General features: G+C 32.3%; 70 protein-coding genes (1 of these 70 cut by a window edge). 60 read left to right on the top strand and 10 right to left on the bottom strand.

Annotated features, from left to right (window positions below; all coding sequences use genetic code 11):
• Nucleotides 1–307: 307 nt before the first annotated feature.
• The gene (locus KHA90_RS11560) at nucleotides 308–1,519 is read right to left on the bottom strand and encodes a site-specific integrase (RefSeq protein WP_213299576.1); all 1,212 of its coding nucleotides are present in this window, start codon (nucleotides 1,517–1,519) and stop codon (nucleotides 308–310) included.
• Nucleotides 1,520–2,072: 553 nt separating this feature from the next.
• Between KHA90_RS11560 and KHA90_RS11565 the strand changes: the two genes are divergently transcribed.
• Entirely contained in the window at nucleotides 2,073–2,309 is a 237-nt protein-coding gene (locus KHA90_RS11565; RefSeq protein ID WP_213299578.1) for a hypothetical protein, read from the top strand.
• 34 nt (nucleotides 2,310–2,343) lie between these two features.
• Here the strand turns inward: KHA90_RS11565 and KHA90_RS11570 are convergent, their stop codons facing one another.
• Complete coding sequence (locus tag KHA90_RS11570) at nucleotides 2,344–2,934, bottom strand: riboflavin synthase (RefSeq protein WP_213299581.1); 591 nt, start codon at nucleotides 2,932–2,934, stop codon at nucleotides 2,344–2,346.
• 330 nt (nucleotides 2,935–3,264) lie between these two features.
• Between KHA90_RS11570 and KHA90_RS11575 the strand changes: the two genes are divergently transcribed.
• The 30 genes from KHA90_RS11575 (at nucleotide 3,265) to KHA90_RS11725 (ending at nucleotide 26,688) form a co-directional block, all read left to right on the top strand.
• Nucleotides 3,265–3,840 carry a TerD family protein gene (locus KHA90_RS11575; protein WP_213299584.1) on the top strand — a complete coding sequence of 192 codons (576 nt, stop codon included), beginning with the start codon at nucleotides 3,265–3,267 and terminating at the stop codon, nucleotides 3,838–3,840.
• A gap of 212 nt (nucleotides 3,841–4,052) precedes the next feature.
• Nucleotides 4,053–4,718: an HAD family hydrolase gene (locus KHA90_RS11580; protein WP_213299586.1), complete on the top strand. Its 666-nt coding sequence runs from the start codon at nucleotides 4,053–4,055 to the stop codon at nucleotides 4,716–4,718.
• Between the two features lie 2 nt (nucleotides 4,719–4,720).
• Nucleotides 4,721–5,527 carry a phosphoribosyltransferase family protein gene (locus KHA90_RS11585; RefSeq protein ID WP_213299589.1) on the top strand — a complete coding sequence of 269 codons (807 nt, stop codon included), beginning with the start codon at nucleotides 4,721–4,723 and terminating at the stop codon, nucleotides 5,525–5,527.
• Between the two features lie 4 nt (nucleotides 5,528–5,531).
• The gene (locus KHA90_RS11590) at nucleotides 5,532–6,086 is read left to right on the top strand and encodes a TerD family protein (RefSeq protein WP_213299592.1); all 555 of its coding nucleotides are present in this window, start codon (nucleotides 5,532–5,534) and stop codon (nucleotides 6,084–6,086) included.
• A 3-nt stretch (nucleotides 6,087–6,089) separates the two neighbouring features.
• Nucleotides 6,090–6,698 (top strand): TerD family protein, encoded by a 609-nt coding sequence (locus tag KHA90_RS11595; protein WP_213299595.1) that lies wholly within the window; start codon nucleotides 6,090–6,092, stop codon nucleotides 6,696–6,698.
• A gap of 8 nt (nucleotides 6,699–6,706) precedes the next feature.
• Complete coding sequence (locus tag KHA90_RS11600; protein WP_213299598.1) at nucleotides 6,707–7,795, top strand: toxic anion resistance protein; 1,089 nt, start codon at nucleotides 6,707–6,709, stop codon at nucleotides 7,793–7,795.
• A 22-nt stretch (nucleotides 7,796–7,817) separates the two neighbouring features.
• A complete protein-coding gene (locus KHA90_RS11605) occupies nucleotides 7,818–8,783 on the top strand; it encodes a hypothetical protein (RefSeq protein ID WP_213299601.1) in 966 nt (321 codons plus the stop codon).
• Nucleotides 8,784–8,796: 13 nt separating this feature from the next.
• Nucleotides 8,797–9,348 carry a TerD family protein gene (locus tag KHA90_RS11610; protein WP_213299605.1) on the top strand — a complete coding sequence of 184 codons (552 nt, stop codon included), beginning with the start codon at nucleotides 8,797–8,799 and terminating at the stop codon, nucleotides 9,346–9,348.
• A gap of 19 nt (nucleotides 9,349–9,367) precedes the next feature.
• Nucleotides 9,368–10,027, top strand: a complete 660-nt coding sequence (locus tag KHA90_RS11615; protein ID WP_213299608.1) for a TerD family protein — start codon at nucleotides 9,368–9,370, stop codon at nucleotides 10,025–10,027.
• Nucleotides 10,027–10,440: a hypothetical protein gene (locus KHA90_RS11620; protein WP_213299611.1), complete on the top strand. Its 414-nt coding sequence runs from the start codon at nucleotides 10,027–10,029 to the stop codon at nucleotides 10,438–10,440. Before KHA90_RS11615 ends, KHA90_RS11620 begins: the two co-directional genes overlap by 1 nt.
• A gap of 12 nt (nucleotides 10,441–10,452) precedes the next feature.
• The gene (locus tag KHA90_RS11625; RefSeq protein ID WP_213299613.1) at nucleotides 10,453–11,091 is read left to right on the top strand and encodes a vWA domain-containing protein; all 639 of its coding nucleotides are present in this window, start codon (nucleotides 10,453–10,455) and stop codon (nucleotides 11,089–11,091) included.
• 164 nt (nucleotides 11,092–11,255) lie between these two features.
• A complete protein-coding gene (locus KHA90_RS11630; RefSeq protein ID WP_213299616.1) occupies nucleotides 11,256–11,891 on the top strand; it encodes a vWA domain-containing protein in 636 nt (211 codons plus the stop codon).
• A 3-nt stretch (nucleotides 11,892–11,894) separates the two neighbouring features.
• Nucleotides 11,895–12,377, top strand: a complete 483-nt coding sequence (locus tag KHA90_RS11635) for a hypothetical protein (protein WP_213299619.1) — start codon at nucleotides 11,895–11,897, stop codon at nucleotides 12,375–12,377.
• Between the two features lie 252 nt (nucleotides 12,378–12,629).
• A complete protein-coding gene (locus tag KHA90_RS11645) occupies nucleotides 12,630–13,682 on the top strand; it encodes a TerY-C metal binding domain-containing protein (RefSeq protein WP_213299625.1) in 1,053 nt (350 codons plus the stop codon).
• A 3-nt stretch (nucleotides 13,683–13,685) separates the two neighbouring features.
• The gene (locus tag KHA90_RS11650) at nucleotides 13,686–15,095 is read left to right on the top strand and encodes a PP2C family serine/threonine-protein phosphatase (RefSeq protein ID WP_213299628.1); all 1,410 of its coding nucleotides are present in this window, start codon (nucleotides 13,686–13,688) and stop codon (nucleotides 15,093–15,095) included.
• Nucleotides 15,096–15,098: 3 nt separating this feature from the next.
• Nucleotides 15,099–16,610, top strand: coding sequence for a helix-hairpin-helix domain-containing protein (locus tag KHA90_RS11655; RefSeq protein ID WP_213299631.1), 1,512 nt, complete (start codon nucleotides 15,099–15,101; stop codon nucleotides 16,608–16,610).
• A 34-nt stretch (nucleotides 16,611–16,644) separates the two neighbouring features.
• A complete protein-coding gene (locus tag KHA90_RS11660; RefSeq protein WP_213299634.1) occupies nucleotides 16,645–17,643 on the top strand; it encodes a TerC/Alx family metal homeostasis membrane protein in 999 nt (332 codons plus the stop codon).
• Nucleotides 17,644–17,909: 266 nt separating this feature from the next.
• The gene (pdxA, locus tag KHA90_RS11665; protein WP_213299638.1) at nucleotides 17,910–18,959 is read left to right on the top strand and encodes a 4-hydroxythreonine-4-phosphate dehydrogenase PdxA; all 1,050 of its coding nucleotides are present in this window, start codon (nucleotides 17,910–17,912) and stop codon (nucleotides 18,957–18,959) included.
• Between the two features lie 106 nt (nucleotides 18,960–19,065).
• The gene (locus tag KHA90_RS11670; RefSeq protein WP_213299641.1) at nucleotides 19,066–19,608 is read left to right on the top strand and encodes a YceD family protein; all 543 of its coding nucleotides are present in this window, start codon (nucleotides 19,066–19,068) and stop codon (nucleotides 19,606–19,608) included.
• A 9-nt stretch (nucleotides 19,609–19,617) separates the two neighbouring features.
• Nucleotides 19,618–19,812 (top strand): 50S ribosomal protein L32, encoded by a 195-nt coding sequence (gene rpmF / locus KHA90_RS11675; protein WP_007137315.1) that lies wholly within the window; start codon nucleotides 19,618–19,620, stop codon nucleotides 19,810–19,812.
• Between the two features lie 173 nt (nucleotides 19,813–19,985).
• Nucleotides 19,986–20,984 carry a beta-ketoacyl-ACP synthase III gene (locus tag KHA90_RS11680; protein ID WP_213299644.1) on the top strand — a complete coding sequence of 333 codons (999 nt, stop codon included), beginning with the start codon at nucleotides 19,986–19,988 and terminating at the stop codon, nucleotides 20,982–20,984.
• Between the two features lie 23 nt (nucleotides 20,985–21,007).
• Complete coding sequence (gene accB / locus KHA90_RS11685; protein ID WP_213299647.1) at nucleotides 21,008–21,490, top strand: acetyl-CoA carboxylase biotin carboxyl carrier protein; 483 nt, start codon at nucleotides 21,008–21,010, stop codon at nucleotides 21,488–21,490.
• A gap of 99 nt (nucleotides 21,491–21,589) precedes the next feature.
• A complete protein-coding gene (gene accC / locus KHA90_RS11690) occupies nucleotides 21,590–22,939 on the top strand; it encodes an acetyl-CoA carboxylase biotin carboxylase subunit (RefSeq protein ID WP_213299650.1) in 1,350 nt (449 codons plus the stop codon).
• Nucleotides 22,940–23,241: 302 nt separating this feature from the next.
• Nucleotides 23,242–23,538: a hypothetical protein gene (locus KHA90_RS11695; RefSeq protein ID WP_213299653.1), complete on the top strand. Its 297-nt coding sequence runs from the start codon at nucleotides 23,242–23,244 to the stop codon at nucleotides 23,536–23,538.
• A 72-nt stretch (nucleotides 23,539–23,610) separates the two neighbouring features.
• Complete coding sequence (locus KHA90_RS11700; RefSeq protein WP_213299656.1) at nucleotides 23,611–23,907, top strand: hypothetical protein; 297 nt, start codon at nucleotides 23,611–23,613, stop codon at nucleotides 23,905–23,907.
• A 28-nt stretch (nucleotides 23,908–23,935) separates the two neighbouring features.
• The gene (locus KHA90_RS11705; RefSeq protein ID WP_213299659.1) at nucleotides 23,936–24,226 is read left to right on the top strand and encodes a hypothetical protein; all 291 of its coding nucleotides are present in this window, start codon (nucleotides 23,936–23,938) and stop codon (nucleotides 24,224–24,226) included.
• Between the two features lie 27 nt (nucleotides 24,227–24,253).
• Nucleotides 24,254–24,550 carry a PepSY-like domain-containing protein gene (locus tag KHA90_RS11710; RefSeq protein WP_213299662.1) on the top strand — a complete coding sequence of 99 codons (297 nt, stop codon included), beginning with the start codon at nucleotides 24,254–24,256 and terminating at the stop codon, nucleotides 24,548–24,550.
• A gap of 45 nt (nucleotides 24,551–24,595) precedes the next feature.
• Nucleotides 24,596–24,901 (top strand): hypothetical protein, encoded by a 306-nt coding sequence (locus tag KHA90_RS11715; protein ID WP_213299665.1) that lies wholly within the window; start codon nucleotides 24,596–24,598, stop codon nucleotides 24,899–24,901.
• Between the two features lie 11 nt (nucleotides 24,902–24,912).
• On the top strand, nucleotides 24,913–25,209 hold the full coding sequence (locus KHA90_RS11720; RefSeq protein ID WP_213299668.1) for a hypothetical protein: 297 nt from the start codon (nucleotides 24,913–24,915) through the stop codon (nucleotides 25,207–25,209).
• A 129-nt stretch (nucleotides 25,210–25,338) separates the two neighbouring features.
• On the top strand, nucleotides 25,339–26,688 hold the full coding sequence (locus KHA90_RS11725; protein ID WP_213299670.1) for a sigma-54-dependent transcriptional regulator: 1,350 nt from the start codon (nucleotides 25,339–25,341) through the stop codon (nucleotides 26,686–26,688).
• On the opposite strand, the gene KHA90_RS11730 is transcribed toward KHA90_RS11725, so the two are convergent.
• Together KHA90_RS11730 and KHA90_RS11735 are read right to left on the bottom strand one after the other, a co-directional pair.
• Complete coding sequence (locus KHA90_RS11730) at nucleotides 26,685–29,123, bottom strand: ATP-binding protein (RefSeq protein ID WP_213299673.1); 2,439 nt, start codon at nucleotides 29,121–29,123, stop codon at nucleotides 26,685–26,687. The genes KHA90_RS11725 and KHA90_RS11730 overlap by 4 nt on opposite strands.
• A 177-nt stretch (nucleotides 29,124–29,300) precedes the next feature.
• Entirely contained in the window at nucleotides 29,301–31,202 is a 1,902-nt protein-coding gene (locus KHA90_RS11735) for a S9 family peptidase (protein ID WP_213299676.1), read from the bottom strand.
• A 294-nt stretch (nucleotides 31,203–31,496) separates the two neighbouring features.
• Between KHA90_RS11735 and KHA90_RS11740 the strand changes: the two genes are divergently transcribed.
• From KHA90_RS11740 to KHA90_RS11760, 5 genes are all read left to right on the top strand, one after another.
• The gene (locus KHA90_RS11740; protein ID WP_213299678.1) at nucleotides 31,497–32,609 is read left to right on the top strand and encodes an NAD(P)/FAD-dependent oxidoreductase; all 1,113 of its coding nucleotides are present in this window, start codon (nucleotides 31,497–31,499) and stop codon (nucleotides 32,607–32,609) included.
• Nucleotides 32,609–33,385 (top strand): monofunctional biosynthetic peptidoglycan transglycosylase, encoded by a 777-nt coding sequence (mtgA, locus tag KHA90_RS11745; RefSeq protein ID WP_213299681.1) that lies wholly within the window; start codon nucleotides 32,609–32,611, stop codon nucleotides 33,383–33,385. The genes KHA90_RS11740 and mtgA overlap by 1 nt, the downstream gene beginning before the upstream one ends.
• Entirely contained in the window at nucleotides 33,375–34,331 is a 957-nt protein-coding gene (locus KHA90_RS11750) for a lipid A deacylase LpxR family protein (protein WP_213299684.1), read from the top strand. The genes mtgA and KHA90_RS11750 overlap by 11 nt, the downstream gene beginning before the upstream one ends.
• A 613-nt stretch (nucleotides 34,332–34,944) precedes the next feature.
• Complete coding sequence (locus KHA90_RS11755) at nucleotides 34,945–35,694, top strand: PIN domain-containing protein (RefSeq protein ID WP_213299687.1); 750 nt, start codon at nucleotides 34,945–34,947, stop codon at nucleotides 35,692–35,694.
• A gap of 44 nt (nucleotides 35,695–35,738) precedes the next feature.
• Nucleotides 35,739–36,062 (top strand): YegP family protein, encoded by a 324-nt coding sequence (locus KHA90_RS11760; protein ID WP_213299690.1) that lies wholly within the window; start codon nucleotides 35,739–35,741, stop codon nucleotides 36,060–36,062.
• Nucleotides 36,063–36,164: 102 nt separating this feature from the next.
• On the opposite strand, the gene KHA90_RS11765 is transcribed toward KHA90_RS11760, so the two are convergent.
• The 5 genes from KHA90_RS11765 to KHA90_RS11785 form a co-directional block, all read right to left on the bottom strand.
• Nucleotides 36,165–36,557 (bottom strand): helix-turn-helix domain-containing protein, encoded by a 393-nt coding sequence (locus KHA90_RS11765; RefSeq protein WP_213299694.1) that lies wholly within the window; start codon nucleotides 36,555–36,557, stop codon nucleotides 36,165–36,167.
• A gap of 289 nt (nucleotides 36,558–36,846) precedes the next feature.
• Nucleotides 36,847–37,872, bottom strand: a complete 1,026-nt coding sequence (locus KHA90_RS11770; protein ID WP_213299696.1) for an oxidoreductase — start codon at nucleotides 37,870–37,872, stop codon at nucleotides 36,847–36,849.
• Between the two features lie 6 nt (nucleotides 37,873–37,878).
• The gene (locus tag KHA90_RS11775) at nucleotides 37,879–38,232 is read right to left on the bottom strand and encodes a hypothetical protein (protein ID WP_213299699.1); all 354 of its coding nucleotides are present in this window, start codon (nucleotides 38,230–38,232) and stop codon (nucleotides 37,879–37,881) included.
• A gap of 16 nt (nucleotides 38,233–38,248) precedes the next feature.
• Nucleotides 38,249–38,542: a hypothetical protein gene (locus tag KHA90_RS25380; protein WP_244860310.1), complete on the bottom strand. Its 294-nt coding sequence runs from the start codon at nucleotides 38,540–38,542 to the stop codon at nucleotides 38,249–38,251.
• A gap of 181 nt (nucleotides 38,543–38,723) precedes the next feature.
• A complete protein-coding gene (locus tag KHA90_RS11785; RefSeq protein WP_213299705.1) occupies nucleotides 38,724–39,323 on the bottom strand; it encodes a hypothetical protein in 600 nt (199 codons plus the stop codon).
• A gap of 162 nt (nucleotides 39,324–39,485) precedes the next feature.
• Here KHA90_RS11785 and KHA90_RS11790 point away from each other — a divergent pair, with 162 nt between their 5' ends.
• Nucleotides 39,486–39,662 (top strand): hypothetical protein, encoded by a 177-nt coding sequence (locus KHA90_RS11790; RefSeq protein ID WP_213299708.1) that lies wholly within the window; start codon nucleotides 39,486–39,488, stop codon nucleotides 39,660–39,662.
• Nucleotides 39,663–40,893: 1,231 nt separating this feature from the next.
• Here KHA90_RS11790 and KHA90_RS11795 read toward each other — a convergent pair.
• A complete protein-coding gene (locus KHA90_RS11795) occupies nucleotides 40,894–41,250 on the bottom strand; it encodes a hypothetical protein (RefSeq protein WP_213299710.1) in 357 nt (118 codons plus the stop codon).
• A 189-nt stretch (nucleotides 41,251–41,439) separates the two neighbouring features.
• On the opposite strand from KHA90_RS11795, the gene KHA90_RS11800 reads away from it, so the two are divergent.
• The 23 genes from KHA90_RS11800 to KHA90_RS11910 form a co-directional block, all read left to right on the top strand.
• Entirely contained in the window at nucleotides 41,440–41,886 is a 447-nt protein-coding gene (locus KHA90_RS11800) for a hypothetical protein (protein WP_213299713.1), read from the top strand.
• Nucleotides 41,887–42,452: 566 nt separating this feature from the next.
• A complete protein-coding gene (locus KHA90_RS11805) occupies nucleotides 42,453–42,707 on the top strand; it encodes a hypothetical protein (RefSeq protein ID WP_213299716.1) in 255 nt (84 codons plus the stop codon).
• Nucleotides 42,707–42,901, top strand: coding sequence for a hypothetical protein (locus tag KHA90_RS11810; RefSeq protein WP_213299718.1), 195 nt, complete (start codon nucleotides 42,707–42,709; stop codon nucleotides 42,899–42,901). Before KHA90_RS11805 ends, KHA90_RS11810 begins: the two co-directional genes overlap by 1 nt.
• A 63-nt stretch (nucleotides 42,902–42,964) precedes the next feature.
• Nucleotides 42,965–45,922, top strand: a complete 2,958-nt coding sequence (locus tag KHA90_RS11815; protein WP_213299721.1) for a primase-helicase family protein — start codon at nucleotides 42,965–42,967, stop codon at nucleotides 45,920–45,922.
• Nucleotides 45,923–45,992: 70 nt separating this feature from the next.
• Nucleotides 45,993–46,235 (top strand): hypothetical protein, encoded by a 243-nt coding sequence (locus KHA90_RS11820; RefSeq protein ID WP_213299724.1) that lies wholly within the window; start codon nucleotides 45,993–45,995, stop codon nucleotides 46,233–46,235.
• Between the two features lie 11 nt (nucleotides 46,236–46,246).
• Nucleotides 46,247–46,486, top strand: a complete 240-nt coding sequence (locus KHA90_RS11825; RefSeq protein WP_213299727.1) for a hypothetical protein — start codon at nucleotides 46,247–46,249, stop codon at nucleotides 46,484–46,486.
• A gap of 94 nt (nucleotides 46,487–46,580) precedes the next feature.
• Entirely contained in the window at nucleotides 46,581–46,859 is a 279-nt protein-coding gene (locus KHA90_RS11830; RefSeq protein WP_213299730.1) for a hypothetical protein, read from the top strand.
• 65 nt (nucleotides 46,860–46,924) lie between these two features.
• Nucleotides 46,925–47,224: a hypothetical protein gene (locus KHA90_RS11835; protein WP_213299733.1), complete on the top strand. Its 300-nt coding sequence runs from the start codon at nucleotides 46,925–46,927 to the stop codon at nucleotides 47,222–47,224.
• A gap of 268 nt (nucleotides 47,225–47,492) precedes the next feature.
• A complete protein-coding gene (locus tag KHA90_RS11840; protein ID WP_213299737.1) occupies nucleotides 47,493–47,774 on the top strand; it encodes a hypothetical protein in 282 nt (93 codons plus the stop codon).
• 665 nt (nucleotides 47,775–48,439) lie between these two features.
• Nucleotides 48,440–49,165 carry a transglutaminase-like domain-containing protein gene (locus KHA90_RS11845; protein WP_213299740.1) on the top strand — a complete coding sequence of 242 codons (726 nt, stop codon included), beginning with the start codon at nucleotides 48,440–48,442 and terminating at the stop codon, nucleotides 49,163–49,165.
• Nucleotides 49,166–49,175: 10 nt separating this feature from the next.
• Nucleotides 49,176–49,820, top strand: coding sequence for a hypothetical protein (locus KHA90_RS11850; RefSeq protein ID WP_213299743.1), 645 nt, complete (start codon nucleotides 49,176–49,178; stop codon nucleotides 49,818–49,820).
• A gap of 19 nt (nucleotides 49,821–49,839) precedes the next feature.
• Nucleotides 49,840–50,457, top strand: a complete 618-nt coding sequence (locus tag KHA90_RS11855) for a hypothetical protein (RefSeq protein ID WP_213299746.1) — start codon at nucleotides 49,840–49,842, stop codon at nucleotides 50,455–50,457.
• Between the two features lie 76 nt (nucleotides 50,458–50,533).
• A complete protein-coding gene (locus KHA90_RS11860) occupies nucleotides 50,534–51,097 on the top strand; it encodes a hypothetical protein (RefSeq protein ID WP_213299749.1) in 564 nt (187 codons plus the stop codon).
• Between the two features lie 74 nt (nucleotides 51,098–51,171).
• Entirely contained in the window at nucleotides 51,172–51,537 is a 366-nt protein-coding gene (locus tag KHA90_RS11865; protein WP_213299752.1) for a hypothetical protein, read from the top strand.
• Nucleotides 51,538–51,547: 10 nt separating this feature from the next.
• Nucleotides 51,548–51,865 (top strand): hypothetical protein, encoded by a 318-nt coding sequence (locus KHA90_RS11870; protein WP_213299755.1) that lies wholly within the window; start codon nucleotides 51,548–51,550, stop codon nucleotides 51,863–51,865.
• Nucleotides 51,853–52,623 carry a hypothetical protein gene (locus KHA90_RS11875; protein WP_213299758.1) on the top strand — a complete coding sequence of 257 codons (771 nt, stop codon included), beginning with the start codon at nucleotides 51,853–51,855 and terminating at the stop codon, nucleotides 52,621–52,623. Before KHA90_RS11870 ends, KHA90_RS11875 begins: the two co-directional genes overlap by 13 nt.
• Nucleotides 52,611–52,814, top strand: coding sequence for a hypothetical protein (locus tag KHA90_RS11880; RefSeq protein ID WP_213299761.1), 204 nt, complete (start codon nucleotides 52,611–52,613; stop codon nucleotides 52,812–52,814). Before KHA90_RS11875 ends, KHA90_RS11880 begins: the two co-directional genes overlap by 13 nt.
• 13 nt (nucleotides 52,815–52,827) lie before the next feature.
• Complete coding sequence (locus KHA90_RS11885) at nucleotides 52,828–53,307, top strand: hypothetical protein (protein ID WP_213299764.1); 480 nt, start codon at nucleotides 52,828–52,830, stop codon at nucleotides 53,305–53,307.
• Entirely contained in the window at nucleotides 53,307–53,735 is a 429-nt protein-coding gene (locus tag KHA90_RS11890; RefSeq protein WP_213299767.1) for a hypothetical protein, read from the top strand. Before KHA90_RS11885 ends, KHA90_RS11890 begins: the two co-directional genes overlap by 1 nt.
• A gap of 189 nt (nucleotides 53,736–53,924) precedes the next feature.
• Complete coding sequence (locus tag KHA90_RS11895) at nucleotides 53,925–54,557, top strand: peptidoglycan-binding domain-containing protein (RefSeq protein WP_213299770.1); 633 nt, start codon at nucleotides 53,925–53,927, stop codon at nucleotides 54,555–54,557.
• Nucleotides 54,558–54,659: 102 nt separating this feature from the next.
• Nucleotides 54,660–55,358 (top strand): glycoside hydrolase family 19 protein, encoded by a 699-nt coding sequence (locus tag KHA90_RS11900; protein WP_213299773.1) that lies wholly within the window; start codon nucleotides 54,660–54,662, stop codon nucleotides 55,356–55,358.
• Complete coding sequence (locus tag KHA90_RS11905; RefSeq protein ID WP_213299776.1) at nucleotides 55,355–55,705, top strand: hypothetical protein; 351 nt, start codon at nucleotides 55,355–55,357, stop codon at nucleotides 55,703–55,705. Before KHA90_RS11900 ends, KHA90_RS11905 begins: the two co-directional genes overlap by 4 nt.
• 3 nt (nucleotides 55,706–55,708) lie before the next feature.
• Nucleotides 55,709–55,996, top strand: partial view of a hypothetical protein gene (locus KHA90_RS11910; protein WP_213299790.1) — the 5' portion only. Its footprint extends 267 nt past the window's final position; 288 of the gene's 555 nt are visible here — the first part of the coding sequence; the start codon lies at nucleotides 55,709–55,711; its stop codon lies beyond the right edge, outside the window.

Genomic DNA, 55,996 nt, shown 5'->3' on the forward strand with positions numbered 1-55,996 from the left:
TTTTTGAGGTGGTCACTTTGAACCGGAATCAACTGATCTCTTTTACAAGAATAGGGTGGTCACTTTAAACCGGAATCAACTGATCTCTTTTACCGGAATGGTATGCTCACTTTTGCCAGAATTTGCAGTCAAAGTAGATAAATTCCGATGCTATTTAAGCTAGAAAAGGTTTGTTAATTTGGAAAAAATAACGAACTGAATCTTAAGTATTGTCTTGATTTATAGATGTGTTGTAGTGAATGTGTAAGAGTAGTTTAAAAAAATAAAAATAAAAAAGGGAATTTTTATAATGTGTTAGATCTCCAATTTAAAAAATAATATCATCAATCATTTTGTCTAAAGTGTTACTTGGAAGTGTATTTAAATAAGACATTGTAGATTTAATATCTTTATGACCCAAAGCTTCTTTAATAATATCTATAGAGATATTATTAAATTTTAAGATTGTAGCAAATGTATGTCTTGCACAGTAATAAGTGATATTCTTTTGGATACCCAAATCAGTAATAATTTTTTTAATAGGTTTGTTTATATAAAGTTTCAGGAATTTTTCCTTTCTGTTATTTATATAGATTTCGGAATCTTGATTATTGTGAATTATATTGAATATATACAAAGAGCTGGCAGGAGAGGTATATTCATTAATTTTTTGCTTCCAGAATTCGTTTAATTTAAAATTTACAATTACTCCCGTTTTACTTCTTTTATAAGTAATAGTCTCTTTATACAAGTCCCTTTTCTTTAATTGTATAAGGTCAATGAAATTGATGCCTCTTCCATAATAGCTTAGTAAAAACATATCTCTAGCTATTATATCATTCTTTTTAGATAAATTTACTTTTTTTAGTAAGTCAAGTTCTTCTTCAGACAAGTATTCTTTTTTACCACTTTCTTTAATCTTGGATACTTTAAATTTAATAAAAGGATACATAGAAGCAGGAATGATTTCTCTTTTAATTGCTTTATTAAAGACCGATCTTAAAGTTCGAATTCTTATTCCAATGGTGCTCTGGCTATTTTTATTTGCATTTAAAAAGGATTGGTATTTATAGATTGCATCCACAGACAAATCTCTAAAAGTGATCTCAGTTTTACCCAAAAAACGTTGTATTGATTTTAATGTGTCCTTTTCAATATTACTCGTTGACAGTTTTCCTGCATTTTTAATTTCGTCAATTAAAGTTTCGTGAAAATCAGTATAACTCAAGGCTTTCTGCTTGCCAGATTTTTTTTTGAATTTAGTTATAATATCTTGTATGGTAAACGGAGTTTCGTCTGATTCAAAATCATGAATTATTTCGTTAATTCGATTCGAATATTTCTCGATTAATTCATTAATTTGTTTGTACTCTTTATGCGATTTCTTTAGCCGTTGGGTATCAAACGACCAGTCTTCATGTTTACATGTTTTATTGATTGATAAACTAGTGTTTATTCGATCTTTAACAAAGACAAGGATAATTGAATATTCTCCTTTGGCATTTGAAGTGCTTTTTAATGTTAATTTGTAAGAAATCATTCTCTTTGAAGGTTTAATTTGTAAATTTGACGAACATCTGCTAGGCAATCGTAGAAAAACAGCCAAAAATTGACGAACATTTGACGAACAAATCTACAAATATTATCATTTATAATGATTTATTTTGTTTTATAATTTTTGTAATTACTTGATTTTAAGGTATAATAGGTGAAAATAAGCCATTGTGAAATAAGTTAAATATGACTCATAATCAGGTGGTCCCTAGTTCGAGCCCAGGTGGGACCACAAAAAGCCTTTACAGTAATTGTAGAGGCTTTTTTCGTTTTACTTCATTAATAAATGTCTTTCTAAAAATCTAAATTGTAAAAATATACGTAAGTATATAAAATGTGAATTTGTATTTTCAGACTTATTTCTTACTTCGTTAACTAAAGGTTATTTTCAAGAAGTTTTTTTGATTAAAAACTTGCTTTTTGCTTAAAATCTTATACATTTGTCGAATAATTTGCCGTAAGCCCCTGTTTTTGTGCGAATTATATTAGAACGAATAAATTTATCAACCTACCTTGCTGTTTAGCAGCATGTTAAAATTATGAAGATAAAGACTGTTTTTTTTGTGCTTTTTTTGACTTTGTTAAATTTGTCATCAATAATTGCTGCGCCAGCTGCAGAGCCGCCTGTTCCAATGTCGGTAAATAATGACCCACCGCCTTTAAATCCTCCAACGAGTGATATTAATCAAAATATAATGTTGTTATTAGTATGTGCATTGATTTTTGGTATTCATACTATATATAAATATAATTTAAAAAGAAAAGCTTCAATCTAAATTGAAGCTTTTTTTTTGTAAAGTAACTTTTGAATTACTTGTTGATCGAGTATAATCTTGAAATGTATTTTCCAACTACATCAAATTCCAGATTTATTTTTGTTCCAACTTTAAAGTTTTTGAAATTTGTATTTTCATAAGTGTAAGGTATAATTGAAACACTAAACTCGTTTGTTTTAGAGTTTACAACAGTAAGACTCACACCATTTACTGTAATCGAGCCTTTTTCAATTGTAATATTGCTTAGGTTTTTATCATACTCAAAAGTATAATTCCAGCTTCCGTTTGCTTCTTCAATCTTAATGCAGGTTCCGGTTTGATCAACGTGACCTTGCACAATATGCCCGTCAAGACGGTCGCCAAGTTTCATTCCTCTTTCCAGATTTACAATGTCTCCTGTTTTCCAGTCTCCAATATTTGTTTTTAAAATAGTTTCGTCGATAGCGGTAACAGTATAAAAAGAATCTTTTATTGCTACAACCGTCAGGCAAATTCCGTTATGCGAAACGCTCTGATCTATTTTTAATTCATTTGTGATGGAAGAATCTACTGTAATATGAAGATTGCTTTGCTCTTTTTGTATCTCGTGAATCTTTCCAAGTGTTTCTATAATTCCTGTAAACATTGTCGTTTTATTTTACTTTAATGAAGTTTTTTTTGGTATTGCCACAAAGTTAGATTAAAAAAGCAAAACCGTAATTGATGTTATGAGATATTTAGTAAATCGATATTTATGTAGTTTAAAAAAAATGCTTAAGGTCTTTAAAATACCGAACAAGACTTAAAATAATTTAAAGTTGTTTGTTATTATTGATGTTTGCTTAGAAAAAGCTTTTTTTATGCGATATTTCGGTAGTTTGTTAATAAATATTTCGGCTTTTACGGAAACCCTCATTCTTACTTACTCCCCTTTTTTGTATCATTGTATGTTTATAAATATAAATGAGATAATAAAATGGCAATAAATTTACAAAAAGGACAAAAAATTGATATTGGATTATCAAAAATAACTGTTGGTTTAGGTTGGGATCCAAACGAAGGGACAGGAAATGATTTTGATTTAGATGCATCTGCTATCATGATCAACTCAGATCGTAAACTTCTTGGGGAGGATTATTTTATTTTTTATAACAACTTAACGTCTCCTGACGGTGCTTTAGAACATACGGGTGATGATCCTACAGGTGGCAACAGCGACGGAGATGATGATGAAGCGATAAAAGTTGATTTGAATAAAATTGATGCCAATGTTCAGGAAATCCTTTTTGTAGTTACAATAGAAGATTTTGAAAGAAGAAAACAAAATTTTGGACAAGTAAGAAATTCTTATATTAGAATTGTAGATGATGCAACCGGACAGGAAATTGCAAAATATGAATTAGACGAAGATTTTTCAATTGAAACGGGAGTTGAGTTTGGAAGATTGTACAAACGAAACGGAAATTGGAAATTTGAAGCTTCAGGGATTGGATATAAAGCAGATTTAAGTTTCTTTCTTGAAAAATACTTTTCGGGACAAATCATTAAATAAGAGATGTTTGTAAGGTTAACTATTTGTTTATAAAAAGTAAAATAGTTTTCGTTATTTAACATGTTGATAATGTGGTGAATTTGGATTTTTAAAAAGAAATTACAAAACTTAATTGGAAAATATAACTTTGAGAAACTGTGTTTTAAAACAGAGCTAAAGTTTTTTCAATTATTGAATCAAACAGGTAATCCTGTTGTTATAAAAAAGAAGATTTGAAAATAAATTACATAGACTACAGTCATCTTTCATTTGATTTATGGCTTACATTGATAAAATCGCATCCAGAATTTAAAATCAAGAGAAATTTGATGTTTCGGGATTTTTTCGAAATAGATAGTACAATTGAAAAAGTGAGTGAAGTAATACGATATTACGACGTTCTCTGTAATAATATTAACGAAAAAACGGGATTGAATATCAATACGTATGAGATTTATTATCTAATTTTAAACGCGCTCGAAGTTGATATTAATAAATACGGAACGGATAAATTAGATCAGTTTTATAACGAAACCGAACGTTTATTTATGGAATACAAACCGGTCCTGATGTTTTCAAATATTAAGAATTTGTTTCATGAAATAACACAGGAAAATAAGTCTATTAATATTTTAAGTAATACTGCTTTTATTAAAGGAAGAACTTTAAGAAAGTTATTGGCATATTATGAATTAACAGATTATTTTAAGTTTCAGATTTACTCTGATGAGGTTGGTTTTTCAAAACCCAATAACGAAATTTTTCAATTGGTTTTTGATGAAGTAAATGCATTTAAAAAGACGGAAAAAAAAGAGATATTGCATATTGGAGACAACAGTATTGCAGATTATAACGGTGCGTTGAAATATGGATTTGATGCGCATCTATTAAAAATATAAAAGTGAATAAAAGCTACAGTTTACACAAAATTCTCGAAAAAGATAATTGTCCGTTTAGAGAAGAAGAATATAGTAAATTCAAATTTGGAGATAAATTCTATGCAGAGAAATTTGCAAAAGAATTGTTTGAAGGGTTTGTTAATGAATTTAGGGATTTAATTTTATCAGAGCAGGAAATCGTAATTCTGCCGAGTCCGTATTTATCAATACCTACGGCATCCAATTTTTTATGTTATTATTTTAAAAAGGAACTTAACAGCTTTTTATTTAAAAATAATAAAAAGGCAAGTATTGAATCTAAAATATACAGAAATCAAACGTATGTAACAGATTATGGCAATTTAGATTTTAGCGAAAGAGTGAAGCTGATCTCAAATGATACGTATTATATTGATCGCAATTTTATTGAAGGCAAACTGTGCATTTTTGTTGATGATATCAAAATAACAGGAAGTCATGAACATACGGTAAATAAAATCCTGGATCAGTATAATGTCAACGGTGATTTTGTTTTTGTTTATTTTGCCGAATTAGCAAACAAAGAAATTCATCCTAAAATAGAAAATCACTATAATTATTTTTCGGTAAAAAACGTCGAAGATATTGTTGCAATAATAAACAGTGAGCATTTTCAATACAATACCAGAATTGTGAAATTCATTTTAAGCTTAAACGAGGACCAGTTTAATTATTTGGTTGAAAACATTTCGGCAAAAAACAGTAATGATTTATTTCATTTGGCAATAAGCAATAATTATCATCAAATCTTAGAATATAAAACGAACATTAATGTAATTAAAATAGATTAAAATTATGGCTATCAATTTACAAAAAGGACAACGTGAAAATATTAACGCTCCTAAATTTACAATAGGTTTAGGCTGGGATACAAACAGCAGCACCACCGGATCAGGTTTTGATCTTGATGCTTCGGTTTTTATATTGGGCGATAATAAAAAAATAATATCTGATTCTCATTTCATTTTTTATAACAACTTAAAATCACCGGACGATTCTGTAATACACACAGGAGATAATTTAACCGGCGATGGAGACGGAGATGACGAGCAGGTAAAAATTGACCTGACAAAAATCAATGCAGCAGTAAAAGAAATTTGTATTGTTGTAACGATTCACGACGCAGTAAACAGAAAACAAAATTTTGGTCAGGTTAGAAATTCATTTATCAGAATTGTAGATGACAGCAACAATACTGAAATGGTGAAATATGAATTAGAAGAAGATTTTTCTATTGAAACAGCGGTTGAATTTGGAAGAATTTACAATAAAGACGGACAATGGAAATTTGAAGCTATTGGCGCAGGAATGAAAGGCGGATTAGAAGATTACTTAAATAAATATAACTAGGATATGGCAATTAATTTAGAAAAAGGACAACGTATTAATCTTGAAAAAAGTAATGGTACTAAATTAGTCAACATTTGTGTTGGTGTAAATTGGGGTGCGATTGAAAAGAAAGGTTTATTTGGTACAAAAAAAGAACCGGTAGATTTAGATGCAAGTTGTGCCGTTTATGATGATCAAAAAAAACATATTGACTCAGTAAATTTCAAAAAATTAATTTCAAATGATCGTGCCATCAAACATAGCGGTGACGATTTAACAGGAGATTTAAATGGTGACGACGGATTAGATAATGAAGTAATTACTTTAGATTTCTCTCAATTATCACCGGCAGCAAACCACGTTGCGTTTTTTATAAATAGTTTCAGAGGTCAGGATTTTAAAGATATTCCGTTTGCCTCTATCAGGATTTATGAGGGAACTCCAACAAAAGTTACTCAGGAATTTGCACGTTATGATATTGCAAATGACGCTTCTTTCGCAGGAAATGTGTCAATGGTTTTAGGCGTTTTTTATAAAAGAAATGACGATTGGAAATTTAGCGCAATTGGAGTTCCAACAAGCGATAAAAAACTGGAACAAACTATTGTTACAATTCAACAGAATCATTTATAAGATAAACTATGTCAGAAAATCAATTAGTTACTCAGGAAAATACTGCTTTGATTGATAAGGACGGAAATGTGAATTTAACCTCAATTACAGAGGCTGAAGTAAGCAATTACAAATCCATTTCGAATCAGTTAAATGAAAACGATGCCAATTCAATCCTGAATTATGGTGCCGAAATTCAAAATTCGATTGCAAAACAAAGTGATACGTTTTTAACTAATGTCAGAACCTACAATTCTGGCGAAGTGGGAACTTTGATAAACGTTTTGCTTACAGAATTAAATTATGTAGATGTTGACCAGTTAGATCAGGGACCGTTTAAACGATTTTTGTCTAAAATTCCGCTTCTTAATAAATTAGTTATTGATGTAAAAAAATTATTCCAGCAATACGATAAGATTACTGTAAATATTGATAAAATCAGTAATAAAGTAAAAGCCGGAATGATCAATTCTGTTAAAGATAACAGCGCGCTTCAAACCATGTTTGATGGTAACGTGAACCTGATCAAAGAAATGGAAAAACACATTATTGCAGGACAAATTCGCTTTAAGGAATTAAACGAAGAGCTTGCCGTAATGGAAGGAAATCCTACGCAATACCAGGATTATCAAATATCTGATAAAAGAAATTTCATTAATCGTCTTGACAAACGTTTAGCCGATATGAAGATTGTTCGTTTTATCATGCTTCAGTCTTTGGCGCAAATACGTGTTGTGCAAAATAACAATACGTCAATTGCCGAAAAAGCACAATCGATCCTGACAACAACAATGCCTGTCTGGAAAAATCAATTAACGCTGGCAGTTGCTTTGCAAAGACAAAAACAAAACATTGAAATACAACGAAGAGTATCTGAAACAACCAATACTATTTTGCAGAAAAATGCCGAAATGCTGAAACAAAACAGTATCGAAGTAGCAAGAGAAAATGAAAATACGGTCGTATCTCTGGAAACATTGAAAATGACTACAAAATCATTAATTGATACTTTAACCGAAGTAAAACAAATTCACGATCAGGGTACGGAAACCAGAAGACAATTGGATGCCGGATTACAAAGTCTTGAAATTGAACTTAAAAAAGGGGTTGTAAGCTAATTGACCAGAAGAAATTGATTAAATGCAAGAGGAAGAGGAACGGTACGTTCAAATAATAAAAGATAGTAATAGAAAACTTGTGATTTTAGAATTGTTATCCAATTTCTTTAATCACAAGGATTTTGTTGGTGTTTTGATAAAAACAAAAATAATTCATACGCTCTTTGAAAATAATAAAACATTAGATATAAATAAATTAGAACTGTTTCATATTCAATACACGAGTAGTTTTATCGATTTATTTCAAAAATTAAAAAAATCTAAAGAGCAGCAATACCTTTTAATTTCTGATGAAATATATATCAATAAGGATATTATATCAAAATTAAAAACAGAGATTGGAGATTTTAAACTTCCGCAATTGTTACGGACTCATGCTGAAAACATGTCCAAAAAAATTGAAGAACTTTATAAAATGTTTGTTACAGAAGATGCCGTTTTTTTTAACTGGAATGAAATCATAAGTTTTTCGGATAGTATCAAAACAGAATATTACAGAGAAATTACTATTGAACAGTATGAAAAACTCGCAACTTCAAAGAAGAGTTTATATGAAAATAAATATTCGAAGTTCGAGAAAAAACTTTTAGGGAGATTAAACGTCCTGAATTTTAAAATTAAATTTTCATGTGGCTTAATTTGTAATAATGAAATTATTGAAGTGTATGAATTCAGGGATTCAAACGACAAATTTGTTTTTATTGCCAATGAAAAAGCATTTTATTTTTTAGAAAGTGAAATGGAAAAAGAAATTAATCTCTTGAAAAATGATTCAGTCAAAGGAGAGATTATAACGCAATTAAAAAACAAAAACGCCAGTTTAGAATCAGAATTAAGTACAGTAAAAACATCGCTTCCCGAAAATGTGAATGAAGTGCTGAAAGATTATTTAAATAAAATCACATCAATTGATTTTATTGAAGATTTACAAAATGTCGACGAACAAACGAACATTTTAAAAACAATGTTAAATATTAATATTAAATAAAAAATAGATAAAAATGGCAATTAATTTAGAAAAAGGTCAAAGACAGAGTATTGATGCTCCAAAATTTATTGTAGGACTTGGCTGGGACAGTAATTCCAGTAGCACAGGTGAAGGATTTGATTTAGATGCTTCGGTTTTTTTAATTGGTGCCAATGGAAAAATTCCAAATGATAACCATTTTGTTTATTATAATAATTTAAAATCACCTGATGGATCAGTAATTCATACAGGAGATAATTTAACAGGCGCCGGTGACGGAGACGATGAAAAAATACAAATCGACTTATCAACCGTATCGCCGGATGTTACTGAGATTTCGTTTGTAGTAACCATTCACCATGCTGACACAAGAAGACAAAATTTTGGACAGATTAGAAATTCATTTATCAGAATTGTGGATCAAACCAATACTGAGTTAGTAAAATATGAACTTGATGAAGATTTTTCTATAGAGACAGCTGTTGAATTTGGAAGAATTTATAAAAGAAACAACGAGTGGAAATTTGAAGCTGTTGGAATAGGAATGAAAGGTGGCTTACAGGATTATTTAAATAAATATAACTAATTTAAAACACTATTACAGCATGGCAATTAACTTAACAAAGGGACAAAAAATTGATTTAAGAAAATCAAGCGGTGAATCATTAACAAGCTTTTGCGTTGGTGTAAACTGGGGAGCAATTGAAACCAGAGGGTTTTTAGGATTGTCAAAAAACGTTATTGATATCGACTTAGATTTAAGCTGTATCTTAATTGACGATCAAAACAAACTTTGTGATCATTTGTATTCTCCGTTATACAGAGTAGAAGTTTTACAGCAATTTGGTTTACCAAAAGGGAAGTTGTTAAGCGTTGACGGAGCCTTGAAACACACTGGTGATGACCTTGCAGGTGATACAGGTGGAGATGATGGTTTAGATAACGAAATTATAACTGTCGATTTGTCTAAAGTTGATGCTAAAGTGACTCAAATATTTTTCTTTTTAAATAATGCCGGAAAAGAAGATTTCGCTCAAATTCCATATGCAAAAATCAGAATGTACGAAGGTACGCCTACAAAAGTAGTGTCTGAATTTGCCTCATACAACGTTTCTGCAGATCCTCAATATGTAAACAAACGCTCAATCATTATGGGCAAATTGTATAAGAGAAACAATGAATGGAAATTTAGTGCAATTGGTGATCCAACAGATGATACATTTTTAGGACAAACGATTCATAAAATTGTTCAGTCTTACCTGTAATGGAAATAAAAAATATAGAAGGACTAAGTGTTTCTCAAGTGAGAGATCTGGTTCAGCAAGGCGGGAAGTTTGTCGTATTTCCGTACACGGTATCCTTTATTTTAATGACCTTAAAAAGAAGTTCTGCTATTTATTTTATCAGACCTGATGAAAATACATTCAAGTATTCCTATGGATATGTTATCCTGAATTTTTTTGTAGGCTGGTGGGGATTTCCCTGGGGACCAATTTACACAATAGGTTCTATGTATCATCATATAGTAGGAGGTAAAGATTTTACAGAAGTTGTAATGAGTCAGCTGGTTCAAAATGATCCTCAGGCAAATACAAGTACGTACAATATAAATGGTGTTGAAAGTTCTAATCAGGAAAGTAATACTACTGAAGTTCCAACATATAATATTCCTGTATAAAAAAATAGTACCATGAGAAGACTGCCTGTATATTTAGTATTAGACACATCCGGTTCAATGACTGGTGAGCCTATCGAAGCTGTTAAAAATGGCGTTCAAATGATGATTAGTTCATTACGACAAAATCCGCAGGCAATCGAAACTGCTTTTTTAAGCGTGATAACTTTCGATACCACAGCGCAACAGATTATTCCGTTAACCGATTTGGCATCTTTTCAAATGGTCGATCTTAAAGCAACAGGAGTAACTGCTCTGGGAGATGCATTAAAACTAGTCGCTCATAAAATTGAAACTGAAGTGGCAAAAACGACTACAGAACAAAAAGGCGACTGGAAACCATTGGTTTTTATTATGACCGACGGGATTCCTACTGATAATTGGGAAAGCGGTTTAAGCGAATTCAAAAAACAGAAAATTGCTTTTACGGTTGCTTGTGGAGCAGGAGGAAGTGCAGATACCAATATCCTGAAAAAAATTACAGATAATGTAGTAAGTCTTGATAATGCTGATAGCGCCAGTATTGGTAAGTTTTTTCAATGGGTGACAGCTTCAATTGGTGTGACTTCAACAAAAGTCGAAGATTTTGGCAAAGAACTTACAGGATTAAAAGAATTGCCTCCGCCGCCATCAGAATTAAACATAGTAGTTTAAAAATCTCAAAGGCGGAATTCAAAAATATCAATTTAGTCAAATAGACTTTTTAAAGATCATATCTTAATAAAAGTTTATTTGACAAATTTTGAGAGTCTGTTTATAAAACATAATTAGAATGTAAGTTGAATAATTCTATTGTTAAATTATTTTTTTAAAGTAATATGAGAAGACTACCGGTATATTTTTTATTAGATACTTCAGGTTCCATGTACGGAGAACCAATTCAAGCTTTGAATAATGCTTTAAGCGGAATGATTAATACACTTCGTTCAGATGCACAGGCTTTAGACTCGCTCTGGATTAGTATAATAACTTTTGACAGAGAAGTAAAAGAAATTGTCCCGCTGACAGAATTAGTAAATTTTCAGCTTCCCGAAATTATTTGTCCTCAAAGCGGACCAACAAACACAGGTGCAGGTTTGGATTTTGTTATTCAAAAAGTAAAAACCGAAGTTATAAAAGGATCTTCAACGCAAAAAGGAGACTGGAAACCGTTGCTTTTTGTTTTTACTGATGGAAAACCTTCTGACATACAATTTTACAGACAAAAAATACAGGAAATAAAAAATCTAAGTTTTGGTGCCGTCGTAGGTTGTGCAGCCGGACATATGGCAAATGATGATATTTTGAAAGAATTAACTGACAATGTTGTACATTTGGACTCTGCTGATAGTGCTACATTGAAACAGTTTTTCAAATGGGTTTCAGAAACTATTGAACAAGGAAATAAAAGTCAGGGAACCGGAGAAAGTGTGACATTGCCTCCTCCGCCAAGCGAAATAACCGTAGTAATTTAAAGTATGGAAGTACTTTCAATTATAATATCGGTTATTGGTTTAATTGTGCACCTCATTCAAAAAGCAGATACTTCGTCAAACTCAGCCAGCGTAAGTTCTTACAGAGATACTACATATGAGGTTGTTTATGAATTTACAGAAGAAGAAAAATTAGAAAATATGAATATTGATAGTTTGAACATCTGTTATAAAACTGCCGGATCTGCTAATTTTTCTATTGAAAAAGCCAGACGGACTTTGCTTAATAATTATGTTGAAACTGATTTTTATATCGATGAGATTATTATACGTCAAAATTGTATGTATATAAAAGTGTTGCATTCAATACCATTTAAAAGTACTAATAAATGTTATGGAGCCGCTTTCTCTATCAATTATATGACAGCTAATAATAGAGTTTCGGTTTATGGATCAAAAAAAATCAATGCTGATGAAGAACAGGTTTTTAAGCAAATTGCAAGCGAATTAATAATAGCGGTTTCATAATGAATTTCGTAAAAATTTTTATTCAGATTTTAATTATCGGACTGTTTTTGTATTCAAAATTATTGCCTTACAAAGACAAGCTAAATCCTAAATACCGAAATATTTTTGATTTTTTCAATAGTATATTTTCGCCCATACTCAATTTTCTCAAAAAAATGATAAAACCATTTCAGGTTGGTGTGGGATTAGCAGTTGATATGACGCAGATTGTACTTTTAATTATTTTTTTAATGCTATTAAATTTCCTTTAACATGAGAAGATTACCCATATATTTTTTAATAGATATTTCTGAGTCAATGGTTGGAGAACCAATTCAGCAGGTTGAGGAAGGTTTGGCTACCATAATTCAGGCATTAAAAACAGATCCTCATGCACTTGAAACCGTTTTTGTTTCAATTATAGTATTTGCAGGTCAGCCCAAAACATTAGTTCCGTTACAGGAAATAGTGAGTTTTTATCCGCCTAAATTCCCAATAGGCAGCGGGACATCCTTAAGCAAAGGTCTGGGACATTTAATGTATGAATTAAGAAATAATATTGTTAAAACCACTTATGAAATAAAAGGCGACTGGAAACCTATTGTGTTCTTATTTACAGATGGAGTTCCTACAGATGATAGTCAGGCAGCGATAAACGAATGGAAACAAAACTGGCAGAAAACGGCTAATTTAATTGCGATTTCTTTTGGGAATGAAACAGATACAAAATTACTGGGAGAACTAACAGAAAACGTATTGCATTTTAAAAATACGAATGTACAATCGTACAAAGAGTTTTTTAGATGGGTTACAGATTCCATAAAAACAAGCAGTATTAGCGTAGAGAATAATTCGACAGGTTTTGAGTTGGCAAAATTAGATGGAGAAACACTATCAAAAATTGATTTGACTAAAGCAGAACCAAACCGTCAATATGTTGATGATAATTTTGTGGTATTAAATGGTAAATGTCAAAATACCAAACGACCTTATTTAATGAAATACCGCAAAACAATTGCTGAATCAATTTATGCCGGAATCGAATTATCATCTAAAAATTACAAATTAGTTGGCGCTTATCAGGTGGATAATGCTTATTTTGAATTAGCAGATACTACTAATTTTAGTAATAAAGTAAATACAGATGAGCTTATTGGCGGGCCAACATGTCCTTGCTGTGGTAATCAGGTTGCTTTTGCCGTTTGTGTTTGCGGTAAAATACATTGTATTGGTGATGAAGATGTGAGTACTTGTCCGTGGTGCGGCAATCAGGGAAGTTATGGTTCCGGCGAAGGCGGATTTGATGTCAACAGAACACAAGGATAATTCATGGAAGAAACCAAGCGATATCTTAAAGCCTTTTTGACGCAAAACAAAATAGAAATACCATCAGGTAAATTGTCTCTTTTTGATGAATTTATTGCTAATGAAAACAATGTGAATTCGGTAAAAATAATTCAGGAAAACCAAAGAATGATTATGGAAAATTGGAAGTTGAAAACCAGGATTGACGATATTATGATACAAGCTGTGTCAATACCAAATGGTACGGTAAATAAAAAATACGAAGCAAAACTTGATTTCACTAAACTGAATTGGCAGGATATTGTTGCTTTTGAAATAAAAGGATTAGAAAATACAGGTCTTCAATTTGATGCAAAAGAAGAAACACTTTCCGGAACTCCGGAAATAAGTGGAGATTTAAAAATAAAAATATTATTTAGAATTGAAGGCGAACCGGAAGATGCTGCTTTAAATGAAAAAACACTAACACTAATTATAAATCCGGATCCAAAATCACTTTGGAAAAATCTGGAAAGCGATAAAAATGATCCTTTTTATAAAGAAGATAATGTTGCTGTTTCAGGGAAGTTTTTAGACAAAAATATTGTAGTAGCTTCCAAAAGAGGAAGAAGTCACGCAAATACTGGTGCATTTAGAGAAGATGATTTTGCCTTTAAAAACATCAACCAAACAGGTTGGAGTTTATTAGCCGTTTCAGATGGAGCGGGATCTGCACGTTTGTCAAGAAAAGGTTCAAAAATTGCCTGCGATGCTGTTATTCAATATTTTGAAGAAAATTTCACCGAAGAAAGCTTAAAAGAATTTGATGAAACATTATTGCTTCATCATAAACAATCAGATGAAAGTTCATCAAAAAAAATAAGCCATTTTGTTTATAATTCATTGTCAAAAGCGGCTCATTTCGCCAATAAACAAATAGAAGAATTTGCGATAAAAAGCGAAACCGAACTAGCGAATTTTCACGCAACGCTTATTTTTGCTTTGGTTAAAAAATATGATTTTGGTTATGCGTTGCTAACATTTGGTGTTGGAGATTGCCCTATCGGATTATTAAATAAAGAGTTGACGGAGATAAAACTAATGAACTGGCTGGATGTTGGAGATTTTGGTGGCGGAACACGATTTATTACAATGCCGGAAATATTTCAAAGTGATAAGTTTTCTACGCGTTTTGGTTTTAAATTAGTCGATGATTTTTCTTATTTGGTATTAATGACAGACGGAATCTATGATCCTAAATTTGTTGTAGAAGCTAATTTGGAAAAAATAGAAAAATGGAATGAATTTTTCGGAGATTTACAAGGAAATAATGAAGACGGACATAAAGTCGATTTTAGTACCGGAAATACTGAAGTCGCTAATCAACTTTCGACCTGGATGGATTTCTGGAGTCCCGGAAATCATGACGACAGAACGCTTGCCATAATTTACTAAAATATGAGTACAATTACTGTAAAATCAATTAACGACACTACAAAATCATATCAATTTGTTGATAATGGTGAACCTATGCGTGGTGGCGTAAAAGATGTTTATTTTAGTCCGGACAAAAAATATGTAGTTGCTATTTTTAGAGATAAACTAGATTTTAACCAAAAAGAACGACTTCAGAAAATAACAAATAAATATTTATCCCAAATTCAGAACGGAGAAGCCGGCGATTATTATTTGAATGAAGTATACAGATGGCCAACTGATGTTATTGAACATAAAGGGTTGACCGGAATAATTGTTCCGATTTATAATTCGAAATTTTTCTTTAAAAAAGGATATGCCACAAGCGATCTGATTCAGGGAAAAGAAAAAAACGGAAAGTGGTTTGCCGGACCTAAATTCAGAAATCCACATTTTCCGCTTAGAGTTGCTAATTCAGAATTAGGAGATTGGCTGAGTTATTTTCAGGTTTGTGTTAATTTGACCCGCGGCGTAAAAAAAATGCACGCGATGGGATTAGCACATTCTGATTTGTCCTATAATAATGTATTAATTGATCCGGTTGAGAAATCTGCATGTATGATTGACCTTGACGGATTAGTAGTTCCGGGTTTGTTTCAGGCTGAGGTAATTGGAACAGCTGAATTTATTGCACCGGAAGTACTTTCGACCAAACATTTAAATAAAACAGATCCCAACAGAAAATTGCCAAATCGTTTAACTGATTTACATGCTTTGCCAGTTCTGATCTATATGTTTTTATTGCACAGACATCCTTTAAAAGGAGGAAAAGTGCACGATCTGGATACAGAAATTGATGATTTGCTTTCTATGGGTGAAAAAGCAATGTTTATTGAACACCCAACAGATCCTGCAAATAGACCAAAACTGGATCAGGTTTCTAAATGGGATTTGCCGTGGGCGGATATAAATAAACTTCCGTATACAATTACAGGACCGTACTTAAAAGCATTGTTTGATAAGGTTTTTATAGAGGGATTACACAATCCTATGCAAAGGCCAACCGCGGAAGAATGGGAAATAGGATTATTAAAAACAACCGATTTAATGCAGAAATGCCATAACGTTTCCTGCGAGCAAAAATGGTATGTTTTTGATAACACCAATACCCCCAAATGTCCGTTTTGTGGAACAGCCCACAAAGGAACATTGCCGGTTTTAGATTTATATTATCAATTTCAGGAATCAGTCTGGAAACCAGAAAATCATAGATTGATGGTTTATAATGATCAGTATTTATTTCAATGGCACGTAAACAGAAATATTACCAGAAACGAAAAGATAACAGCGGCACAAAAAGTACCTGTAGGTTATTTTACATTTTTTAATAATGCATGGGTATTGGTAAACCAAAAAATGACATCTTTGAAGGATGTAACCGAAGATAAGGAAATCCCTATTGGTTCAATGGTAGAATTGACTGATGGCAAAAAAATACTACTTTCAAAAGAAGATGGCGGAAGAGTAATCGTAATAACAATGGCAAATAAATAAAAGTAAAACACAATAATAATTAATTAAATCAAAAATGAATCAACACCCTATTTTTTCGGAACATCCAGGATTAATCGCTGTTTTTGCGATCGCAGTTCTTATAATGCTATTATTAGATTTAGGTATTTTTAATAAAAAAAGCCACGTTGTAACAAACAAAGAAGCAATCACATGGTCACTTGTTTGGATTAGTTTAGCCATGCTTTTTAGTGGTTTGGTTTACTACTACGCAGGATCGGCTAAGTTTTATGAATTTCAATCAGCATACTGGATCGAGAAAGCACTTTCTGTAGATAATCTTTTTGTGTTTATATTAGTCTTTAAGTTTTTTGATGTAGCCAATCAAAATAAACATAAAGTATTGTTCTGGGGTATTATTGGAGCACTAGTTTTAAGAGCGATTTTTATATTCTCAGGTGCTTTCTTAATTGAACTTACTTACTTAAACAAGCTTTTAAGTTTAGTGGGAATGCCAGGTTTTAAATATGATGTTAACTTAATAATGACAGCTTTTGGATTATTCTTAGTGTATGCAGGTATAAAATCATGGTCTGCAGGTGATGAAGATGATGACGAAGATTACAACAATACAAGAGGAGCAAGGTTAATTAGAAGATTTTTCAGCGTAAGCGATAAATACGACGGAGATAAATTTTTTACATTCGAAAACGGAAAAAAACTGGCAACGCCTTTATTAGTAGTAGTTGCAGTAATAGAATTTACAGATTTACTTTTTGCGGTAGATTCAATTCCGGCAATTTTTGCAATCTCAAATGATCCGTTTATACTTTATACATCTAATATTTTTGCGATTTTAGGATTAAGAGCATTGTTTTTCCTATTGGATAACTTTATTCACCTATTCAGCAAATTACAATATGGTTTAGCAATTATATTGGCATTCATTGGGGTAAAAATGATCATTTCTCCGTTCTATCATATCGAGTCTCTTTACTCTTTATTAGTTATTGGAGCAGTTCTTATAATATCAGTAATAGCTTCAATATTATTACCGGAGCCAAAAGAAGCATAGTTTAAGAAAGTTTAAAGTTTTAAAAAGGATGAAAGTTGTACTAAATTTTCATCCTTTTTTTTGTTTATAAAAGCATTAATTTCAAATTTGATTTTTAATAGCTGGCGTAAGCGTGATTATATTCATATTATTTATTCCTATCTTTGCAGTCAAAACAGATGAAAAAAGCCACTATCTTTTGTAGGCTATTCTGTTTTATCTTAAATCGAAAAGAATGTTTTTTGAAGGGAAAACATAATCAAACACCTAATAAATAGCCTGAGCTCATGAATAAAAAAGCAGAAAATATAATTGTTGGAATTTCAATAGGAGATTTAAACGGTATTGGAAGCGAAGTTATACTCAAAACATTCGAAGATTCACGCATGTTAGAAATGTGTACGCCGGTTATTTTTGCAAATGCAAAAGTTCTTTCTTTTGTTAAAAAAAGCTTTACATCAACAGTTCAGTTTCATGGAATTGATAAATTAGATCAAATCGTAACCGGAAAAGTAAATGTATTGAATCTTTGGAAAGAAGGAGTTGATATCAATTTAGGGACAAATAATGAGAAAATAGGCGAGTATGCCATTAAATCATTTGTTGCCGCTACAAAAGCTTTAAAAGAGGATTTGATTGACGTTTTAGTCACGGCTCCAATAAATAAATACAATATTCAGTCAGAGGATTTTAAATTTCCGGGACATACAGATTATCTGGATCAGGAATTAGAAGGAAATGCATTGATGATGATGGTGCAGGATAATTTAAGAGTTGGTTTATTGACAGATCATGTTCCGTTAAGCGAAGTTTCTGCAAATTTAACCGAAGAGTTAATTACCAGAAAAATCGAAACCATCAGAAAATCTTTAATTCAGGATTTTAGCATTGTACGACCAAAAATTGCAGTTTTAGGATTAAATCCACATGCAGGTGATGGCGGCGTTATTGGTAAAGAAGACGATCTTGTTTTAAGACCCGCTTTGAGAAAAATATTTGATGCCGGAACTATGGTTTTTGGACCGTTTCCTGCCGATGGATTTTTTGGAAGCGGTCAATATGAAAAATATGATGCCATTGTAGCAACATATCACGATCAGGGATTAATTCCTTTTAAAACATTATCTTTTGGAAAAGGAGTAAATTATACAGCAGGTTTAAATAAAATAAGAACATCGCCGGATCACGGTACAGCCTATGATATTGCTGGAAAAGATATGGCAGATTACAATTCATTTAAAGAGGCGGTTTATCTTGCAATAGATATTTTTAATGCAAGAAATCAGCATGAGGAGATTACTCAAAAACCTCTTAAAATAAAAGAAAAACAGTTATAAACAAAAAAAGGTGAATAAGATTATTAGTTTTATAATAATTTTATATCTTTGCACCCCAATTCAGGTATCTGATTTTTAGATAAGAGTTGACAAAATTGATGTTGAGATGAGCAAATCAAAAGAATTTTTAATTCCTTTCATGGGATTAAAACTGGGAAAACACCATTTTGAGTATCAAATAAGTAACGCGTTCTTTGAGAACTTTGATTACGAAGAATTTCAAAGTTCTGATATCAAAGTAGGTTTAGTATTAGATAAGAAAAGCAACATGTTAGAGTTGGAATTCAAACACAAAGGAACTGTAAATGTGCCTTGTGATCTGACAGGCGAAGATTTTGATCTTCCTATAAAAGGGAAAATGAAATTAATTGTTCGGTTTGGAGATGAATTCAATAATGATAACGAAGAGTTGTTGATCCTGCCGCACGGAGAGCATGAACTGGATGTAGTACAATACATTTATGAAATGATTGCGCTTTCGGTACCGCTAAAACGAGTTCATCCAGGAGTAAAAGACGGAAGTTTGCAAACAGAAGCCTTGAAAAAACTAAATGAGCTAACAGTCAAAGAAGTTAAAGAAGAGAGTAAAAAAGAAGAAGATATTGACCCGCGCTGGGACAAATTAAAAAAACTATTAACGGATAAATAATATAGTAAAATGGCACATCCTAAGAGAAAAATCTCGAAAACAAGAAGAGATAAGAGAAGAACACATTATAAAGCTACTGTAGCTCAAATCGCTACATGTCCTATTACTGGAGAAGCACATTTATACCACAGAGCTTACTGGCATGAAGGTAAAATGTATTACAGAGGGCAAGTTGTTATCGATAAATCTGTAGCGGTTGCTTAATACGTTTTTGTAAATGATACTAGAACTCTCACATAGTGAGAGTTTTTTTTGTTGGTTATAATTTTCTGTTTTTAAGAAAATGCGTACAAATTCATTTCGTTTTTTTTTGTAATTTTCAAGTCTTTTAAAAATTTTTCAGATACGGTGTATTTGAAACGAAATAATAGAATATAATGAATACAATCACAGCCGCAATTACCGCTGTTGGAGCTTATGTTCCTGACTTTGTACTTTCGAACAAAGTTTTAGAAACTATGGTAGATACCAATGACGAATGGATTACTACTCGTACTGGAATTAAGGAAAGAAGAATCCTTAAAGATGCTGAAAAAGGAACCTCGTTTCTTGCAATACAAGCAGCAAAGGATTTGATTGCGAAAGCAAATATTGATCCGTTAGAGATTGATATGGTTATAATGGCAACAGCTACAGCAGATATGCCCGTAGCCTCTACAGGAGTTTATGTTGCAACAGAAATTGGAGCTATAAACGCATTTGCATATGATTTGCAAGCTGCATGTTCAAGTTTCTTATACGGAATGTCGACTGCTGCTGCTTACATACAGTCAGGTCGATACAAAAAAGTATTATTAATTGGGGCAGATAAAATGTCATCAATTGTAGATTATACAGACAGAGCAACTTGTATTATTTTTGGAGATGGAGCGGGAGCCGTTCTGTTTGAACCAAATTATGAAGGCTTAGGCTTACAAGATGAATACTTACGAAGCGATGGTGTAGGACGTGATTTTCTTAAAATTCCTGCCGGAGGTTCTCTAATCCCAACTACAGAAGAGACCGTAAAAAATAGACAACACAATATTATTCAGGACGGAAAAACCGTTTTTAAATATGCTGTAACGAACATGGCTGATGCAAGCGAATTGATTTTGAAAAGAAACAATTTGACTAATGAAGATGTTAGTTGGTTAGTACCACATCAAGCAAACAAACGTATTATTGATGCTACGGCAAGCAGAATGAATCTTGAAGATTCGAAAGTATTAATGAATATTGAAAAATATGGTAATACGACTTCAGCTACATTGCCTTTAGTATTAAACGATTTTGAACATATGTTTAAAAAAGGAGATAATATTATTTTTGCCGCTTTTGGTGGTGGATTCACTTGGGGATCTATTTACCTAAAATGGGCTTACGATAAGAAATAAATTAAAACTAAAAACAAATCATTATGGATTTAAAAGAAATTCAAAACCTAATCAAATTTGTAGCAAATTCGGGAGTTGCAGAAGTAAAGTTAGAAATGGATGATGTAAAAATCACTATCAGAACAACTTTAGAAGGAAATGCTGAAACTACTTATGTACAACAATTGCCTGCTCAGGCTGCATTGCAACAAGCAGTTGCTCCTCAACAAGCTCCAGCAGTTGTAAACGTAACCAGCGAGGCATCTGTTCCGGCAGAAGATTCTAAATACATTACTATTAAATCTCCAATTATTGGAACTTTTTACAGAAAACCATCACCGGACAAAGCAGTTTTTACTGAAGTAGGAAGTACTATTTCTAAAGGTGATGTTCTTTGTGTAATTGAAGCAATGAAATTATTTAACGAAATCGAATCAGAAATTTCAGGTAAAATTGTAAAAATTCTTGTTGACGATATGTCTCCTGTAGAATTTGACCAACCTTTATTCTTAGTTGATCCATCTTAATTTTAGATCGTTAGATTTTAGATTTTTAGACTTTTTCGAAAGTGCTTAAAATCTATTTATCCAATTATCTAATTTATCTAATTATCTAATTTTAAAAAGATGTTTAAAAAAATATTAATTGCGAATAGAGGAGAAATTGCACTTCGTGTAATTCGTACATGTAAAGAAATGGGAATCAAAACTGTAGCAGTTTACTCTACAGCCGATGCAGAAAGTCTACATGTTAAGTTTGCTGACGAAGCGGTTTGTATTGGTCCTCCTCCAAGTAACTTATCGTATTTGAAAATGTCAAATATTATTGCTGCTGCAGAAATTACAAATGCAGATGCAATTCATCCGGGTTATGGTTTCCTTTCTGAGAATGCTAAATTCTCAAAAATTTGTCAGGAACACGGAATCAAATTTATTGGTGCCGCTCCGGAAATGATTGATAAAATGGGAGATAAAGCTTCTGCAAAAGCTACAATGAAAGCAGCAGGAGTTCCATGTGTTCCAGGTTCTGACGGTTTATTAGAATCTTTTGAACAAACACAACAATTAGCAAAAGAATTTGGCTACCCGGTAATGCTTAAGGCAACTGCTGGTGGTGGTGGAAAAGGAATGCGTGCCGTTTGGAAAGAAGAAGAATTATTGAAAGCTTGGGAAAGTGCACGTCAGGAAGCTGCTGCAGCATTTGGAAATGACGGAATGTACATGGAGAAACTTATTGAAGAACCACGTCATATCGAAATTCAGGTTGTTGGAGATTCATACGGAAAAGCATGTCACCTTTCTGAAAGAGATTGTTCTGTTCAGCGTCGTCACCAAAAGTTAACCGAAGAAACACCTTCACCTTTCATGACTGACGAATTACGTACTGCAATGGGAGAAGCTGCTGTAAAAGCGGCGGAATTCATTAAATACGAAGGCGCAGGAACTGTAGAATTTTTAGTGGACAAACACAGAAACTTCTATTTCATGGAAATGAATACACGTATTCAGGTTGAACACCCAATTACGGAACAAGTTATTGATTACGATTTAATTCGTGAGCAAATTATGGTAGCAGCGGGAATTCCAATTTCGGGAAGAAACTATTTACCTGAATTACACGCAATCGAATGTCGTATTAATGCCGAAGATCCTTATAATGATTTCCGCCCTTCACCAGGAAAAATTACTACACTTCATATGCCGGGAGGTCACGGAGTTCGTTTAGATACTCACGTTTATTCTGGTTATACAATTCCACCAAATTACGATTCAATGATTGCAAAGTTAATTACAACGGCACAATCTCGTGACGAAGCAATTAGCAAAATGCGAAGAGCTTTAGATGAATTTGTTATTGAAGGTGTAAAAACTACAATACCTTTCCATAGACAATTGATGGATGATCCAAGATACATTGCAGGAGATTATACAACTGCATTTATGGATACATTTAAAATGAAACCTATAGAAGAATAATATAAAGGCTGTCAATTTTTTGACAGCTTTTTTGTTTTATACCATAAAAGTAAGCCCGACAGTTTAAAAACTAGTCGGGTTTTCTTGTTTAAATTATCAGGTAAACACTATTTGTGTATACTTTTTACACAGTGTTTTAGAAAATTACACACTTTTTTAAAGTCTCAATTTTTGGCACAACATATATAAACCCTTTATTTATAAGGGATTTCATGGTTCAGAACGTAATGTTTGAGTTACGGCATAATAATTTCATTATCTAAAGCGTAAACAACTATATAAATAATTAAAATATACACATTATGAAAAATCTATTTTTATCAGCCGCAATTGTTTTAGGAAGTTTAACTTCATTCGCTTCAACTTCTCCAATTACAAATACAATCGTAAAAACGATTTCAATTGAAGATGAATACACAGAAATCAAATTAGAAGAATTACCAGCTCCAATTGCTGAGTCTTTGAAAAAAGCATATCCGGATGCTGTAATTATTAAAGCATACAAAAACGAAAAAGCAGAATACAAATTAGATGTTACCGTAGGGGACAAAGTAGGAAATCTTTTTGCTAATGCAGATGGAACCTGGATTAAAAAATAATCAGGTAAATTAACGTGAAGATTCAAATTCACAATACTAAAATAAAATTAACAATATTAAAATATACACATTATGAAAAATTTATTTTTATCAGCCGCAATCGTTTTGGGAGGTTTAACATCATTTGCTTCAACTTCTCCAATTACAAATACAATCGTAAAAACAATTTCAATTCAGGACGAATACACTGAAATTAAAGTTGTAGAAGTGCCAGTTGCAATAACAGATGCTCTTAAAAAAGCGTATCCGGATGCAGTTTTGACAAAAGCATACAAAAATGCTAAATCAGAATATAAACTAGATGTTACAGCAGGTGACAAAGTAGGTTCTCTTTATGCTAATGCAGATGGAACCTGGATTAAAAAATAATTAAAAGCAACCGTAAAAAACTATCACTATGAAAAAGTTAATCTTATCGGCAGCGATCCTGTTAGGAGGGTTGTCAATGCAAGCGAAAAATGTGGACGTGACAAGTTCAATGGTTCAAACAGTAAATGTTCAGGACGATTATAAAGAAGTTGATGCTGTTCCGGCAGCTATCAAAACATCATTAGATAATGCGTATCCAGGTGTTAAATTGGATAAAGCATATGTAAACTCTAAAAAAGAATACAAAATAGAAGTAACCGTAAGAGGTGAAAAGTCTGTGGTCTATACAGATGTTTCCGGTAACATAATTAAAAAATAATTAAGTAACCCATAAAAAACTATTATTATGAAAAAGTTAATCTTGTCAGCAGCAATCATTCTGGGAGGTTTATCAGTTCAGGCTGGTAATCCTCAAATAAAAACTTCAGTGACTCAGTCAGTGAATGTTCAGGATGAATTTACTGAGATTGGTGCAGATGCTGTTCCAGCAGCTGTGAAATCAACTATCGAAAAATCTTTTCCAAACACAAAGCTTGAAAAAGCGTATAAAAACGAAAAGAATGAGTACAAGTTAGAGATCTCAAGTGGCGACAAAAAGTATACTGTATATGCAGATGCTTCAGGAAACATTATAAAAAAATAATTCCCTAATTTTATCAGCTAATACTAAATTAAAAAATCAAACATTATGAAAAAATTAATTTTATCAGCTGCAATTATTTTAGGAGGGTTATTTATGAATGCGGAAGCAGCAATATCTAAAAAGTCAGTTTTGAACATTGTAGAATTTCAAGACAACTATAAAGAGATTAAATTGGAGGCTCTTCCTTTAGAAGTAAAGGCTACTTTAGAGAAATCTTTTCCCGGTTCTAAGCTTGTTAAGGCTTATGTAAACCCAAAAAAGCAATATAAATTAGAACTTAATTCAGGCGAAAGCCAGGAGAAACATTTTGTTTTTACAGATGACAAAGGAGTCATCGCCCCGAAATATTAAAAATTAGTATTATGAAAAAGTTGATCTTATCAGTAGCAATTATTTTAGGAAGTTTATCAATTTATGCAAATACAGCTACTATTCAGGAGCAAGCTAAAGTTACCGTGTCTGTTCAGACAGAGTATACAGAAGTAAGCGCTGATGCTGTACCGCCTGCAATAAAAACCGCTTTACAAACTGCTTATCCTGGTGCAAAACTAGTAAAAGCATTTGTTAATGAAAAAAAAGAGTATAAACTCGAAATATCAGTTGGTGACCAGAAGGCTACTGTTTTTTCAGATGTCAATGGTAACTGGTTGAAGATATAAATTAGGTGAATTTAGATTTATGTTTTTGGTAAAAAAGAGATTGCGATACGCAATCTCTTTTTTTTTGCATAATTTTATGAAAAGACAATTTTATTAGTATTATTTTAGCAAAAAAGACCCTAAAAACAAATGCCAAAGATATTACTGATAGAAGATGACATCTCGTTTTGCAAATTACTAGAGAAATTTCTAGTAAAAAAAGCATACGAAGTAACCATTGCTTTCTCTGCTGCAGAAGCAAGAGTTGCAATCAAAAAAGAATCGTTCGATTTGATTTTGACAGATCTTCGTTTGCCTGATTCTGACGGTATTGGACTAATGTCTGAATTTAAAGCTTCTTATCCTGATATTCCTGTAATACTTATGACAGGATACTCAGATGTAAATACTGCCGTTAAAGCAATTAAAAACGGCGCTGCAGATTATATCTCGAAACCTTTCAATCCTGATGAGGTTTTATTGGTAATTACAAATGCTTTAAAAACTTCGGAAACAGAAGAAGAAATTCCTGTAAAGGAAAAGAAAGCTGTCAAGAAGTCAACTTCAAGTACTGAAAATGAATTTGTAAAAGGAATTTCTGTTGCTTCAAAAAAATTATTAGATCACATTCATTTGGTAAGTCCAACAGATATGTCGGTTTTGATAATTGGAGAAAGCGGAACCGGAAAAGAAATTATTGCAAAAAGCATCCATCAGCAAAGTTTAAGAAAAAACAACAATTTTATTGCAGTCGATTGTGGTGCTATTCCAAAAGAACTGGCGGCAAGTGAATTCTTCGGACATTTAAAAGGATCTTTCACAGGCGCTATTAACGACAAAATGGGTTATTTCGAAGCGGCTAATGGAGGAACTTTATTTTTAGATGAAATAGGGAATCTATCTTATGAAAATCAAATACAACTCTTAAGAGCACTTCAGGAGCGTAAAATCAAACCTGTTGGAAGCAACAAAGAAATTAACGTCGATATCAGAATCATTACAGCTACAAACGAAGATTTACGTGAAGCAGTAAAAAACGGTGATTTTAGAGAAGATTTATACCATAGAATCAATGAATTCTCCATTCAGTCACCATCATTAAAAGACAGAGACGAAGATTTAATGGTTTTTGCAGATTATTTTCTGGAAAAAGCCAATCAGCAATTGAACAAAGACATCATTGGGTTTTCACCCGAAGTTGTTACGATTTTTCAAAACTATAACTGGCCGGGAAATTTGCGTGAGTTACAAAATTGCGTTAAGCGTGCAACACTTTTAACCCAGGGTGATTTTATAAAAAGCGATGTTTTGCCTGCTGAATTTTTTCAGATACAAAAACAACAAGCCAGTAATGGGAATTTCTCATTATCTGAAAACGAAAAAGAAGCTATTATTCATGCCTTATCAAAAGCACAGAATAATAAATCTGAAGCAGCAAAATTGCTTAAAATTACCAGAAAAACGCTTTACAATAAATTGAAACAATATAATATAGATTAGGTTATTTCTTTTTTTAAAGCAGTAAAAAGCACATCCGTTTTTGATTTCAAAACTTTGAAGATATCATTTAAATCAGAAGTTTGAAGATCCTTGTTTTCTAAAACTTTTAATATTTCACCAATCTCGCGCGCCTGAATTTGTTTAAACATAGGAGCTATTCTATGTGCAATCGAATTAATCTCGACTGGATGTTTTTCCATCATTGCATTTTCTAATAAACTTAGATTTTCAGTACTGCTTTCAATGAATGATTTTAAAACCTCTTTTAATGCTTCATTGTCATTGCCTAAAAACTCTTTTAAGGTTTCAAGTGAATATAATTTTGAACTTGTTTTTTGATCCTTTTCATTAATGTCAACATTGGGTAATGTATCATTTTCTAAAATAAGATGAATCGTTTGCAGTAATATCTTAGGTGAATACGGTTTTTGGATCACAGTTGTAAAACCCGCTTCACTGTAAACATCTGCGTCAAGATCGGTTCTTCCGGTTAAGGCAATTACGGGTTGGTTGTTATAAGTAGCATATCCTGAGTTTTTTAAATTTTTCAGAAAGGCGAAACCATCCATTTCCGGCATTTGGATATCAGTTATTACAAAGTCAAAATTTGTATTTTGAATCGCTTCCAAGGCTTTTACAGCACTGCTAAAGGATAAAACCTGATGTTGTTCCTGTTTTAAAACGCCGCTCGTTAAATTTAAAAGATTAATATCATCGTCTAAAACAATAAAAGTTTGTCTTTTAGTATTGCGAACCACAGGTTTTTTAACTTCCGGTAAAATAATTGGACTGTTGTCAAATTGCAACGGAAGCTGAATCTCAAAAGTGCTTCCTTTTCCATAAGTACTTTCAAGTTTTAAATCTCCGCCTAAAATCGATATTATTTTTTGGCAAATAGACAATCCCAAACCAGTTCCTCCATATTTTTTTTCAATATTTTCATTTGCCTGAGCAAATTCTTCAAAGACTAATTTCAGGTTTTCCTTCTCAATTCCAATTCCTGAATCCTGAATTGTGATAATATATCTATTGTCATTATTTGTATAAGCACTGATTCTTATAAAACCTTCCTCGGTAAATTTATAGGCATTACCGATAATATTGCTCAAGATTTGTTTTAATCTAAAAGGATCTCCAACAATTCTGGTATTTAGTTTTTCATCGATATTAATAATCAGATCAATATCTTTTTGCTTGTAAACGGTTTGAATACTTTTTGCAACTCCATCAATAATTTCAGGTAATAAAAATGGCACTTTTTCAATACTGATTTTTCCTGCTTCAATTTTAGAAAAGTCCAGTAAATCCTGAACCAATTGCGAGATATATTCAGATGAGTTTTTGATGTTTTTAATAAAATACGATTGTTTTGTATTCACATCAGAGTTCCCTAAAAGCTCAGAATAACCCACAATTGTGCTCAAAGGCGTTTTTAAATCATGACTTACAGTCGAAATTAATTGTTCACGGCTTTTAAGTAAATTCTTTGTTTTGAAGTTCGCAATTTCGAGCTGTTTTTTATAAACCTGTGATTTTGAGTAATCACTTACAATTAAAATAGAGAAAAACAAAGTCAGAATCAAACCAATAATAGCCGAAGCCGTTACAATTTCGTTGACTTTTTTAAGAGATTTCTCTTTTAATGAATTGTTTTTTATTGAGTTGATGATAATTTCCCGCTCAATAATTCGGAGAACTTTTCGGAGTTGGTCAGAAATTGCAATTTCATTCTTTAGTAATTTATTCTCTTCAAAATTCAGTGATTCTTTTTTCTTCTCTGCCTTAATTTTTACATTACTTAAAAGTTTTTTTGAATTGGCTAAAATAGAATCTGATGCTTGTTTACTCAACGTATTTGTGCTATCGTCCGGAATATTCTGATTGAGATAATCAACATATTTTTGAAGCACATTTCGCTGATAACTTCCTAATTGATTTGGGTTTTTATTGAAATCCTGAAGTTCTAATTTTCTTAGTTTGAACTCCATTTTAGTAATTTCATCAATAGCAGTATTGACCGAAACTTCATCTTCGGCTTTATTTTTTATGGTTTTTAACTGCCTGATGTTTTTTGTTTTTTCAGATAATAAGTACGTGACACTATCCAGTAATGTTTTTTGATATTGCGTAGTAACAATTTGTTTTAAAGTATCAATTCTTGATTTTAAGGAATCGGTTTCAATCAAATAACTTCTAAAATCTTGTTCAGAGTTGTTTTGGATTGTTTTTCTCGCCAGACTTTCGGTTTTGTACACATTCGAAAACAATTTACTAACCCTAAGAATTTTGGTTTTTTCGAAAGCAATTTTATCTTCAAGTTTATTGTAAACTACATTTTCAGAGTATAAAAACCAACCTACAGTAACAACCAGAGCCAGTAAAGCAACATAACTGAATAAAACTTTGAGTGCTGTGTAACTTTTTTTGCTCTCCATAATATTTATCTGGGGTTGACGAAGTTTTTGATGTTGGAATTCCCTGCAATTTATTTAAAAATTTCATTTAAGAAAAGTAAAAGCAAACCAAATATTTACATAATTGAAATGTTAGGAAAATAAAACAGCCGTAGATTATATAAAATCTACGGCTGTTTTTTATCTTTTTAATTTAGATTAAAGCGTCTCGTCTAACCATTTAAAAAATTCACCTTGCCAAACCTGAGCATTTTGGGGATGTAAAACCCAGTGATTTTCGTCAGGAAAATACACAAATCTACTTTTGATTCCTCTTAATTGCGCAGCCTGAAAAGCTTCTTGTCCTTGACCAATTGGCACACGGAAATCTTTACCACCCTGGAAAATCAAAATAGGTTTATTCCAGTTTTGAACCAGTGTTGCAGGATTAAAAGCATTGTACGTTTTTTGAGCTACAGCATTATCTTTTTCCCAATATGCACCACCAAAATCCCAGTTGTTAAAGAAAACTTCTTCAGTAGTTCCTAACATACTTACGGTGTTAAAAACTCCATCGTGAGCAATAAAAGTTTTGAAACGGTTTTTGTGAATTCCGGCTAAATAAAATACTGAATATCCTCCGTAACTTGCACCAACGCAGCCTAAACGAGATTTGTCAACATAGTTTTCTTTAGATACATCATCAATTGCAGATAAGTAATCGTCCATAACTTGTCCGCCCCAGTCTTTACTAATTTGCTCATTCCATTCAACACCATGTCCTGGCATTCCGCGACGGTTTGGTGCGACAACAACATAACCTTTAGCAGCCATCAATTGAAAATTCCAACGGAAAGAATACGATTGTGTCAACGGACTTTGAGGTCCTCCCTGACAAAATAATAAAGTTGGATATTTTTTTGAAGCATCAAAATTTGGAGGTAAAATTACCCAAACCAACATTTTTTTACCATCTGTAGTAGTAACATAACGTTTCTCGGTTTTGCTAACTGCTAACGTTTTGTAAGTTTCAGTATTTACATTTGATAATTGTTTCCATGTGTTTTTCTTCAGGTTAAAAGAAAAAATTTCCGGAGCGTGATTCATATCATTTCTTGTAACAATAATATCATCACCGGCAAAACCAACTAAATCATTTACGTCAAAATCTCCATTTGTCAATTGACGAACCTGAATTGCGATTCTTGTCAATCCCGGAAAGTTTACAGTAAAAATTTGTTTTGTACCATCAACAGGCGCTACAAAATATACATTTTTACCATCTTTACTCCAGATAAAATTATCTACAGTTCCGTCCCAATTTGCAGTTAAGTTGGTTTTGATGCCTTTAAATTCAACAATAATGTCATTTTTATCAGCCTCATAACCATCACGCTTCATTTGTAACCAAGTCAAGTTTCCTGTTGGAGAAAATTGCGGTGCCATATCGTAACCTAAATTATCTTCGGTTCTGTTCGTGGTTTTTTGAGTTTCTAAATTGTACTCATAAATATTGGTGTTGGTAGAAATAGCATATTGCGTTCCTGCTTTTTTCTTGCAAACATATAAAATGCTTTTTCCGTCTGGTGACCAGATATAATCTTCGTCACCACCAAAAGGTTTTTGCGGAGAATCAAAGTTTTCACCTTTTAAAATGTCAATTCCGGCAGCTCCATCTTTATTTTCTTTATAAAAAACGTGGTTGAATTTACCTTCGTTCCAGGTATCCCAATGACGATAATCTAAACCATCATAGATTTGAGCATCAGATTTGTCCATTTTTGGATAAAAATCCTTACCTAAAACTTTGTCAATTTTTACCTCTTCATTGTACACTAAAAATTTTCCGTCAGGCGAAACATTTTTATCTGCCAAAACTTCTTTTGTGTCCTTGATTTCAGTTGCATTTCCGCCAGTTACAGGCACAATGTAAAATTTAGAAGACGACTTGTTTTCTTCAATCGAAGGAGTTGAAACCTTAAAAACAACATTTTTTGCATCTTTTGAAAGTCCAAGCGCGCTCACTCGTCCTAATTTCCATAACAATTCCGGTGACATTACGTTTTGCCCGATAGCGTTTAAACTCATCATTATTAAGGTTGTAAATAATACTTTTTTCATAATAAAATTCTAATATTCGTGACGCTAAAAATACAACATTTAAATTCCAATATTTTAAAATAATCCCAAAAAATAAATTCCAAATTCCAATCAGTACCATGATATTCCAAATTCCCAAAAATGTTAAAATTCCCAAAGTTATCGAAAAGTTTTCCGCAACGGATTCCTGATTTTTTTTGATAATCTTTGAAAATGATAATCCGCGAACTAGTGGCGATTAAAAATAAAGTTTTAAATTTATTTCCTAAATTGGAATTTGGAATTTAAAAGATTGAAATTTATTTTAAGATAAAAATGGAATTAAGTTACTGGGAACTTAAAAACTGGTTTACAAATGTAGATTACACCATCGTGGGCAGTGGCATTGTAGGATTACATGCTGCGTTACGCTTACGCGAAAGATTTCCTGCAGCGAAAATCCTGGTGTTAGAAAAAGGAATGTTACCGCAAGGCGCAAGTACAAAAAATGCTGGTTTTGCCTGCTTCGGAAGTCTTTCTGAAATTATGGAAGATCTAAAAACACATTCAGAAGAAGAAGTAATTAATCTGATTGAAAAACGCTGGAAAGGTTTGCAATTACTCCGAAAAAGATTAGGAGATTCAGCAATTGATTTTAAACCTCACGGTGGATATGAATTATTTTTGAAAGATGATGAATCTGGTTTTGGAGAATGTATTTCAAGATTGCCGTTTATCAATGAAATTTTAAAACCCCTTTTTAAAACCGATGTTTTTACCAAAGAAACAGATCGTTTTGGATTTGGAAACATTCAGGAATATTTAATCTTTAATCCGTTTGAAGCCCAAATTGATACCGGAAATATGATGCAGGAATTGTTGCGACAAGCTGTTTCTGAAAATATATTAATCCTGAACCAGCAAACCGTAACTTCATATGCCGATTTAGGAAATCAGGTCGAAATTGTATTGAACGATTTTAGTTTTAAATCTCAAAAAATACTTTTTGCAACAAATGGTTTCGCAAATGCAATTACAAACGGAGCCGTAAAACCCGCAAGAGCTCAGGTTTTAATTACACAACCCATCCCAAATTTAGATATTCGCGGCACTTTTCATCTTGATCGCGATTATTATTATTTCAGAAATATTGATGACAGAATTTTACTTGGCGGAGGAAGAAACCTTGATTTTGAAGCTGAAACAACAACAGAATTTGGTCAGACGAAAATTGTGCAAAATAAATTGGAGGATTTACTTAAAAATGTAATTTTACCAAATCAGGATTTCCAGATTGCCCATCGTTGGAGCGGCATTATGGGAATAGGAAACAGTAAAAATCCTGTAGTTACTCAACTGTCTGAAAACGTGTTTTGTGGAGTGCGTTTAGGCGGAATGGGAGTAGCGATTGGGAGTTTAATAGGAACAGAATTAGCAGATTTAATATAATGGCAGTAACCAAAAAACCAATACCAAAAACAACAACCGCAAACAAACCGAAACCAAAAACGGCAGCAAAAAAAGGCAAACGCTCTTTTGGTGAAAAAGTAAAATGGTTTTTTATAAAACTATGTTTATGGTTTTTCGGGATCTCGATTGCATCGGTAATAATTTTTAAATATATACCAGTTCCTTTTACGCCCTTGATGGTGATTCGCGCCATTGAAAATAAGTTTGGCGGAAAAGAAGTTTATTTTGATCACGATTGGGAACCAATCGAGAAAATTTCAATGAATTTACAAAAGGCGGTAATTGCCAGTGAAGACGGAACTTTTTTAACGCATAACGGTTTTGATTTTAAAGCGCTTCAAAAAGCTTATAAAAGCAACGAACGCGGACGCCGAATTCGTGGTGGAAGTACGATCTCGCAACAAACAGCCAAAAACGTATTTTTATGGCAGGGAAAAAGTTATTTCCGTAAAGGTCTGGAAGCTTATTTTACGGTTTTGATCGAAGTTATTTGGGGCAAAGAACGTATTATGGAAGTTTACCTGAATAGTATCGAAATGGGTGACGGGGTTTATGGTGCTTATGCTGCAACAGAACACTGGTACCGTCGTGATGCATCAAGTTTAACGCCAATGCAAGCTGCGGGAATTGCAGCAATTTTACCCAACCCAAGAAAATTTAAAGCCACAGGATCTTCCAGTTATATCAACAGACGCAAGCAAAGAATTGTTCGTGAAATGCGAGCTGTTGGAAAAATAAACTATAATGCGAAATAAAAAATCTTTTATTGCGCTTTTCGTGTTGACATCTGCTTTGGCTTTTGGCCAGGGAAAAACAACTGAAATAGGTTTTATTACCGACAACGATTTATACACATCATCAAAAAATGATATGTATTACACAAATGGTCTGGAACTTTTTTACCGATTTTTATCAAAGAACAACAACGAAAAAATCAACAAAAAAATCACTGAATTTCGAGTTGGGCAATATATTTATAATCCGAGATTTATTAATGAAGCTGCCGTAGATATTAACGATCGCCCTTTTACGGGATATATTTTTGCCGAAGCGGGCAGAAGCTTTTTCTATCAAAGCGAATCAGTTTTAAAGACAGATTTTCAGTTGGGTTTCATGGGTCCGAATGCTTTAGGAAGAGAAACTCAGGAAAGTTTTCATCACATTATAGGTTACAAAGAGGTTTTTGGTTGGGAAAATCAATTGCATAATGCCTTTGCCGTTCAGGCGCATGTGATGTATTCTAAGAAAATGTTTCCAACAAAACACAATGATTTTATAGATCTTCATTTTCAGTCAGAAGCCAATCTGGGAACTATTTTTGACGGCGTTTCAACAGGTTTCTTAACCCGAATAGGCTTTAAAAAGTTATTGCCTATTTATGATTCTAATTTGCACGATGCTTCGGTAAGTTTTCAACCGCAATATAATATCAGAGAATTTTATTTCTATGCAATGCCAAGTGTCAACTATCAGTTTTATGATGCGACGATACAAGGAAGTATGTTCAATGATACAAGTCCGCTTATTTTCGAGTTAGAACCGCTTCGTTTTAATGCAGAGTTTGGTTTAAAATACCGTCATAATAACTTCAATATGTCTTATTCATTTATTTATAGAGGAAGGGAATTAAGAGATCCGGAAACTAATACCAATTCGGGATATTTTTATGGGTCTATAAGGTTTGGGTATTTGTTGAAGTAGGTTTTGCCACGAAGGCGCTAAGACGCAAAGTTTTATTATTTGAAAAATAGAATTAAACTGTAATATAAAATGTGGGATTATATCTTTGAATTCGGTTTTTTACTATTTATTTGTTTTTTATCCTACAAAGTGGGATCTTATTTAGTATCTGATTTTATTACAGGTTTTATTTTTTTGATGTTTTTTACAAACTTTTATTTTCAGGGACGTATTAGATACAAAGAAGAAGCTGTATTATTTTTGATTAATATTTTTCTATATACTATTCTGTTTCTTTCATCTGTTTTTATCTATTTTGATAAAGAGAACGAAAAGCGGACTTACTATGTATTTCCCATTCTTGTATATTTCTTGATAATAATCTTCAATATAGGAGATTTTGAAGATACTATTCAAGCCACGTATTTGCCGATTTCATTAGCATTTTTTCCGTTGTATTTTTTTAAGTATTATAAAAAATATATAAAACAAGAGGAGAATCTTTATAACTGGTAATATCAAATTAGATTTCGTTGAATTATCCTTTAGTTTCAAATTAAACGATCAATGATTTGTAAGATTAATTTTATATTTTTGTATTTAAGTATTATAAGGTAATAATTTAAAAACAATCATGAAGATACTAATTGATACAAATATATTTCTAGATTTTTATCGTTCTAATGGGGCATCTATACATATTTTTAGTACTCTAATTGAAAATATAGATAAATTTATTTTAACGGATCAAATTATTCAAGAATTTGAAAGAAGCCGTGAAAGTGTTATAAAAAGTTTACAAGAGAGATTTCAAATTGAATCGAAATTAGAAAATTTTTCAAGTTCGTATCTTCAAAATTTATTAGAATTTAATAAATTAATCGAAATTCAAAAACTCTATAGCTCCCAACAAAAATTAGTTAGTTTAAGTATTGCTGAGATTTTAAAAGATCCGGCTAAAGATCCAATTGCAAACTATTTTAAAGAATTTGTAAATGAAGCGCTTAAACAAGATAAGGTGTATTTTACGACAGATGAAATAATAAGTAAGGCTGTCAAAAGAAAAAATATTGGAAATCCGCCTACTTCAAATAAGTTTTCACTTGGAGATGAAATTAACTGGGAAATTATTTTAGCCAATATTAGTGAGGATATAATTTTAGTTGGACGTGACAATACGTACACAAATAATTTTAAATTTTTACAAAAGGATTTCCATAAACAAACTGGTTGCGCTATCATAGATTTGACAGAAAGAATATCTGTTGCATTAGAAAAAGCTGGAATAATAATTACTGATGCTTTAGTAAAAGAAGAAGATAAAGTTATTGAGGATTTAAAACATTATGATGAATTTTGGAAGTTTAAAGCTCAGGCAGATTAATTATCTTTGAGTCCAAAATATCTTATAAAATATAATAAAAAAAAATGGGAAAGTTTGTAATTACGAAAAGGTCTAATGGTGAATTTCAATTTAGTTTAAAGGCTTCTAATGGTCAAACTATTCTTGTAAGTGAAGGTTACACAACAAAAGCAGCTTGTTTAAATGGGATTGAAGCTGTAAAAATAAATTCGCAAGATGATTCTAAATTTGATAAAAGAGAATCAGCAAATGGAAAACAATACTTTAATCTAAAAGCATCAAATGGATTAATTATTGGATCAAGTGAAATGTATGAAAGTTCAGACTCCAGAGATAATGGTATGAATTCTGTAAAAATGAATGCACCACAATCACTAGTAGAAGATTAATTAAAAAATATTAAGCATTAAAAGTTTATAATAATATCAAAAAAGCCAATCTAAAATTTTTAGAATGGCTTTTTTGATATTGCTTCAAATATTAATTTGAAACTATTTTTCATTCAATAATTTCTCGACATATTCAAATTTTTCTTTTTCAACCTGAACTAAACGTTCGTAAAGTTCAATCACTTTATCAAGTGGATTGAAATTGCAAGAATTATTTCCAAAATTCCCAAAGTTTCCTTGACTATCGTGAAAAGTATTAAAATAATTGATCATATTTTCTTCTGAAAAACTTTTTATTGCTTCTGCGGTTACGCCAAGTGCTTTTGCTACTTCAATTAGTTTTTCTTCGTCTATAGTTTCGCTATTTTCAATGGCAGATATTGTTTGCTGGCTCATGCCCAAGGCTTGTGCCAAAGCTTCTTGTTTCATATCTCGTAGTTCACGAATACGGCTAATTTTTCGCCCTATATGATTTAGTTTTATTGCTGTGCTCATAATTCAAAGGTATTTAAAATTCTTTTACAAAATAGTTTTTGGTACAAAACAAGATTGTTTCCGTACGATACAATTTTGTGTCGTTTAGCAGTTAACAAAAATACAATTTTTCTTATAAAAATAATAAAGTAAAAATGTTTCCTTTTATGAAATCAAAATCTCTAATCTAGCCCCGATTGAAGCGGCATCCTTTTTACTGTTTTTTCAACAGAAAAAGATATAGCGGAAAGCGGGACAATTGGTCTTTTGAAAAGGAGAATTTCTGCTCCTGATTTTTCAGATTCCTAAATTAATGACGATTATCACATTGAATATAAATGTCTTCGTTTGATTTGTCGATAAGCGATATTGCAGAACATCCGAATGATTCATATGCAAAACCAAAAACAACTGGAGGTTTGTTCTTAAAAAGCTTGCCTGTGTACTGTATTGCGACATTATCGCCGTTTTGATAGTTTAAAGGTGCTGCTGACAAACTTTCGCCTTCTATGAACATTTTTTCAATAATGATTTTTTTTGTTTTTGAGTCAATAACAATCAAACGTCTCGAGCCTACTTCCTTTAAATTATTTAAATATTCCTGCAGGAAATATTCAAAACTGTCGGTTTTATACGCATATGTATTTCCTAAAGGCTTGTTTTTTAAATCGGCAAGATCTTCTTTTTTAATTGATTTTGAAGGATATTCTTTAATCGAAACTTTCTTCCATAACATTGGCGTTAATTGTTGTTTTGTAAATGGATTTTCTTTACCAACGTAAACCAAAACATCAGCGTAATAATTGCTAAATCCGTTTAATGATTGTGTGTTGATTTCAAACCCAATCATGTAATAATATTTTGGATAAGGCCAATCTTCTTCAGATGAATAACCATTTAATAATGCGGTGGCTTTGAGGCTTTTTACAGCAAATGAAGCCAGTTTGTTTTTACTATAATCGTAAACAAACAAAGAATCATTTTCAGAAATATTTGTTTTCGAAAGAAATCGGTTTCTGTATTTCGGTTCTAACGTAAAAGACTTTGCGGCTTGCTTTCCCATTTTTTCGATATTAGGCAAAGCAAGTGTGTCTGAAGCGTTATCATTTAAAGGATAAATATCCGAAAGGGAAACAAATGCTACATTACTGCTGTCTTTGTAAGTAACAGTAAAAAGATTGATGCTTTCTTTTCTGGGAGTTTCTTCGGTTAGTATGGAGTCATTTTCGGTCGTAGTTTTGGCTAAATGTGGTTTGTTACTTTTAGTTTCTTGTTTATTGTTACAAGATAAAATAAGAAACGAAGCCAGTACAATTGTGTATTTTTTGATATTCATAAAATTTTATTTAGAAACTACGATTAAGAAAAATACAATGGATACAATTAATAAAATCAATCCAATGATCAGCAATATGTCATCTTCGATTGTGGGGATGTTTTTTTTAAGGAGCGAAAATCGATGAATTAACAACCCAATTTCATAACACAATAAAAATGCTATTAATACTAATAAACCATAGAGTTTTTCTAATCCTCCGCTTCCGCTAAATGCGCCTTCATGTCCAAACCACGCAATAATAAGAGCAAGCGGAACAATTAACAATGCTAATTTTATAAGTATTGGGCTTCCTTTCCAGAACAATAATGCAATCAGCGCGACTATAGGAATTAGTAACCAGCGAAGTAATAGGGTCATATTGTTTCGTTTTTAGTTAATTCAATTGTTTTATATGCTCTTTATTTTTTAAAATAAATTTAAAAACTACTACTGTAATAATGGATAAAAGCGAAATTGGCAAAAAAGAAATCGAAAGTGTATAATAAAGCTCTTCCTTAAATCTATAAGTACTCCACGACGATTCGCGATCTACAAAAATGGTATAATTCCAGAAAAACCAAACTAAAATTAAGAATATTAGTTCAATTATACTTTTTAAAGTCATGTTTTTAATGAACGAAAGTATCAGAAATACAATCGTTAGGAAAATGGCAGTTATCAATGACATAAAAAATGCATCTTGAAAAAACGAGCAATCTAAGCATCCGCTTGATATGCTGGCAGAAAATTTTCCAACAGACCAGTAAATTTCTAACAGAGTTGATGCGAAAATGATTAATCCAATAAAAAGGTTTTTTTTAAGAAATTGGATTGTTTTATTTTGAGAAAGTAATTTCATGTATTTTAAACTATTTGTCGGTTTTTACATTCTCAATATAATGTTCTACAATATTTAAAAATTCATCTTTGCATAAAAAGCGTTTAAAAAATTCCTCTAGAGTTCCTTCATTATTTATTTCCTGAAAAAAAACTTCATGATCTGTTCCATAAACAGTTGGGTTTTCGGGAATAGGATCGGTCAAACAGACAAAATATTGATCAGGAAATCCGTAAGAATAGCAAATGCATATAAAATCTAAATCTCCCGCAACTATGGTTTCCCTGATTTCATGTTGATCTACAAGTCCATCTAATTCTTCAAAATCAGCGGAATCTTTTTTAAATGGCGTAAAGAGAAAATTTCTGTAAAATGATTGTCCGTATGGAATTTCATGATCAGAAAAAAAATGATCGAGCAAATTATTATAAAAAGCTTTTTTGTCAGTAGAGTACAAGTGCAGATTGTTAGTATAAAATTCATCAACACCAAATAATTCATCTCCGAAATCATTAGGATATAAAGGATGTTTGAATTCAATTGATTGCAAATCTTCTTGTAGTGATTTTCCTTTTACATTGTCGATGTTTCCACCCAATTTTTGAATTTGAATCAGTATTTCCTCTTTCATAATTTCTGTTTAAAATTTAAAACAATTAATACAAAAATATAAAACCTAAGTAAAACAATATCTTTAAAAAAGTTATAAGTGTATTGCTCTTAATTTCAATACTTAACGTTGTGGTAATGATCTGAAACTTTAAATTATTAACTTTAAGAAAAAATTAAAGTTATGGAAATCAATTGGATAATAATAGGAATTGTAGTTGCGGTTGTAATTGTCTTAGTAATATTTACAGCAAAAAAGAATCAGAAAGAAAAAAAGAAAATGACCGATTTGTTTAATAACGATTTTAAGAAAATAGAAGAGGACGAACCAAATCCTGATAATAATGCTGGGGAGAGATAATATTTATTTAATTTTCTAAAGTATCGTTTCTCTTAATAAGGTACCAGTTCTTCAGGACTATTGTGAAATTTGAAATAAGTATGATAAAAATGAATTTGATTAAAGTTATGGTAATGTATTCTGAAAGACCATCCATTATATCAGGTATTTCGTTTGTGGATTTTTTTGAAACAGAATTTGATAAAATAAAAAGTGCAGCCCAGAAGCCAAAAAAAAAAGAGTATTAAATAAAACATCATAGACATTTTTGTATTGAGAAAATAAAAAATTCCCGAGAAAATGACACTTATTATCGTAAAAAAAAATAAAAAAGTAATAAGTGGTTTAGTAAAAAAGTCTATTATTTGTATGTTATGATTATTTTGGGAGGTGATAAAAGCACCAATAACTATAATCATTGCTAATGAAAGTAGCGTAGATTGAATTATGTGTAGAAAGCTTCTACTTGTTTTTTCTTCGATTTATTAAATAAATTGTTGTAAACAAATATATTATTACAAGTTAAAATAAAAAAACCGTATTCCAATTAAGTAATACGGTTTTTTTTGTGGAGAATACCGGATACTTTTTACTTATAATTCCTTTTAAAATATCCTCTTAACCCCCTATTTGCGTTGCAATAAAAATGTTTTTTTATATATAATGACACGGACTTGACACTATGTCAACCGTTTTAAATTCATGATTTTCATGTCTTTACAATAGCGGAGCAGTTGTATAAAACTCGTTAGATAAAATGAAGAGGGCTTTCTGTGAGTTGGTTTGCGATTAGCAAACAAATGAACAAAAAGCCCTCTTCATTTTATCTAACCCCTTATTAAACACCATTGGACTGTAATTATTCAACATTTAATTTACGCTCCCGTACTGTAATTATTCAAAAGCTTTATTTTAATAGGTTGGAAAAAAAATCGTTTAACTCGTCTGCTACACGCTTTCGTACGGCGATTTTTTACCCCTGTCCCCCTTTTTGCTTCTTAAATTCCTGATTTTTTGCTCTCTCCTTTTTTTCCTTTATATCCTATATTCTTTCTTTTATAAAAAAAATGTAAACATTATAAACAATTGTAAAATAAGCAACAAAAACAAGGGTTTAGACTTGTTTATAAATTTGTTTACATTTTTTTTTGTTTACAAAAAAAATGTAAACATTTAAAAAAGGCAAAAAAATAAGCCAAAAACTAAATTTTGGCTTTATTTAAAAATGTATTTACTGGCTCATTAATTCCAGTTATACGTTAATCTTACTATCTGTTCTAATCTTTTTTTCTTCTTGGCAATCTTGGAGTTGCTGTTTTAATTCTGCAATTTCTTTGTTTTTGTACTCTAACAATTCTACTGCCATTAGATTATCTACTTTATTTTCTTGTATGTTCCGCAACATTTCACCTTTTCCTGTTAAAAGCCATTCGAAATTAAATTCGATATTTTCGTAAATTTTAATAATAAAATCGACTTTAGGAAGTGTTCCTTTTCTATAATTTCTAATGTTAGCTTCATTAATACCTATTTTTTTTGCAAATTTAGAATTATTACCATCAAAAAGTTTTTCAATTAACTCATTGATTCTTATTGAAATAGGGTTCATAAAATTTTATAAATTAAAATTATTCGAAATTAAATTCGATATTTACTTTTTTATTCGAAATAAGTTTCGATATTTGTTATCGAAAGCGGATAGAAACCCACTTAAAAACGGATTAAAAACGACCTGCAATATACAAATTAATGGAGTACAATACTCTCATTAATATATAATTCAAAACTAATGCCAATTATGAACGATAAAGAAAAATTTTTAGAGGTAGAATATATTGATGGTGAAGGTCGTCCAGTAACATTAAAAATGTTTGATGGTACCAAAATATCAATAGGCAAAAATGTTCAGGATTTTTATTTTAAACTACTAGAATTACCTGTTAGTCACCGTTGCCAAATATTGAATTTAGATATTAATGAATTACAAAAATTCATTAAAGAGCATACTAAATTTTACAATGAGAAATTGATTAGTGAATTTAATAAAGTTTGGTTATGGACGTTAACCGACGATTTATGTGATTTTCATGATAAAGAAATAAACAATGAATTATTTGAAGTTGCATTAAATAAAAAACAAATAATTGGGAAATTAAAAAGAAACACATTTGACACATTTGAAGTGTTTAAGATGTTGGATTTTTTTAAAAATCATGATGAAATCAAAGAACATTATTTAGAATAATTAAAATCATTGACTTTGTTCATAGAAATATTGAAACCCTTATAAAACAAAAGCGGAGCAATGCCCCGCCTAGTTTTGTTATTTGGTCATTAAATAAATTAAGAGTTTCGCAAAAGCGTCTCCTAATTGATATTCTACTGACCGTTTTACGTGTGGTAAAACTATAACATTTGTAACACTTTTCACATTAGCACAAACAACTGGTATTTGTATTTTCATACGCATTGATGGCGAAAAGATTGATTTACTTAACGCCAATCAGAAACGAATATAAGGGTTTCTTTTTCTAAAAGTAGATTTTTTTGATAACCGGTAGTTTCTGCAGAAAGAAGCGCATGCAAAAAAAATCTACAATTTATTTATAAAAATAAAAAAGGATCATTATGGATACAGACTTAAAAAAGACAAACAGGCGATACCGTTTGCATCGGAAAATAAAAGGTTTGTATCGTTATGACAGAAACAAAATTATATACGTCCCTAATAATGATGATCTAACAAATAAGTGTTTACGTGAGTTATACGAAAATTACAACTATTCAATCCAATTTGAAATACCGTCATAAATGATAACGTGCAACCAAAAAGAGATCATAATTGAAATTCTTGGAAAACAATACTCTCCGAAAATAATTTCTCATTTATCTAATAAGAATATTTATAACTCGGACGGACATATTTATTCTACTAATTCGATTCAAAAAATTGTATCAGGAAAGCAACCAAACGATATTGTCGAACTTGAAATTGCAAAGCTTGTTGCAAAGGTTAAAAGACAAAAACAAAATGCTCAGGACACTAAAAATAAACTTTTGAAATAATGTCAATATTTACTCAAATACAACTGAAAACCTACATCGAAAGAATTGAATTGCAACGACACAATTTACCGCTTGCAACTGTTTTTACTGCTCAGCAAAAAAATGATTTAGACAGTCTCTACGATCAAATATTAAAAATATGTTACGCAACCTCCATAAAAGAAAAAGAAGTAATTGAACCCATCTGCTTATAATAAAAATTAAGGATTTAGGCGAATAAATTACTACTAACAAACTACACTAACCGAAAAAACCTTATGGGTAACTATAAATTTAACGTAGAAACACTTTACGAAAAAACGGACAACGGTCTTGATATTATAAAAAAATATCTTGACAATTGCGACGGTTTCGGTAAAGCGTTAGAAAACGATAAAAATGCTTTTAGATACAGAGATACAGATAAATCTGCATCCTGCTATTTAGTCAAAAATGATAAAGGTCTTAAAGGTAGTATTGGGGTTAATTATTGGCGTGTAAAGGATTTTGGAGGTGATTTTTTCACGCCCATAGGAATTGCAATGGAGCAAAGCGGTTTAGATTTCTATCCTTGTTTAAAAATGTTGTACGAATGGTTTAACCTTGACGGGAACAACACTTTTTTTACTGCTACAGTCGAAATAACAACCATTGACGATAAAGATAAACGCCCATTAGACTGGTTTAACGTTGTGACAAAAGAGCATACACAGCTTGATATAATTGGCACTTATGTAACACCTGAATTAGCCAAAGAATATGATTTTTTAAGCGTAGAATACTATGAAAAAATCTTCGTAAACAAAAAGACAAACCAAAAAAATCATATCAAAGTTTCGGCAACTGAAAGTTTCCCTATATTTTGTTATATGCCTGAAAAAACATGGTGTAAAACCTATGCCCCATTTTCGAAAGATAAAAAATTCAAACACGGTTATTTAGGAAAAAAACCAGTTCGACACGTTTATGGATTACAAAGAGTTATTCAAAAATACAATGCCAAAATTGACGATTTCAACAGTCAGATAAAAAAATCAAAAGACGATAAAACTACAGGTAGGTTAATTGATGAACGTGACGCTTATAGAATCCCTAATTGTATTGTCGCTTCGGGTGGTTCTGACGGCTTGAACGTTGCAAGCTTAGGATATGATGTTATTTGGTACAATTCCGAGGGCGAACAAATAAATTATACAGAATACAACCAACTTAAAGAAATATGCAAAAACATTTACAATCTTCCTGATCTTGACGAATCGGGCGTTAAATACGGCTATGAAGTTGCTGAAAAGTTTTGGAATATGAAAAGTATTTGGTTGCCAAAAGAAAAACTAGGTACAAGCGGAAAAGATTTTAGAGACTGGATGAAATTCTACAAGAAAGCTGATTTAAGCGCTGTAAAATTCCAGTTTGGAAACCTTCTGACTGGTGCTTTGAAAATGAAGTTTTTTGAAAAAAATGAAAAATCAAAACGCTGGTCTGTTAAAACTTCATATTTACATTATTTCCTTAAAATCAAAGGATTTCATTTGTATTACCCAGAGAAAAAATACACTGAAAAAACAGGTGTACAGGAATTTATTTTTATAAGAATCAACGAGCATATTGTAGAGCAGTATTTCCCTAATGATATACGTAAATTTTCGGAAATGTACCTGATTGAAAAAGGGCAACCGATTGAAGTAATTGACCTTGTGAAAAATACGGAGCAATTTAATGAGCCTAAACTTTTATCTATGGATAAAATAGTTTTGGATTTCAAAAATTTTACAGAAGAAACACAGACATTTTTTTACAAAAATCAATTTGCAACCATTTCAAAAGATGGCATCGAACTCAAACCGTACAAAGATTTGAAAAATTTTGTTTGGGATTACAGAATAGTAAATAAAACCATTTTTGCAGAAAAAGCAAGCTTTAGACACTACAAAGACGACAATTGCAATGATCGGGTAGAAATATTGCAAAAGGATTGTGACTTTATGAATTATCTAATTAATGGTTCTCGTATGTCTTGGAGAAAAGAGTTAGAAGAGCCTTTCGGGGATTTTGCAAATAATAAGGAGCTAAAAGAAGCCAAACAAAAATATCACAACGAAAACCGTTTTAATTTATCGGCTGAATGCTTGACAGAAAATGAGCGATTAATACAGGAAAAACATTTCTTAAATAAATGCTTCGGGATTGGCTATTTATTACATCGATATAAAATAGAATCGTTTGCAAAATTCATTTATATAATGGATGATGCACCTAAAGAAAGTGAAGAAGACAGCAACGGTCGTTCCGGTAAATCAGTTTTATTAAATGGCATCGACAAACTATTGAATAATCATTATTACATCAATGGAAAATCAAAAAACATTACTACAAATTCGCATTTACTAGACGGTTTTACAAAAGAAAACGATTATCTGCGAATAGAAGATATTGACCAATATTTAGGAGTTGAATTTTTTTATAACTGGGTAACGGGTCCGATATCTGTAAATCCAAAAACAAAGAAGCCTTACAATGTTGAGTTTCACGATGCTGGAAAAATGGCTGCAACTTCAAATTTTGGTATCGGTAAAATTAATCAATCCACATTAGGGCGTTTGTTCTTTATTTCCTTTTCAGATTATTATCATGTAAAAACCGATAAGTACAACGAAGAGCGTAAAATATCGCATGATTTCAATAATAAAGATTTGTTTTCAAGCTATTGGGATGAAAAGCAATGGAATAAGTTTTATTATTTCTTAATGGAGTGTTGCCAGTTGTATCTGTCAAATAGAGATAACGAATTGCAAGCCCCGCAAACTAACATTCATTTGACCAACATTCAGGCTTCTATGGGTGAAAACTTTATGAATTGGTGCGATAGTTATTTTACACATTCAATGATCGATGAAGACAGCGAAACAAAAGAAGTTGTAAACGGTACACTAAATCAATTTTTATTGCGTGATGATGTGCAAAAAGCTTACACATTACATGCAGGGGAAAAGTACAAAAAGACAGCCACGAACTTTAAAAGGAGTTTGCAAGAATATTGCAAAATGAAAACATGGACTTTCAACCCTGTTGAGTATTTAAGTGCTGATAAAAAAACCATCAAAAAACCGCACACCAACGAAAAAGGAAAGCGTAACATTCTGGAATTTTTCTACGTGAGAACTAATGATATTGAAGTTGCAATACAGGAACAAAAAGAATTGAAATTAGGCGACCGCCCAGATGATTTACCATTTTAAAAACAATAACAATTTTATACTGATTATTTTAAAATCTTAAAACTGTTCCGCTATGAAACGATACGTGTTTATGAAAATTCGAGTAGCTAATAAAGATGATTTTGCAGACCAATGGAATCATAAAAAAATAGGTGCAATTTATTTTGAACAGTCAATTACTGGTACTATTTGTACTCAGCCATTCTATTTTACAGAAGAAACTGATATAAATAAATTCAGGGAGTTATACACTCACAATCAAATATACGTACCGTTAGGGCTTTTTGATGAAATAGAAGTAATAGAAGAAAAAGAACAAACTATAATACAATAAAAATTATAACTATGAAAACATCAAGACTACGTAGGTTATCAATTTGTATAACTGATTTGGAAAACATACCGCCGGAAAAAATAACCATTGCGGGAAACGGCAAAAAATACGCAAGCTTGACGACATGGGACTACGCAGGCGAAAATATAAACGATCATGATTTTAGCGTGTCCATTACAAGATCAGTTCAAGAGAAACAAGACGGCATTCCGGTAATGTATATCGGTGGCGGTCTCATAATTGGATATTAAAACATAAACTAACCTCTAAAAAAGTAGATTTTATTTCGAACCTGGACAAACTGCAGCTGCGGATCTATTCAAAAAAAATCTACAATTAAACAACATGATAAAGAAAAGCACATACATCCGAAGTTTTACAGATTCGCAACAAAAGCAACTTGAAAAGATTGGAAAGGAGGAAAATTTTAAAACTACTCCGGAAATATTATTTTTTGCACTTGATAAATATTTTGAGCAAAGAAAAGAAATAGAAAAATTGAACGGGATCATAAGTGTTAAGAAAGAAGAAATTTATCAACTGAATTTAAAAATTGATTTTTTTAAATCCGCTTCAAAAAGAATACATGAATTAAGTGATTTTCTGAAAAAGGAAAAAAAATAAAAACATCAATCATCAATCAAAAAACGAGTAGTAAATCAAATTGAATAACCAGCAAAACCAAATTTATGAATTTAAAAACTTTACATTATATAAGAAAAAAAGCAGAGTTACAAGACTTATTTAGAAGTCAATATTCAGAAGATTATATACGAAAAGAGATTCAGGAAATTATAAGGGAGACTCGTAAAAATTCAACTCCGGGATCAAGGCTTTTTGCAAAAATGATTTCAACACAAGAGCTAATTATTTTTATAGATAGAAATGGAAAACCTGACGGTTATCTTCTGTCAGATGAATTAAAAAGTATGCTTCAAGATCACCGAGAAGAAGAATTTAAATTAAGAAAATTGCAAAATCAACTTTAGTAGCTATGGTAAGGAAATCAGACAATCCGACAAATGCGCTCATAAATCGAAATTTCATTATCCGAGTTTTAGAGAATCCAAAACAAAATGACGTTAAAAACACCAAATTAACCTCTGCAAATAAGCTTTCAAATTACTTAAATGATGAAGAAATGAAAATAAAGCTATTTAAGAAGATATTAGACGAGGGTAAAGACAAATATACTTTTCTAATAAGAAGTAGGCTTAAAATCGATTTTCAGTCAAAATAACTTTTAAACTAATTATTATGAGAACATTTCACATTAGGGTAAATGCTAAAATAAAACGCAAAAGATGGAACGATAATGACGAACCATTTTTTACGGAAATTAATTGGGATGCTGAATTAGAAATTGACGGCATTAAAAAACTTGAAAAATTGCTTGATTTGAATTATAGTAAAGAACTCAAATCCGTAAACATTCCTAGTTTTATAATTAGCTACATTGAATATGATGACTTAGATTACGATTCAATAAATGATGAAATTATAAAATTAGAGACTAAATTAATCCGTGAAATAGGATAATTTATTTGTAAATAAAAAAACAACTTGGTTGAATTGGGTTTTATTTTTAGTAACATTGCAAAAAATAACAGATTTGCAATCATCAATCTGTTTAGATTAAAAAAACATGACTCCTTACCCGCTCTGCAAAGAAGCGGGTATTTTTTTGTAACATAGTCTTTTTAATTTTTGAACTTATTTTTTAAGATCTAATTTTTCTGGTTATAAAGTTGTAAATGATGCGGATTATAACATATAGACAAACTAATATTGAAATCCCCATAAGTATATCCCCAATAGTTTTATTGCCGTAAACTTGAATTAACAGCCCATCTACTACTCCAATGATTGCTATAGTTAATAAGAAATTATTATTGTTTTTCATGTTATTATAATTTATACTAATGTTGGTTTTCTTAGAAATCAAATATATGTATTTTGTTTTGTAACATTAAATAATTTTTCATCTATCGATTTTTTTCCTATTTATTGATATTTTTAAGCGTATGACAAAGGCTTTGCAATGGAATTGCAACGAAACTGCAATTACATTGCAAAACCTTTGCAAAGCTACCTGATGCTTTGATTATCAGACTTTCCCTTATTGATCTTTCAGCGAATCATAATAACATTCCAATATTTGTACTCGAAAAGCCTAACAACCTAACACAAGACGAAATGAAATAATGGATATTGATAACTTGTTACAGAGGAACATCTTAGGCGGTCAAGAGTATGAGCCGTTGTTTCCAGAGGTTAGCTGTGATAAGACTAGCCTTGGCAACGGTAATACTTTTGATACTGTCAGAATGATAAAACAAATGGTTATTAAATATAACCATCAGACAAAGGAAGTTGCAAAGCTATTGCAACAAACAACACTCAAAGAAACGTGTGATCGGATTTACTGGTTTCTCTACAATCATATTCAGTACAAAGCCGATGGAGTAGAGCAAATGCTTAGAAGTCCAGCCTGTACGTTCAAAGTACGCGCGCAGGGTGTCGACTGCAAAACCTATTCTATTTTCGCAAGTTCATTGCTAGTGAATATGGGTATCAGACACTATATAAGGCAAATTAAACAACCGAGTTTCCGACCAGATCTTTACACGCATGTTTATGTAATTGTACCGCTGAATCAGGAATCAGGCGATATCAAACAGGGCTATTTTATTATAGACGGCACAACGAGTACTAACCGAGAACCCATTCACATTATGGCACATGACACAGAGATAATCTTACCTCATTTCGGGCTGAATGCTCCCAAAACAAAATGCAAAGGAATTGCAACGAAATCAAGAAAAATTGCAACGAAATCAAAAACCGTTGCAACGAAAAATGCTAACCTTCCGGTTTATTTAGGAATCGGTGCATTATTAGGGGTTTTATTTTTAAAGAAATCTAATTAAACAATGAAGTATGATAATTATTAATGAACAGGAAACGGGATTAGGAAAGTCCTTTTTGAAAAAGATCAGGATTAAAGATGTCAGTCTGAAAAATGCCATTAAAGTGACCAAATTCGCGGCTCCCATTGCAGCGGGTTTTATCCCTGTTGGTGGTGGTGTGGCTTCGAAGCTTTTAAGTTCTAAAGGCGGTAAGCTTGTTAGCAGGGTTGCAAAATCCAAAGCCGTTAGAAAAGGCGTAAAGCTTTCAAAAACAACATTAGGCAGAAAGGTTGTAAATGCTGTACAAAACCGACCACGACCACAAATTGAAGCGGTAAGCACTCTTGCTCCGGCATCTTTTGCAACTGCAATACCAAGTGAACAAAGCCAAAGCAGTACTTACAGCGAAACATCTGAAAATATCGTAACCGATAATCAGCCAGTAGCAAAACCAGTGGGAGAACTTACGCCGGTAAAATCGGTTTCCTATTCAAAGATGGCTAACGCAGGGGGAGACTTTCAACCAACAGCCATAAACGCTCAAAAGCTCGTTGATTTAGAAGAGCCTGCGCTACAAACAGCAGTAAGCGCACCAAAGAAAAACAATATGCTTTTATATGTGTTAGGCGCAGTTGTTTTAGGTGGCGGTATTTATTATGCCACAAAGAAAAAGTAATAATTAAAATTAATAACAAATGAATAAAGAAGTAGTAATCATTGGGGGAGGGATTCTTGGCGGTATGATGTCTAATGGTGTGAGTACGTTATTACCTCAGTCAGATAGTCCATTACTAAATTTGGTTTTCGCTGGTGCATCTGCATTTGGCGCAACAAAAGTAAACGGCACAAGTACAAAGGACAATCTTTTAAGAGGTTCTTTAATGGGTAGCGCAGTAGTGCAAGCCTTACTTGCAGTTAAAAAAGTAGCAGACAAACACCTGAGTTCAAAACTGACGGGAACTGGTAAAGGAACATTGTTTGCAAAAGGAGCGGTTGGTTTAGCCTGTCCTTTCGACGAAGGCTTAAACGGTCAGTTTATGGGTGGAGATGGTCATGTTTATGAAATTGACGAGCAGGGTTTAAACGGTACTTTCATGGATGAGGCAGGAAACGTATTTCATACAGAGGAAGGTTTAAACGGTTCTTTCATGGATGAAGCAGGAAACGTATTCCATACCGAAGAAGGTTTAAACGGTGTGGATGATGAATACGAAGATGGTCTTCATGGAGCGGAATCGGACGTTTACGGAGAAGACGAGCGCGGTTTACACGGCGCAGAAGAAGAAGCTTTGTATGCAGAACTTTACCAATAAAAAGTCAAACAATCAATAACACAAAGCCGTAAAAGGTTTGTGAAAATTATCAATCATCAATCAAAAAACAATTACAATGAGCAGAAGATCAGAATTAGCGTCAGCAGTTGCGACAATTAAGGCTAAAAGAAACGGGGCAGTTCCAAGAGTAGGTCAGGTAGAATTAACAGACAAAACTTTGTATTTAAACGTTGCCATCAAAGGGCAAGCGGGTACTGTTGGGATTGTCGATGTTAATACCAAACGTGAAGTAGGTGTTACAAATATTGACGGTAACAAATTAAACGCTGGGCGTGATTACATCATTGACAGCATCAGAGTGCTAAGAGGTTCAGGAAGTGGAACCCTTAAAAATGAGATTTGGGATAACACGAACATCAATTCAAATAAGCAATTTGATGGTACTTTTTTAAATGCTGAGCTAAGAATCAAACAAGACGGAAACGTTTTGATTGATATGCCAATGACGGATTTATTGGGAGATACAACGAATTTTTTCAGAAGCATTTCAACATCGCCTTTAATTCGTTCCAACTTGGAGTTTGAAATCGAAATCGAATATCCTAAAGGAGTTTCGGTGACTGCTGCTTCAGATACAAATGTTCGTTTCGAATTCAGGGTACACCAAGCAAAACGATAATAATTTAAGGTTTATTAACCATAATAAAAGCCGTAAACCGTAAGTAGTTACGGCTTTTTTTAATCATACAACACATGGCAGTAAGAGAAAAGGTTATCAATTTAAAGCTTGCATCGGGAGAAACAGAAGTTTTACTGACCACAGCTTTGGAAACGGGTTTTATTCTTGGAGCGGAATTGCACACCAATCACACAGACATAGACAATTTTGCGGAATACGGCATTTATGATGACAGCGGTGTGGCGTTTTCAAAACCCACACACGTCGATCACTGGAAGCGTCGAGAGGGCGCAGGATTCGAAGACAGTTACAAACCTTTGTTCTTTGAAACAGAATCCAAAACATTCACGTTCAAAGCCAAAACAACTCAGGCAGTTCAAAAGGATACATATTTTCATTTGATTTTGATGTATAAAATTAATCCTGACAGCTGTCTTTAAATAAAATCAGATGATAGAAGACATTATAAAAATTAATACAGGAGTTGTTTTTTTGAAACTAAAACAAGACAAAGAAATCACCATTGATAATGTAACTACCCTGCAAGTTAGAAATAACGGTATTCTTAGTGTCTTTGTCAATGATTTTGAAGTTGCAAGCAAGGAAAGCTTTGTTTTAGTTCCTGCCGATGGTACGGTATCAAAAATTGATTTAGAGATTCGTTTTGATACGCCAAACAAAGGCGGTTTACAGGAGTTGTCAGCATTTAGCTGGAATGAAAAAGAGATCAATATTATTTACAAAAAGTTTATCAAATGCAAGAATTAGACAGCTTAATAGAGAAATTAAATACCGATTCCTATTCGGCAGTCTCTGTTTTGGATTTGCAAACAAATTCATTTCTTTTTCGCAACAAAACCCATGTTGAAATTATAGAAGAGTATCAGAATGCGGAAGAATTTTTCGAAACCTTATTTGCAAAAGGATATCGCCGATTAAGCCTGACTTTGAAACGTAAAAACGGAAGCTCTTACAAAGTCGACGGAAATTCATTTGAGGTTAATTTCTCCAAAGAGAATGAAGATGCACCAATTCCGGTACAACACGCCAAAGCTACACAACCGCAGACAGATGTTTTTTCTAATTCTTTTGGTTTGGGAACTCTTGACATTATGAACCTCATGGTAGCCAAGAATGATGCTTCAAGGCTCTTTACAGAAAATGAAAGTTTAAAGACAGAAAATAAAGACTACAAAAAGAAGTATGAAGACATTCGCGAAGAACAATTGTTGTCTAAGTACAATGCCGATAAAGAAAGCGGTTTATGGGGAGCAGTTCAGGGAGCAGTACAAAACGCCCCTGCATTATTAGCAGCCTTTAAAGGAGTTGCACCCGTTGCAGGACTTGGCTCTCCAATGGAAAGCTATTCAAGTGAAGCCAAACAGCATTTTGCAACGGCTTTGCAAAGCATTGACGATACTGTTGTAAACGTACTGGAGAGCATTAATACAGGACTTAATACAAATGTTGAATTTTCAACCGAACTCGCACAATTACTAAAAAAACACCAATTATGGGAAGCATAAAAACCACTGTCGAAATAGAAATAAAGGCTGTCAATCCTTTCGAGATAAAAGCAAAAACAAAAGCGCTTAATGAATTAGCGCAATTGGATAACGATGTACTTGTGAAGCTTGCCGAATTATCGAAAAGCCCTAAAGCGATTTTGCAATTAAAAACAAATTTTCCAATGATAAAAGTTTTTTTGTCTAACTAAAAAACCACATAAAATGAGAAAAAGAGGATTGTCTAATCCTGCTGTAATTGCAACTGTTCTGAGTAGTCCACAGGGGCAAAAGGCAATTGCGAGTTCACAGGAAAATGCAAAAATGGGAATCAGCGCAGGGATCACATTAATTAAAGTTTTGCTCGTTGGCGGTTTGGTTACTGTTTTATATTACAAAGTCTTCAAAGGTTTTTCAAGGCTTCAGGAAGATGTGAGATTCAAACCCAGTAATATCAATGTTACGCAGGCTAAAGCAAGAGCCGAAGCGATTTATACGGCACTGCTTGGTTTTGGAGCAAATTATAAAACAGTTGAAAATAATTTAACCGGACTGAATCACAACGGTTTTATCAGGGTTTATAATGAATTCGGGGAGCGCAGAAGTGCCACCCTTGTCAAAATGAACTTAGTGGAGTGGCTACAGGATCAGTTTAAGGAAGATGATATTACCAAACTGAGATTTTTAATAAAAGGATTTTTCTAATGATGACAACACAGAAAAAAGTAATTATAGTAACTGCATCGGTAGTGATTTTAGGTTTAGGCGTGTATTTCTTAACCAAAACGAACAGCAACGGAAAATCTCTTTTAGGCGGAAATAAAAAGTACATCGACGAAGGAGACGTGAATTTAGTTCCTGCTTTCTCTGCCAGTCAAAAAGTTGCTTTACTCTATGAAGCTATGAATAGATATTCCGGCACAGATGAAACCCTGATTTTTGAAACCCTGACAGGTGTATCACAGGCTCAGTTTGGGCTTATTAATAAAACTTTTGGACTTAAGAATTACAATCGGATTTTAGGCTATAATACCATTGGTGGAAGTAAGTTACCCCTTAAAACATGGCTCAAAGAAGAACTGAACGACGCTGATTATAATTTACTCAGAAAAAAATTTCCCAGTTATTTATAAACGGGATTACACAAATCAACAAACCTAAAAGTAGATTAATTTCAATCCTGGAAAGATCTGCAGATGCGAAGCTCCGCAAATAAAGTCTACAAATCATTTTTATAAAAAGTAGATTTTATTTCGAACCTGGACAAACTCCGGATGCGGATCTATTGAAAAAAAATCTACAATTTAAAAAAAAGAGAAAGCATGAAAGTGAAAAATGAAGATAAGGTATTAATTGGTGTAGGGCTTGTAGCGGTTGGCGGTATAGGCTATATGTATTGGAGAAAAAAGCAACGAGAGAAAAATGATACGCTTTTAAACGCTGTTCCGGAATTTACACCTGACGCGCCAAAAAAAGAAACGACATCAGTTCCAAATACGGGCGCGGTTTTAAGTAAAAATAAAATGCTCGGCAGAGGAAGCAAAGGAATTGAAGTCAGGGAATTGCAAAGGCTTTTAGGAATTGAAATTGATGGGGATTTCGGGACCAAAACCCTTACTGCCTTGCAAAGCCGTAAAGGTGTTTCTAAAATTAGTATTAACGCCTACTCCAAGACGGTTTCCAAATCAGCTATAAAAGAAACACCAACGGCGCTAGTAACCCCGAGAGTTGGACAGAAAGTAATGGCAAATCAAAACGATGTTAGCGTGTTTAATGCTAAAAAGACAGCGGGCGGATCGTATTTCAATACCGGAACAAAACCTTTTATCGGGAGCAGTTTTGATTACGGGGAGCATATCGGTGTTTTTGTTGGCTCTAAAGTCGGAGGGCAATATTTAATCAATCGTGACGGGGTTTATTATTTTGTAAATGCCAGCGCAGTAAAAGGATATTAAAATGGAAAATACTGAAAAAATTATCATTGGAACATTAGTCTTAACAGGACTTCTTTATTACCTGACAAAAACAAAAACAACCCCTAAAAAAGTGATACTATAATGAGTTTTATTTTAGATAACAGCGGTATTTTTTTAAATGCCTTTGTAAAGTACAGTTTAAATACACCCCTTAGGATAGCCCATTTCTTAGCCCAGTTATCACATGAATCAGGCAATTTCACAAGGGTTGTAGAAAATTTGAATTACAGCCCTGAGGGACTTTTGGCAACCAGTCCTTTTAATTCCCGAATGACGTTAGCCGAAGCTAAAAAATACGGACGAACAACAGACCACAAAGCCAATCAGCAAATGATCGCCAATATTGGTTATGCAAATAGTAACGGAAATGGCAATATGACCAGCGGTGACGGATGGAAATACAGGGGAAGAGGATTTATCCAGCTTACGGGCAGAGCCAATTACGAAGCCTATAAAAAGTATTCAGGTTATGACGTGGTGAACAATCCCGATTTGCTTTTACAGACTGCCGTTGCAGTGGATTGTTCGGCTTGGTTTTTCTCTGTCTACAAGAAATTGAACCCTTTGGCAGATGCTAATTTAATCACAGACATTACCCGAAAAGTAAACGGAAAAACCAACGGACTGGCGGACAGGATTACAAAATTTAAATTCTATAAAACTCAAAACATCAGTATTGAGTTATTAAAAAAAAAAGCGAAACCACTACATAATTTTAGCAGCATCAGCAGTTACGCTTGGAATTGGCTTTCACCTTATAACCAAAAAAAACTAATATGAAAAATACAATATTAAATCAAATCATAAGCGAACTGAAGTACTATCAGGATTATTTTTTATTTCTAATAGTAGTACTGGCAGGGGTTTTTATGAAAATTTACCTCGCTGTTCAAAAAGGCAAGAAACCACGCCTTAGCTGGTTTTTAGCCGAAGCCATAATAAGCTTTTTTGTGGCTTTTTCTGTCTATGCCGTTTGCGATCAATATCTGAACATCAATAAGATGTTTACCTATGTGATGTGCGCTTGGGGCGGTTCTCTCTCAACCCTTATTCACAGTGAAGTAGAAGAACTTATAACCAGTCTTTTTGATGGTTTAAAAACAATGCTAAAACTTAAAATGAAATAGATTATGAGCAGTACTACAAATCAACAAAACCCAATGAAATTATTTTTAAAAGTGCTTTTCTGTGCCTTGTGCTGTTTTGCTCTTTGTATCACCTTATACGGTTGCAAAGCCAAAGCAATTGAAAGTAATCATACAATCGAAACCGTTTTAAACCAAAAAAAGGACAGCGTAAAAAGCATTGTTATAAATGGGGCAATAAACGATACTCTTAAAATACAAGTTCCCAAAGTGCAAACTGCAAAACCCGAGTGCGACAGCATCACTAAAGCGGAACTGCAGCGTGTTCTTAAA

It is taken from the genome of Flavobacterium psychroterrae (assembly GCF_018380615.1).
GTDB classification, from domain to species: domain Bacteria; phylum Bacteroidota; class Bacteroidia; order Flavobacteriales; family Flavobacteriaceae; genus Flavobacterium; species Flavobacterium psychroterrae.

Bases quoted from the DNA above. Each gene is read 5' to 3' on its own strand.
- KHA90_RS11560 (WP_213299576.1), bottom strand. From the start codon at position 1,519: ATGATTTCTTACAAATTAACATTAAAAAGCACTTCAAATGCCAAAGGA.
- KHA90_RS11565 (WP_213299578.1), top strand. From the start codon at position 2,073: ATGAAGATAAAGACTGTTTTTTTTGTGCTTTTTTTGACTTTGTTAAAT.
- KHA90_RS11570 (WP_213299581.1), bottom strand. From the start codon at position 2,934: ATGTTTACAGGAATTATAGAAACACTTGGAAAGATTCACGAGATACAA.
- KHA90_RS11575 (WP_213299584.1), top strand. From the start codon at position 3,265: ATGGCAATAAATTTACAAAAAGGACAAAAAATTGATATTGGATTATCA.
- KHA90_RS11590 (WP_213299592.1), top strand. From the start codon at position 5,532: ATGGCTATCAATTTACAAAAAGGACAACGTGAAAATATTAACGCTCCT.
- KHA90_RS11595 (WP_213299595.1), top strand. From the start codon at position 6,090: ATGGCAATTAATTTAGAAAAAGGACAACGTATTAATCTTGAAAAAAGT.
- KHA90_RS11600 (WP_213299598.1), top strand. From the start codon at position 6,707: ATGTCAGAAAATCAATTAGTTACTCAGGAAAATACTGCTTTGATTGAT.
- KHA90_RS11605 (WP_213299601.1), top strand. From the start codon at position 7,818: ATGCAAGAGGAAGAGGAACGGTACGTTCAAATAATAAAAGATAGTAAT.
- KHA90_RS11610 (WP_213299605.1), top strand. From the start codon at position 8,797: ATGGCAATTAATTTAGAAAAAGGTCAAAGACAGAGTATTGATGCTCCA.
- KHA90_RS11615 (WP_213299608.1), top strand. From the start codon at position 9,368: ATGGCAATTAACTTAACAAAGGGACAAAAAATTGATTTAAGAAAATCA.
- KHA90_RS11620 (WP_213299611.1), top strand. From the start codon at position 10,027: ATGGAAATAAAAAATATAGAAGGACTAAGTGTTTCTCAAGTGAGAGAT.
- KHA90_RS11625 (WP_213299613.1), top strand. From the start codon at position 10,453: ATGAGAAGACTGCCTGTATATTTAGTATTAGACACATCCGGTTCAATG.
- KHA90_RS11630 (WP_213299616.1), top strand. From the start codon at position 11,256: ATGAGAAGACTACCGGTATATTTTTTATTAGATACTTCAGGTTCCATG.
- KHA90_RS11635 (WP_213299619.1), top strand. From the start codon at position 11,895: ATGGAAGTACTTTCAATTATAATATCGGTTATTGGTTTAATTGTGCAC.
- KHA90_RS11645 (WP_213299625.1), top strand. From the start codon at position 12,630: ATGAGAAGATTACCCATATATTTTTTAATAGATATTTCTGAGTCAATG.
- KHA90_RS11650 (WP_213299628.1), top strand. From the start codon at position 13,686: ATGGAAGAAACCAAGCGATATCTTAAAGCCTTTTTGACGCAAAACAAA.
- KHA90_RS11655 (WP_213299631.1), top strand. From the start codon at position 15,099: ATGAGTACAATTACTGTAAAATCAATTAACGACACTACAAAATCATAT.
- KHA90_RS11660 (WP_213299634.1), top strand. From the start codon at position 16,645: ATGAATCAACACCCTATTTTTTCGGAACATCCAGGATTAATCGCTGTT.
- pdxA (WP_213299638.1), top strand. From the start codon at position 17,910: ATGAATAAAAAAGCAGAAAATATAATTGTTGGAATTTCAATAGGAGAT.
- KHA90_RS11670 (WP_213299641.1), top strand. From the start codon at position 19,066: ATGAGCAAATCAAAAGAATTTTTAATTCCTTTCATGGGATTAAAACTG.
- rpmF (WP_007137315.1), top strand. From the start codon at position 19,618: ATGGCACATCCTAAGAGAAAAATCTCGAAAACAAGAAGAGATAAGAGA.
- KHA90_RS11680 (WP_213299644.1), top strand. From the start codon at position 19,986: ATGAATACAATCACAGCCGCAATTACCGCTGTTGGAGCTTATGTTCCT.
- accB (WP_213299647.1), top strand. From the start codon at position 21,008: ATGGATTTAAAAGAAATTCAAAACCTAATCAAATTTGTAGCAAATTCG.
- accC (WP_213299650.1), top strand. From the start codon at position 21,590: ATGTTTAAAAAAATATTAATTGCGAATAGAGGAGAAATTGCACTTCGT.
- KHA90_RS11695 (WP_213299653.1), top strand. From the start codon at position 23,242: ATGAAAAATCTATTTTTATCAGCCGCAATTGTTTTAGGAAGTTTAACT.
- KHA90_RS11700 (WP_213299656.1), top strand. From the start codon at position 23,611: ATGAAAAATTTATTTTTATCAGCCGCAATCGTTTTGGGAGGTTTAACA.
- KHA90_RS11705 (WP_213299659.1), top strand. From the start codon at position 23,936: ATGAAAAAGTTAATCTTATCGGCAGCGATCCTGTTAGGAGGGTTGTCA.
- KHA90_RS11710 (WP_213299662.1), top strand. From the start codon at position 24,254: ATGAAAAAGTTAATCTTGTCAGCAGCAATCATTCTGGGAGGTTTATCA.
- KHA90_RS11715 (WP_213299665.1), top strand. From the start codon at position 24,596: ATGAAAAAATTAATTTTATCAGCTGCAATTATTTTAGGAGGGTTATTT.
- KHA90_RS11720 (WP_213299668.1), top strand. From the start codon at position 24,913: ATGAAAAAGTTGATCTTATCAGTAGCAATTATTTTAGGAAGTTTATCA.
- KHA90_RS11725 (WP_213299670.1), top strand. From the start codon at position 25,339: ATGCCAAAGATATTACTGATAGAAGATGACATCTCGTTTTGCAAATTA.
- KHA90_RS11730 (WP_213299673.1), bottom strand. From the start codon at position 29,123: ATGGAGAGCAAAAAAAGTTACACAGCACTCAAAGTTTTATTCAGTTAT.
- KHA90_RS11735 (WP_213299676.1), bottom strand. From the start codon at position 31,202: ATGAAAAAAGTATTATTTACAACCTTAATAATGATGAGTTTAAACGCT.
- KHA90_RS11740 (WP_213299678.1), top strand. From the start codon at position 31,497: ATGGAATTAAGTTACTGGGAACTTAAAAACTGGTTTACAAATGTAGAT.
- mtgA (WP_213299681.1), top strand. From the start codon at position 32,609: ATGGCAGTAACCAAAAAACCAATACCAAAAACAACAACCGCAAACAAA.
- KHA90_RS11750 (WP_213299684.1), top strand. From the start codon at position 33,375: ATGCGAAATAAAAAATCTTTTATTGCGCTTTTCGTGTTGACATCTGCT.
- KHA90_RS11755 (WP_213299687.1), top strand. From the start codon at position 34,945: ATGAAGATACTAATTGATACAAATATATTTCTAGATTTTTATCGTTCT.
- KHA90_RS11760 (WP_213299690.1), top strand. From the start codon at position 35,739: ATGGGAAAGTTTGTAATTACGAAAAGGTCTAATGGTGAATTTCAATTT.
- KHA90_RS11765 (WP_213299694.1), bottom strand. From the start codon at position 36,557: ATGAGCACAGCAATAAAACTAAATCATATAGGGCGAAAAATTAGCCGT.
- KHA90_RS11770 (WP_213299696.1), bottom strand. From the start codon at position 37,872: ATGAATATCAAAAAATACACAATTGTACTGGCTTCGTTTCTTATTTTA.
- KHA90_RS11775 (WP_213299699.1), bottom strand. From the start codon at position 38,232: ATGACCCTATTACTTCGCTGGTTACTAATTCCTATAGTCGCGCTGATT.
- KHA90_RS25380 (WP_244860310.1), bottom strand. From the start codon at position 38,542: ATGTCATTGATAACTGCCATTTTCCTAACGATTGTATTTCTGATACTT.
- KHA90_RS11785 (WP_213299705.1), bottom strand. From the start codon at position 39,323: ATGAAAGAGGAAATACTGATTCAAATTCAAAAATTGGGTGGAAACATC.
- KHA90_RS11790 (WP_213299708.1), top strand. From the start codon at position 39,486: ATGGAAATCAATTGGATAATAATAGGAATTGTAGTTGCGGTTGTAATT.
- KHA90_RS11795 (WP_213299710.1), bottom strand. From the start codon at position 41,250: ATGAACCCTATTTCAATAAGAATCAATGAGTTAATTGAAAAACTTTTT.
- KHA90_RS11800 (WP_213299713.1), top strand. From the start codon at position 41,440: ATGAACGATAAAGAAAAATTTTTAGAGGTAGAATATATTGATGGTGAA.
- KHA90_RS11805 (WP_213299716.1), top strand. From the start codon at position 42,453: ATGATAACGTGCAACCAAAAAGAGATCATAATTGAAATTCTTGGAAAA.
- KHA90_RS11810 (WP_213299718.1), top strand. From the start codon at position 42,707: ATGTCAATATTTACTCAAATACAACTGAAAACCTACATCGAAAGAATT.
- KHA90_RS11815 (WP_213299721.1), top strand. From the start codon at position 42,965: ATGGGTAACTATAAATTTAACGTAGAAACACTTTACGAAAAAACGGAC.
- KHA90_RS11820 (WP_213299724.1), top strand. From the start codon at position 45,993: ATGAAAATTCGAGTAGCTAATAAAGATGATTTTGCAGACCAATGGAAT.
- KHA90_RS11825 (WP_213299727.1), top strand. From the start codon at position 46,247: ATGAAAACATCAAGACTACGTAGGTTATCAATTTGTATAACTGATTTG.
- KHA90_RS11830 (WP_213299730.1), top strand. From the start codon at position 46,581: ATGATAAAGAAAAGCACATACATCCGAAGTTTTACAGATTCGCAACAA.
- KHA90_RS11835 (WP_213299733.1), top strand. From the start codon at position 46,925: ATGAATTTAAAAACTTTACATTATATAAGAAAAAAAGCAGAGTTACAA.
- KHA90_RS11840 (WP_213299737.1), top strand. From the start codon at position 47,493: ATGAGAACATTTCACATTAGGGTAAATGCTAAAATAAAACGCAAAAGA.
- KHA90_RS11845 (WP_213299740.1), top strand. From the start codon at position 48,440: ATGGATATTGATAACTTGTTACAGAGGAACATCTTAGGCGGTCAAGAG.
- KHA90_RS11850 (WP_213299743.1), top strand. From the start codon at position 49,176: ATGATAATTATTAATGAACAGGAAACGGGATTAGGAAAGTCCTTTTTG.
- KHA90_RS11855 (WP_213299746.1), top strand. From the start codon at position 49,840: ATGAATAAAGAAGTAGTAATCATTGGGGGAGGGATTCTTGGCGGTATG.
- KHA90_RS11860 (WP_213299749.1), top strand. From the start codon at position 50,534: ATGAGCAGAAGATCAGAATTAGCGTCAGCAGTTGCGACAATTAAGGCT.
- KHA90_RS11865 (WP_213299752.1), top strand. From the start codon at position 51,172: ATGGCAGTAAGAGAAAAGGTTATCAATTTAAAGCTTGCATCGGGAGAA.
- KHA90_RS11870 (WP_213299755.1), top strand. From the start codon at position 51,548: ATGATAGAAGACATTATAAAAATTAATACAGGAGTTGTTTTTTTGAAA.
- KHA90_RS11875 (WP_213299758.1), top strand. From the start codon at position 51,853: ATGCAAGAATTAGACAGCTTAATAGAGAAATTAAATACCGATTCCTAT.
- KHA90_RS11880 (WP_213299761.1), top strand. From the start codon at position 52,611: ATGGGAAGCATAAAAACCACTGTCGAAATAGAAATAAAGGCTGTCAAT.
- KHA90_RS11885 (WP_213299764.1), top strand. From the start codon at position 52,828: ATGAGAAAAAGAGGATTGTCTAATCCTGCTGTAATTGCAACTGTTCTG.
- KHA90_RS11890 (WP_213299767.1), top strand. From the start codon at position 53,307: ATGATGACAACACAGAAAAAAGTAATTATAGTAACTGCATCGGTAGTG.
- KHA90_RS11895 (WP_213299770.1), top strand. From the start codon at position 53,925: ATGAAAGTGAAAAATGAAGATAAGGTATTAATTGGTGTAGGGCTTGTA.
- KHA90_RS11900 (WP_213299773.1), top strand. From the start codon at position 54,660: ATGAGTTTTATTTTAGATAACAGCGGTATTTTTTTAAATGCCTTTGTA.
- KHA90_RS11905 (WP_213299776.1), top strand. From the start codon at position 55,355: ATGAAAAATACAATATTAAATCAAATCATAAGCGAACTGAAGTACTAT.